This window comes from Corynebacterium sp. HMSC29G08 (assembly GCF_001806875.1).
Taxonomy (GTDB): domain Bacteria; phylum Actinomycetota; class Actinomycetes; order Mycobacteriales; family Mycobacteriaceae; genus Corynebacterium.
The window spans coordinates 1-50,031 of record NZ_KV786223.1; the positions used below are offsets into that span (position 1 = coordinate 1).

Below are 50,031 nucleotides of genomic sequence, written 5' to 3' on the forward strand. Positions count from 1 at the left end.
CCACCACATGAATGTGCCTGGCCTAGGGCTGGTTTTTCGTTTATGCCCTTGCCTAAGACCAACAAGCCACCCGGAGACAGGCTGCCTACTAGCAGATAACGAAACCACGCCTGCAAAACCCCAGGTGGAATGTGTAGACACACCACTGTTTCCGTGTTGTGTGCTAGCAGAGCCCCCGCAAACCAGGCTGACCACTAGCAGATAACGAAAACAAGCCGGCATACCCCCAGGTCGAATGTATAGACACAGCACCGTTTCTGCGTTGTGTGCTAGGAGACCATCACGACGCTGGTTTTTGTTAGGTCTACAGGCTGAAAGAGCGGGGCTCGCCAGTCAGGGGGTCCGTAAAGGCCAAGCCCGTGCAGCGCAAACACATCGGCGTTGAAAAGTCCTCTGCATCTGGCGGGAGCAGGGTGGGGTAGATGGTGTCGCCAAGAATAGGGGCGGCTTCTGCCATCATCTGTAGCCGAAGTTGGTGCGTACGGCCAGTAATCGGGTGCAGCACATAACGGGCAAGCGGCGTATCCACTCCATACAGTTCTTGCAATGAGCGTTCCTCAGCAGGATCTAGCCGGGAGACCGCGGCAACCTCAGTATGCGAGTTCGGCTCAAGGTCGGCAAGGATAGACCCGGCGGGCTCGCCAGCAACCTTGACCAGGTGGTGCGACCACTCGGTAGGCGTTGCCACATCAACGAAGGGCGCGATCGCCTCATACATCTTGTCCACTTCGCGGCGGGCAAAGAGTTCTTGGTAAGGGCCGCGGGCGTGGCGTCGCTTAGTAAAAAGCAACAGCCCCGACGTGCCGCGATCCAGCCGGTGAGCTGGTGTGAGATCCTCATTGCCCGTGGCGCGGCGAAGGCGCACGGTGGCGGTTTCGGTGATGTGGGAGGCGCGTGGCATCGTCGCTAAGAAAGGCGGCTTATCTACAACCAGAATGGTGTCATCCTCAAACACCGTGCTTATTTCATACGGCACTGGTTTTTCGGGGGCTGGCCGCCGGTAGAAAAAGACGTCGGTGTCCGGGGCGAGCCATTCCTCCGGGGAGATAGCAGTTGCGTCACGACGCACCACGTGCCCCGCATGAAAACGCTCTTCAACAGCGGAAAAGTCATCCTCTGGGTGACGATGGCGCTGGGTAGAAACCAAATGCCACAAAAAATCAATCGCGCGCACGCCAGGTCCCTCGGGAACGCGGGCTCGTGAAGCACCCAATCCACCCCGAGGAGGCAGTGGGGGCTCAGACTTCCGTTTCGCGCGTGCCATGATGTAGTACATTATCGGCCATGGATCTTGCAGCAATACTCGAACCAGTACTGGCTTTCTTCCGTGAAGGTGTAGGCAAAGGCATTGCCGATATCCTCGCGGCACTCTATGACCTGTTCTACCCCGCCAACGCGGAACCCGCGCACCCCGTGGAGCTGCCGAAGTAAGCTGGAAGTAAAAGCGTAGGAAGGGAAAGGATCGGATCATGTCCGAGGAAGAGCAAGTACGCAGCACCGACGTTGTTGTAGCAGTAGACGGCAGTCCGGCATCAAACAACGCAGTTCGTTGGGCAGCTAACACTGCAGCGAAGCGCAACGTAGCGTTGCGCCTTGCATCTAGCTACACCATGCCGCAGTTCCTGTACGCAGAGGGCATGGTCCCGCCACAAGAGCTCTATGATGACCTCCAGCGTGAGACCATGCAGAAGATTGATGACGCTCGTGCGCTCGCACTTGAAGTCGCGCCTGAACTGCGTATTGGCCACGCCGTGGCGGAAAGCTCGCCGATTGACATGCTGCTGGAGTTGTCTCGTGATGCCGGCATGATCGCCATGGGCTCGCGCGGTCTCGGCGGGTTGTCTGGCGTGATGCTTGGTTCCGTCTCTGGCGCCGTGGTATCCCACGCATACTGCCCGGTTGTGGTAGTGCGTGAAGATAACGCGGTGACCGAGGCGAACAAGTACGGCCCGGTTGTTGTTGGTATTGACGGTTCTGAGGTTTCCCAGCGCGCCGCTGAAGTTGCGTTTGAAGAAGCACAAGCCCGCGGCGCAGAGCTTGTAGCGGTGCACACGTGGATTGATACGCACGTACCGGCGCCGGGTGCCGGGTTCGCCATCACGGAGGACCGTTGGCAGGAGGTTCACGACGAGCAGGCGGAACTTCTGGACATCTATCTGCGTGAAGTAGGCGAAAAATTCCCGGACGTTCAGGTCAAGCGCGTGATCACCCGCGACCGCCCGGTGCGTGCTCTGACGGAAGCCGCAGAAAACGCGCAGCTGCTGGTCACGGGCTCGCATGGCCGTGGTGGCTTCAAGGGAATGCTACTTGGATCCACCTCGCGTGCGCTGCTTCAGTCAGCACCGTGCCCGATGATGGTCGTGCGGTACAACGCCTAGAAGGGCATAATGGGATCTTGGCAAGTAGTCATACCAATTATTTGTGAAAGGACACTGAAACTATGACTCCTACTCTTGGATTTCTTGGCTGGATTATTCTCGGCGGCCTGGCTGGCTGGGTAGCCTCTAGGATTCAAAACCGTGATGCCCAGATGGGTATTGGTTTGAACATCCTTGTTGGTATTGTCGGCGGCCTCATCGGCGGCTGGCTGCTTACCTTGGTTGGCTTCCAGGTTGCGGACCGTGGCTTTATCTTTAGCTTCCTCACGTGCCTGCTGGGTGCGGTGGTGTTGCTGTGGATTGTGAACAAGGTTACCGGTCATAAGAAATAGTCCACGCATGTAGCGTTTGACGTAGTTAGAGATTCCCCCGGGTTACTTGAAAGGTAGCTCCGGGGGAATTTATTTGTTGGTGCTCATTGCACGATTTGCCACCCGGAGTAATATGAACGTACCGGTTTGTCTATAAGAAAGGGAAACGTAGGTGGCATCCTCAGACGCGGCAAAGAAGAAGCCTGCTCCGCGGCGTCGTAATCGACCGAGCCCGAGGCAGCGCCTTCTGGACGCGGCGACGAAGCTTTTCAACGAGGAAGGCATCCGCGTCATCGGTATCGACCGCGTGCTGCGCGAAGCAGACGTGGCCAAAGCCTCCCTGTATTCCCTGCTGGGCTCTAAAGACAACCTGGTGGTTGCCTACCTTGAGCGTATGGACGAGCAGTATCGTCAACGCTGGCAGGAACGCGCCGACCAGGCGCCGGACTTGGATGGAAAAATCCTCGTCTTTTTTGACATGGCGATTGATGAAGAGCCGGAGAAGAACTTCCGCGGATCCCCCTTCTTCAACGCGGCAACCGAATACCCGCGTCCGGAAACCGAGTCTGAAAAACGCATTGTGGAAACCAGCCTGGACCACAGGCGTTGGATGCACTCCACGCTCACCCGCCTTTTGACGGAAAAGAACGGCTACGACTCTGCAGCGCAGGCCGATGAACTGCTGATCTACTTGGATGGTGGCTTGGCGGGTGCACGGTTTACCCAGAGCGTTACTCCCTTGGAGAAAGCCCGCGAATTAGCCAAGAACGAACTCGGCGCGCCCCCCGCAGACTACTCGATCTAATCCTGCTCGTCGGCCTGTCCAGCAGCCTTTTGCTCTTCGCGCTCCTTTTTGCGCAGCAGCTCAAGCTCGCGCCGTGCCGCTGAGCGCTCGCTCCAGCATCGTGCGGTTGCGGACCTGGTTAATCAGCAGGTTTCCGGAGGTAAACACCGCAGCCATGACGATAAACGGCAGCGCCACTTTCAGCGTGGCCTCCTGAGTAGTGCCAAGGAATGCGAACTGGGACTCATCCATGGCTACGTAGGCGGAAAGCGGTACGTCGAAAAATGTGGTGTCGCGGAAGGAGGCAATCTCGGCGTCTGCAAGCACGCCGATCTTGCGGCCCGCAGAGGCATCCGGTACAGACATCCACTGCAACAGCTGGTACAAACCAAGAAACACCGGGACCTGTACAAACACCGGCACGCAGCCGGCAAGTCGGTTGTATCCGTGATCTTTTTGGATCTGCTTGCGCGCCTCCTGTTCCGCACGCAAAGGGCAAAATCAGCAAGCGCACGGAGATCACCAGCAGAAACAGCGAGGCAACCTATGCGGCGCTCGACTCCGCGCCGAGGACCCCGGCCAGCAGCCAGTGCCAGAACTTCATCACGGCTGACACTGGGTACACGAGCATTTCCAGCATGTGCGTTAATGTTAGGCCATGCAATCGGCAACCATGGGAGCGGCAACGGGCGGGGCACCTCAACCGTTTTGGCCGAGTGAAAACTTGAGCGAAAACTTGAGCGAGAACTCAGGCAACAAGGCACGCAAGTCCGTGCGCATCACCCCTGGCCTGGTCATTGGTGAGGTGCTGCTGACCGTCGGTGCGGTGCTGTTGCTGTTTGCGTTCTATGAGTCGTTTTGGACCAACATTGCCTCCGGCAAGATGCAAGATGATGCGCAGTCGCGGCTTGAAGAGGTGTGGGAGGAAAACTGGGTCAACCCCCGCTCCGTGCACGCGCCAGTGGAGGGTGATGCGTTTGCCCGCATGTACATTCCCTCCTTTGGCCCGGATTACCGCTTCGCCATCATTGAGGGTGTGGATCCGACGGCGCTGCTCGCCGGCCCAGGTCGCTACCCCGGCACGCAGATGCCTGGTGAACCTGGCAACTTCGCCGTGGCAGGTCACCGCGTGGGCAAAGGCGCGCCGTTTAACGACCTAGGCCAGCTCAATGCCTGCGACGCGATTGTGGTTGAGACTCAGACCCAGTGGGTCACCTACCGCGTGTTGCCGATGGAGGGGGATGCGGAGCTTCGTCGCTTATCGACGTCCACGTGCCTCCCACCCGAGCTCAACGAACGCATGGCAACCGGCGACTATGCATCGGTGCTTGGCCGACACATCACGCTGCCGAATGACATCAACGTGGTCAACCCCATGCCGGAAACCCCGTCGACGGAAGTGGTGCCGGGCATGGAGTCCATCCTGACGTTGACTACGTGCCACCCGCAGTTCTCCAACAAGGAGCGCATGATCGTCCACGCGGTGAAGACGGAGGCGATGCCCAAAACCCCGGACGGTAGTGGTGAACTGCCCGCTGCAATGACTGAAGGCTAACGGAAAGGCGCTAGGACATGTACTCGTACTTGTGGAGCAAACTGCCCGGCACCCCGCCGGTGAAGTGGCTGATCACCATCGTGATTGTGGTGGCGGTGTTCCTGCTTCTGATGAACGTGGTGTTTCCCTGGGTGTCCTCGTTCATGCCGTACAACGACGTCGCTGTTTAAGTCGCTGTTTAAGCCGCCGTTTAGATCCAGCGGGGTACTGGCGGAATCCAGGTTTGGAAGCGGGTGAGGAGGTTCGCGGGGGCGTCGTCAAGCAGTAAATGCTCCCGGTCCGTAGCCCGCACGAAGCCCTGGGCAACCATATGATCCACCATGGTGGTAAGCGGGCGCCAGAACTCGGAGCCCAGCAGCCCGATGGGGATGGGGTTGAGGCCGAGTTGTTGGGACGTCCAGGCATCAAAGAGCTCATCAAGCGTGCCCACGCCGCCGGGGAGTGCGATGATGCCGTCCGCAAGCTCGCTCATGCGGATTTTACGCTCCGCCATGGTGCCAACCAGTTCAAGTTCATCTAGCTCGTCATACTTCAGCTCATAGTTGGCCAGGTGTGTGGTGAGCACGCCGTGGGTGCGACCGCCCGCGTCATGCGCGCCGGAGGCGACCTGGCCCATGAGTCCCAGCTTGGAGCCGCCGTAGACCAGCGTGATGCCGGCCTTGGCAAGTGCCTGGCCGAGCGCGTAGGCAAGTTCGCTCGTGGCGGGGTCGGTGGCGTCGCGGGCGCCGGCGAAGACTGTAACCGCCTTGAGGGCGCGTGGGCGAAGCGCCGGGAAGATACGGGTGGCAAGCAGCGGCGCAAGCTCATAACCAGCGGTATCCGCCGGGTGGATCCAGTCCACCTCAGCGATTTCAGCGGCCGGCTGCGGCTGGGCGCCCACCCGCTCCAGCACGTCGGCTGGGGCTGCGAAGACAGTAGAGGTCACCGTGTGGCCGGGCTCGTTGGATGCCTCGGCAGAAAACTGGCCGAGGAGCCCAAGTTGGTGCCGATCCAGGTTGAGACCGACCTCTTCTAACGTTTCGCGCAGGGCCGCGTCCAGCGGCGATTCGCCTGCTTCAAGCTTGCCGCCCGGTAGCTGGAAGCGGGGGCTGGACTTTTTACGCACGCACAGCACCGCGCCCTGGGGGTTGCGGATCACTACGGCGGCGACGCGGATGTTTGGTTGAGTCGCTGGTTGAGTCACTGGTTGAGTCACAGTCCCAGGTTAGCGATAACTTGCTCCGCAACAAGCTGTGCCTTGACGGATTCGTTCTGGTTGGTAAACACCACTACTGCCGTGTTGCCGTGTGCTACGGCGTAGCCGGCACCGAGGCGGCCGGGCACGTCGCCGCCTCCGTGGCGTCCGCCGTTCCACCCTTCTGGCTGGTCGGCGGGTGCGGTGGTGTCTATTGGCATGGCCCAGTCCACTACTGCCATCGCTTCTGGTGGGCTGGGCATGTGGCGCACAAACACGGTCAGTTGCGGCTCTGGGGGATAGGACCAGTATTGGCAGGCGGGTGGGTTGAAGCGTTCGTCGATGCCTACGCCTGTGACGCGTTGGCCGTTGGTGTCTGCCACCCATTGCGTGTCCAGGTAGGGGCAGTCGACCCAGCCGTTGCGGTCTGTGCCCGGCAGTGCGTCTAACGGCAGGCCGTCGCCGGCGGGAGATTCGACGCTTTCCGGTGCGTCGGGATTGTCCGACGCACTGTCCGTGCCGGGGTTGTCGCCGCCCGCGCACCCCGCCAGGGCCGCGCACAGGAGCAGGGTGGGTAGTCTCAAACGCATGAGCTCCAGACTAGTGATGTTGGAGCGGGAACCCGCAGACATCCCAGACAACAAAGCCATTGACTCCGGTGTGACCGTGCTGGCCGTGAGTCTGGTGTTGGTGTCCCTGCTCGCGCTTGCCCGGATGCCGTTGAATGAGGCGTTGCTGCACATTGTGTTGGTCACCGCGTTTTCGTTCCTGTTGTTCTACGGCATGGTGGAGATGCCGCGGTGGGGCACGTTGGGCAAGCTAGTGTGGCTCAGCTCGGTCACAGCGGTGTGGATTTCAGACATGACCATCTCGCCGGTGGCCATTTATTGGGTGTTTCTGCTGTTCTTTGTTTCCCTGCGGGCGTTTAATGACTGGCGGGGCTTAGTGTTTGTGGCCATTGACCTGGCCATCAGCATCATTTTTCAAATCCCTACCGGTCTGAGCCTCGGCGGGATCATGGGCCCAGCGCTGTCCGCTGTTGTGGTGGTGGCGATCAACTATGCGTTCACCACCATCGGCCGGGTGAGCCGCGAGAGGCTTTTGCTTATCGACGAATTGTTGTCCACCCGCGAACAACTCGCCGAGTCTGAACGCGAAGCCGGTGTAGCGCAGGAGCGCGAACGCCTGGCGCACGAGATCCATGACACGGTGGCGCAGAACTTGTCCTCTATCCAAATGCTGCTGCACGCCGCTGAGCGGGACTTGGGTGGCCTCGACGTGGATGAAGAGCAGCTTGTGCAGCCGCTGCGCCGGATGGAGGCTGCGCGTCGGGCGGCGTCTAACAACCTGGCGGAGACGCGCGCGATGATTGCGGCGTTGACGCCGGCGGGGTTGCGTGAGGCGTCGATAAGCGAAGCCCTGGGCCGTATTGCCGCGGACTTTGCACAGGCCAGCGACATGGACATCCAGGTGGAAACCCATGGTGAGCCGCAGAAACTGCTCATGCGTGTAGAGGCCGGGCTGCTGCGCATCGCCCAGGGTGCGGTGTCCAACGCCGTGCAGCACTCGGGTGCCAGCCGCGTGCGGATAACACTCACGTATGAGCCTGAGGAGATCCGCCTGGACGTTGTGGACAACGGGGTGGGTTTTGACGTTGCAGCTCAAGCCCACAAGCCCGCCGGGCTGGGCCATCTCGGCTTGGATGCGATGCGTTCGCGCGCCGCAGAACTTGGCGGGGAGTTGACCATTGAGTCCGCGCCGGGCGGGCCGACGGCGCTATCCGTGGCGGTGCCTGTGGACGGTGCTGTAGATAGTTCGGACTAGACAGTTAGGATGATGGCATGATTCGCGTGTTACTGGCTGATGATCATGAGATTGTGCGCCTTGGCCTGCGCTCCGTGCTGGAGCAGGCAGACGACATCATGGTGGTTGGTGAGGTAGCCACCGCGGAAGGCGCGATTGCCACGGCTCAGGCCGGGGGCATTGACGTGATCCTGATGGACCTGCGTTTTGGTGCTGGCCCCCAGGGCACCCGCGTGATGACGGGGGCGCAAGCCACCGCCGCCATCCGCAGCTCCATGACCAACCCGCCAAAGGTGCTGGTGGTGACCAATTACGACACGGATGCTGACATCCTCGGCGCCATTGAGGCCGGTGCGGTGGGCTACATGTTGAAAGACGCCCCGCCGGAAGAACTCCTCGCCGCCGTCCGATCCGTGGCGGGCATGGATGTGGCTGATGAAGACGCTGTGCAGCCGATGTCCCCGACTGTGCGTGACAAGCTGGCCACGCGTGAGCGCACCCCGCGTTCCTCACTGACCCCGCGTGAGCTGGAGGTGTTGCAGCTGGTGGCGGCGGGCTCCTCGAATCGGGAGATCGGCGCGGAGCTTATGCTGTCGGAGGCCACGGTGAAAAGCCACCTTGTGCATATTTATGACAAGTTGGGTGTGCGTTCCCGAACCTCCGCAGTGGCGTCCGCACGCGAAATGGGCGTGCTGTAGCCGCCGCAAACATCGGATAGGCCACAAAAGTCGGATAGCAGACATCGGATAGCGTCCAAATGGGGCCCAAAACGGCGTTATCCGATGTTTGCTATCCGACTTTTAGGCTTGGGCGGGGTTCAGCACCCAGCACCCAGCACCCAGCACCTAGCGCCTAGCGCTGGCCGGCGGAGCGGTTGTCCAGTTCGCGCTGTTGGTACGCAGTAATACCTTTGTAGATCAGCGGCAGCAGCACCGGAACCAGAACGCGCAGCGCGCCTACGAAGTTCTTCGCTTTCTTTTTGGTCAGGCCGGCCTCGTCGATACGCTTCAGGTGTGCCTTGGCCAGGTCCTTTTCGTGCTTGCGCTTGCGCTTGAGCCCCTTCTGTTCTTCCTTCAGCAGGCGCTTTTCTGCTTTGTCCAGCAGTTGTGCGATGCGCAGGTCAGCCTTCGCCTCGTCGCGGGAGTGCTTGCGGGCGGTAGCCTCGGCCTTTTTTAGCTCCGCTTCAACCTTTTTCAGCTGTTTTTTGCTGTTCTTGCGGATGGACTTGAGAATTCCCATGGCGTCCACCTTACCCATGTGCGGCGCGCGCGACGGGTAGCATTTCAAGCATTGTGATGTTCCCGGCCCAAGTGCGTGCGAATGATCTGGTGGGTTGCCGCTATAGGCTCCACCAGCGTGCGGTGCACCCGAATATCCCGCCGCTGCCAGAGTCCTTGGAGCGCCAGCCGCGTATCGACGCCGCACGCGCCCTAGTCCTTAACGCACTTCCCACCAAGCGTGCGGTGGGTGATGGGCGCAGGAAACTGTTCACCCGGGTTGATGTGGACCCGGCGGGTGGGGACGACGAGCAGGCAGCACGCACAATCTCCGCGGTACGCGCTGGCGCGCATGTGATTACGAATGCCAGGTTGACTGGCCAGATCGAGGGCGTGCGCGTGGTTGCGGATGTGGACGTGCTGGTGCGCGACGGCCACGATTACCTGCCGGTGATCATCTCGAACCACAGGGTGGCGCGTCCACATGAGACCTCGCGTATGGAGATGATCCCGGTTGGCCGGTTGGGGCTTTCTGCACCGCTTGAGGTGCCAGCGAAGCCGCGTCACCACACCGTTGATGGCTACCGCCTGGCGATCGCGGAGCTGCTGCTGCGCGATTACGGCAAGGCTACGGGGCGCGGTGGGGTAATCGGCCAGGACCGTACGTGCGCGTACATCGGGGATGTGGAGCGTTTCATCCCGCCGCTGATTGAGGCGCTCACCGCCCCGATCCCTGACGAGCCGAAACGCCTGAAACAGTGCGCGACCTGCCGGTTCTGGGAGTTGTGCCGCGCTCGTCTAGAGGAGCTGGACGATATCTCGCTGGTGCTGCCCGGCGGCCGCGGCGACGTGCTGCGCGATGGGGGGATCACCACGGTGCAAAAGCTTATTAGTGCCGAGGTGGGCGAACCCTCCGCCATCGCCCGCGCTTGGCGCAAGGACATCCCGCTGCTTCGCCGTCCCGGCGAGATCACCATCCCACGTGCAGACGTGGAGATTGACATTGATATGGAGGCCTACCTGGACCAAGGCGCCTACTTGTGGGGCGCGTTTGATGGCCAGCGCTACTACTCCTTTGTCACATGGGATGAAGTTGGCGGCGCTGATTCGGCGGCGGAGGAGCGCAACTTTGGGCAGTTCTGGGGGTGGTTGCGTGGACGCAAGCAAGCAGCGAGCGCTGCGGGGCAAACGTTCCGGGCGTACTGCTTCGCGGCGGGAGGTGAGAACTATTGGATGCGCAGCTCAGCGAAGCGATTTGACTCTGTGGATGCGGCGGAAGTAGCGGCGTTTCTGGGAAGCGATGAATGGGTCGACGTGTTCGCCTACGCACGCAAACACCTAGTGGGCACCGACGGGCTGGGGCTGAAAGTGCTCGCCCCGGCGGCCGGGTACACCTGGGAAGACGAGGACGTGGACGGCGAGCGCTCCATTGCTTTACGGCGCGCAGCGCGCCTTGGAAACCAGGCCGCCCGCGACATGCTGCTGCGCTACAACGAGGACGATTGTCGCGCCACCCGCGCCGTGCGCGACTTCTTAAGCAACGGCGCACCGGGCGTACCGCTTATTGATCAGATGCGCGATTAACGGCGCTCTCGCACTGCCAACCACACGGCAACGGTAGTCAGCACCGCCAGCAACAAGGCGAGCGCGCCCATGAAGCCTGCCCACGGCAGCGCCTCAAAAGCGCGACCCGTTGCCGCACCCAGGATGGAAGAGCCCATGTAGTAGGAGAACACGTACAGGCTGGAGGCCTCCGCACGGTCGCGCTCAGCGATCTGGCCCACCCAGCCGGTTGCCGTGGAGTGCATAGCGAAGAAGCTGGCGGTGAAGATCAGCAGGCCGATCAACGTGATCCATAGGTTTGCGCTTGCACCGATCAGGGCGCCGACCAGCATCATTGCTGCACCGAAAGCAACCACGCGACCCCGGCCGAAGCGGCCTACAAACGTCCCGGCCCTGGCGCTTGACCACGTCCCGGATAAGTACAGCAGGAAGGTCAGACCCGCCAGCGACGGCGGCAGGCCAAAGTCGTTGATGGCGCGGAAGCCGAAGAAGTTGTACATGGACACGAATACGCCCATGCCCAAAAACGCAGTGCTGGCCAGGGCCACAATCCGCGGGTTAATCAGATGTCCTGCGATAGCGCGGAACTCCGCACCGGGCCGGATGCTCGTCTTGGGGCGGAAGTTGCGCTGCTCCGGTAGCAGCCACCAGGCGGCAATCGCCAGTGAAAGACTGACGGTGGCGGTGGCAGCAACAGCCCACCGCCACGAGGCCACCTCCAGCACAAAGGAGGGGATGAGGCGCCCCATGAGCCCGCCGATAGTGTTTCCGGCGATGTAGAGACCAATCGCGCCGGGCAGGTCGCGCTGGTCAAGCTCTTCGGACAGCCACGCCATGGCCACCGCAGGTGTGCCTGCCAGCAGCATGCCTTGGAGTGCGCGCAGCACGATCATTTGCTCGATGTTTTGTGACAGGGCCACGGCAAACCCCAGCGCGGTGGCGGTGACGGCGGAGATGGTCATAACCCGTCCGCGGCCAAACTTCTCGCTCAGGATGGACGCCGGCACGACGCACAGTGCCAGTGCACCCGTTGCGGCGGAGACAGTCCACGCGGCGGTTGATGGCGTGGTGTGCAGCTCACGGGTGAGGATGGGAAGCAGCGCCTGGGTCAGGTACAGAGACGAAAAAATGGCCAAGCCCACAAAGAGCATGGCCACTGTCGCGCGCCTGTACTCAGGGGTGCCTTTTCTCATAGGTCACTATGGTGGACCTCCCTGAGCTCAAACGCAAGCGTGTGCGCTACAGGCTTATGCGGAAGCCTTTGCATAACGCTCGTTGACGTCGTCCCAGTTCACAACGTTCCACCAAGCCTTAACGTAGTCAGCCTTGACGTTCTTGTACTGCAGGTAGAACGCGTGCTCCCACATGTCCAGCATGAGAACCGGGGTAAAGTCTACGGAGATGTTGCCCTGCTGGTCAGTCATCTGCTGGATGATCAGGCGGCCAGCGACGTGGTCGTAGCCAGCAACTGCCCAGCCGGAGCCCTGCAGGCCGTTAGCAACTGCAGTGAACTGCTTCTTAAAGCCCTCGAAGGAGCCAAAGTCACGGTCAATAGCCTCAGCGATTGCGCCGGTCGGGTTACCGCCAGCGTTCGGTGCCATGTTCTTCCAGAAGATGGAGTGGTTGGTGTGGCCACCCAGGTTAAACGCAAGGTTCTTGGACAGTGCGCGGATACGGTCGGCGTTTGCCTCACCGTTGCGCTCTGCCTCAAGTGCCTCGAGTGCTGCGTTTGCGCCAGCGACGTAGTTAGCGTGGTGCTTGTCGTGGTGCAGGGTCATAATCTCTTCGCAGATGTGCGGCTCAAGTGCGTCGTATGCGTACGGGAGATCAGGAAGCTCGTAAACAGCCATGATCATTTCCTTTCATTCGGTTTCGTGTACGGCAACCATCGTAGAGAAAATTTGGGAACAGTGTTGTGGCCGAAGTCGTTGTAGGAGATATGGGATTCCTTTTTGCTCCTGAGCCTCAGCTTGTCGACGCTACCGTGGCCCTCCCCGGCCGCCCCGACCCCGTGCTTACGCAACCGCGTCCGCACGCGGTGTTGGACACGCCTATTACCGGCCCGTGGCGCGACGGCCAGAAACGCATCCTGATCGGTATCGGCTGCTTCTGGGGTGCGGAGAAAATGTACTGGCAGCTAGGTGGTGTGGAGTCCACCAGCGTGGGCTACGGCGGCGGGCAGACCCCGAACCCGACGTACCGGGAGGTGTGCTCGGGACAGACCAACCACGTGGAGCTTGTAGAGGTGGTCTATGACCCGGAGAAGGTTTCCCTGAAAGAGCTGGTCAAGGTGGCGCTTGAAGCGCACGACCCAACGCAGGGCTTCCGCCAGGGCAATGACGTGGGCACGCAGTATCGTTCCGCGTTTTACAGCGACACGGAAAAAGAAGCCGAGCAGATCCGCGAGTGGATCACTCAGTACGGCGCGGACCTGAAAGACGCGGGCTACGGCGACATCACCACTGAGGTCAAGTCCGTAGAGAAGGACGGCGTGCAGTATTTCCTTGCTGAGGACGAGCACCAGCAGTACCTGCACAAGGTGCCCAATGGCTACTGCCCGCACCACTCCACGGGCGTTGCCTGCGGGATCTAATAGCCGTACTTTGAGGGGAAGCCATCGGCGGGTTTGCGCAGCTTGACCGCGTCGTTGTGGATCCACTGCGAGGCGCGCGCCAGCTGTCCCTTGCTCAATGCACGATCGCCGTCGACGCCGTGGACCACGGCGTTCCAGTAGTCCACCGTCTCGTCGTGGTAGTTGTGCCCGTGTGGTGAGGGCACGTCCTGGGACGCGAGCTGGTCCATGCCTACCTGCCAGAACGTGATCAGCGGCAGCCAGCGCAGCGTGTGCAGTACATCCAGCTTTTGCGCCTCGGGTGCTGGAACCCCGCGCGATCCCGGTTCACGCAGCCAGTCCGGGGCGCGCCACAACAGGCTCGGCTCCCACCAAGTCACCGGGTCAGAGGCATGCTGTGCAAACACGTAGCGTGGCTCCACCCACTCGTGCTCATAGGCATCGCCCTTGAAATCGTGGTGCAGGTGGTCGGGGTGGGCGGTGAAGCGGGTGTTGCGTCCGCCGTCGACAAGCGGCAAGCGCTGCGGGCTTCCCTTCTCCCGCGCACGGGTGAACTCAGCGTGGTTGCGGGCAAACCCGGGTACGCCGGTGAATACGCCGCCGGAGGTGCCGTGGAGGAACTCGTCGACGGACTCGAAGACGTCGCTCACCGCATAGGCCCCCAAGGATTCACCGCCGAGGTAGAGCTTCGGGCGCTTGGCAGGGGGGAGTTTCTCCAACTCACGCAGCACCGCTTGAGCCAAGATACGGGTGGAGCGCACCGGGGAGATATGGTCCGCAACGTAGGAATAGGCGGACGGCAGGAATGAATACTGCATGGACACGATCGCGCTGTCACCACGGGTAACAAACTCAAAACCAGAAGTATGGAAATCATTGATCCAGCCTGTGCCCGCCCCAGACATGATCGCGATGTGGCTGCGCTCAAACGCGCCGGTGCGATGCAGTTCCGCGACAGCTTCTTCGGCCATGGCCTCGAAATCGGGCGTTTCATTTGGCTCGGTGTCGTGCAGGCCCACCACCACGCGAATCGGCTCAAGCACCTCAGCCTCGCCCAAAACGCGACGCAGGTGCTCGGCGCGGGGGCCGCCGGCGACGGTGGCGCGCCCTTGGCGTCCCAAAGAAAGCCAGCTCACCAGGGACGCGGGGGAGCCGGAGCGCTCAGGCTGAAGAGGACGATCTGCCCCGCGCATAAACGCGCGATCCAGCTCGAGTGCCTGGCGCGAGGCGCGGGAGAAGAAACGGCGCACCACAACCTTGTCCGCGAACAGGAAAATGATGGCGCCGCCACCCGCAATGGCAAGCGGCCACGAGGTCACCGGCGGCAGGCGGCGACCAAACAGGGCGTTCAATGTGTCAATGAACGTCTGCACCACCTCACCAACAGCAAGGATGGCGCCGTAGCCCGCGGTGCCAACAAGCAGCCCACCAATGGTGTCCCAGGCCGAGTAGGTGCCTACAACCTCTACAAGCTTTTCTTGGCGGGCGCGCCGGGAAATCGCCATTGCAATCGCGCTGGTTGTCAGCGCGGTCACACCTACGCGTACCGGCAGCGGCAGCGGGTCCGGCAGGCGGCGCTTCGTGCCCGGGGCAGCCAGGCGAGCCACCCCGGTTGCAACGGCATGGCCGATGCCCTGCAGCACTGCCACGTTGACGGCGGTAAATGACAACTTGTGTGGCAGCAGCGACGGTGCGATTGCACCCCACGTTGCCACCTCCGCACCCACGGCGCCGGCGCGGAAACTGCTGGGCAGGCGCTGCAAACCGTACACGCGCAGCACCGGCGAGAGATCCGCAAACGTCTGCAGCCCCGCAATCGGTACAGCAAGCAGGCCGTCGCGGCTCACGGAATACCTACGGCGTGCGTTTCGCAGTGATGCAGTGAGCTTTTCAAGCATGACCCTTATTGTTTCAAATATCCGTACTCTGGGTGGGGTGATGGAAACGACGCGGCCGCTGATTGTTGCTCACCGTGGATTCTCGGGCCGTTTTGATGACAACTCTCCTGAAGCCTTCAAGGCTGCGTTCGAGCTACCCATTCACGGGGTGGAGTGCGACGTGCGCCTGACACGGGACGGGGAGCTCGTAATAGCGCACGACCCAGTGGTCAGCAGCGACGGGCTTATGCCGTTCAGTGACCTGCTGGATATGTTTGCCAACTACCCGGACCACCACCTCTACGTGGAGATCAAACACAACCGCTTCAGCACCAAAGTGCATAAGCGCACGCTGCAGGAGCTTCGCCGCCACGACCTGGATGAATCAGACCGGATCCACATCATCTCTTTCTCACGTCGGGTGGTGCGCTACTTCCGTAAGAGGGCGCCGCTTCTAGATACCTATTTTCTTCTGAGGCCGCGCACGTGGTGGTTGCCGGCGGCGCCGGTGGGGCTTGGGCCGTCCATAATCAGGCTCAACGCAAAACCTGCCCTGATAGGGCGCCTCGGAGTACGCACCTACACCTGGACGGTGAACACGCCGCGGCAGATGCTGTGGTGTGCCGAGCACGGTGTGGATATTTTGGCGACGGACCTGCCAGACCTCGCGCTGGAGACACTTGCGTCACCGCGCGAGTAACACTAGGTACGATTTCGAAGCATGGCACCAAGGAAACCAAAAAAGTCCAAGAAGAAAGAGGTTCTGCCCGAGGGCATGAGCCGCCGCGAAGCCAAGCTTGCGGCACGCGCAGCTGAGCGCGCACAGTTTGCAAAGGACCCACGCCCGTATGGCGGGTTGGCAATGGAGACGGACCTGATTGCACTGCAGGAGTTCGTCCCGTCCGCCGTGGCAACGGTAGAGGTCAAGGGCACCCCGGTCAACATTGTGACCGTGCTGCCGGGTGCTGGTGCGGCGATGGTCCGCCCAGAGGATCAAGGTAGTGAGCGATTCGTGGCGCTGCAGGTCCAGTCCCATTCCCAGAACCCGCACCGTGACTTGGCGTACGCGCTGAACTGGGTGCTTGATGCTGAGCCGGGTTCCACGCTGGGCTCGACGGTTGCGGATGGTTCGCAGCCGGAGCTTTCCTCCCTTATCAGCGCGGACGCGACCCTTTCCATCACCGAACACCAGGACTTCGGCTGGTGGTTTGCAGAGGGCACCGATGTCAGCCCAGAAATCCGCCAGGCAATGGCCCGCGCGAACGACGCTGTCTTGCCGTCCACACAGGTCAAGGCAGATGTTCCGGGTACTGCATGGTGGGTCAACCCGGGCGGCGGCAAGGCGCATATCCGCTGGGTGCGCCCGGAGGAGAACGAAAACCAGATGCTCAACGCCCTGGCACGCATCGCTGCCCGCGGTGAACTGAACCTGGGCGAGGGCACCAAGTTCGCAGGCGCGTTCCGCACCCACGGCGTGGTTGTGCCGGTGTGGGACCTGGACCCGTCTGTGGATGCGGCTTCCTACGTTGATGCGCTGGTGACGTTGAACAAGGCGATCGAGGCAGAGTACGCCAACGACGCTGCATTATCTGCAGACGAGCGCAAACAACTGGACAATATTAAGTCCCGTCAGGTGACTATTTAGCCGTAGACCTTCGTGCCGGCCACCCAGGTCTGCCACGTAATCGGCATACCTGGGCGGTAGGCCAGGTTGATGGCGTTCTCCGCATCCAGGATGTGCAGGTCCGCGGCCGCGCCGGGCACCAGCGTGCCCTTAGCCGGGCGGCCCTGCGGGTCCTTGCCGCCGCCGACGTTGTGGCGACGCAGAGCCTGCGCGCCACCCGTGGTGGCGGCTTCGATCGCCTCGTCGAGCGTGAGGTACTGCTGCAGCACCGCGGTGGTCACGCAGAAGTTCATCGAGGACGTAAAGGACGTGCCCGGGTTCAGGTTGGAGGCGATGGCGACGGTCACACCCGCGTCCACCAGGCGACGCGCCGGTGCGAGATCCTCGCGCGTGGACAGGTCACAGGCTGGCAGCAGCGTGGCCACGGTCTCCGATCCGGCCAACAGCGCCACATCCTCATCAGAGATGTAGTTGACGTGGTCCACGCTGGCCGCGCCCATCTCCACGGCAAGTTTTACACCCGGGCCCTGGCCCAGCTGGTTGCCGTGCACGCGCACGCCCAGGCCTACCTTTTTGCCCGCCTCAAGCACGCGGCGAGACTGCTCTTCGTTGAACGCGCCGCGCTCGCAGAACACGTCGATCCACTGCACGTGGTCTTTGACCGCGTCCAGCATCGGGCCGACGACCTCTTCGATGTACTCATCAGCGTCAGCTCCCGGCGGGACCAGGTGGGCGCCCAAAAACGTCACCTCATCCACGTGGCGGGCAGCCACCCGCGCGGCCTCCGCCTCAGAGGCGACGTTTAGCCCGTAGCCAGTTTTAGTCTCAAAGGTGGTGGTGCCACCCGCATGACCTGCGGCCACACGCTGCGCCACCAACTTATCCAGGCGCTCCTCGTCGGCGGAGCGGGTGGCCTCCATAGTCACCGCGATCCCACCAGCTGCGTAGGACTCGCCGGCCATGCGGGCCTCGAACTCCTCGGCGCGGTTGCCGTCAAACACCATGTGCGTGTGCGAATCCACCCAACCGGGCAACACCGCGCGCCCACCAACGTCCACGGTTTCATCCGCGTCTTTGGCCTCCGCGGGGGCTTCGCCGGTGGGGCCGACCCAGGTGATCACGCCGGCGTCGATAAGCAAGGAAGCTCCCTTGATCGTGCCCAGCTCAGAGACGGTCCGCAGCTCAGAAATACCGGTAATAAAGGTGCTCATGGGTGCCTTTCGTTGGGTGGTGTGAGGGGGGCTAGTCGCGGGCGTTGAACTGCATTGGGATGCGCACGCCGCGCTCCTGAGCGACCTCGTTAGCGCGAGTGTAACCAGCGTCCACGTGGCGGATAACACCCATGCCCGGGTCGTTGGTGAGCACAGCCTTGAGCTTCGCCTCTGCAAGCTCGGTGCCGTCTGCCACCGTGACCTGGCCGGTGTGGATGGAACGGCCCATGCCCACGCCACCACCGTGGTGGATGGACACCCAGGTCGCTCCGCCAGCAACAGCGGTCATGGCGTTGAGCAGTGGCCAGTCAGCTACAGCATCGGTGCCGTCCAGCATGGACTCGGTCTCGCGGTAAGGAGAGGCCACAGAACCGGAGTCCAGGTGGTCGCGGCCGATAACAATCGGTGCCTTGACCTTGCCTTCCTTGACCAGGTTGTTGAAGATCACACCGGCCTTGGCACGCTCGCCGTAGCCCAGCCAGCAAATACGTGCCGGCAGGCCCTCGAATTCCACGTACTCCTCAGCGGCATCGAGCCAACGGTGCAGGTGCTCGTTGTCCGGGAAGGCCTCCTTGATGGCCTGGTCGGTGACCTTGATGTCCTCCGGGTCGCCGGAGAGCGCAACCCAACGGAAGGGCCCAAGACCCTCGCAGAACAGCGGGCGGATGTAGGCCGGGACGAAGCCCGGGAATTCGAAGGCGCGGTTGTAGCCGGCCTTGCGGGCCTCATCACGAATGGAGTTGCCGTAATCAAATACCTCGGCGCCCTCGTCTTGGAACTCCACCATCGCCTGGACTTGCACGGCCATGGCCTCGCGGGCCTTCTTGGTAAAGGTCACCGGGTCAGCGGCAGCCTCGGTGTGCCATTCCGCCACGGTGTGCTCAGTGGGCAGGTAAGACAGCGGGTCATGCGCAGAGGTCTGGTCAGTGACAATGTCCACGGTCAGCTCGCCTGCGCGGTGGCGGCGCAGCATCTCCGGGAATACCTCAGCGGCGTTGCCTACCAGGCCAACAGACAGCGCACGCTTCTCGTCCTTCGCGTCGGTGACCAGCTTGATTGCTTCCTCAAGGTCGGTGGTTACCTCATCCAGGTAGCGCTTTGCTTGCCGACGCTTCAAGCGCGTCTCATCCACATCCACAATCAAGCACGCACCACCGTTGAGGGTGACGGACAGCGGCTGTGCGCCACCCATGCCGCCGCAGCCGCCGGTCAGCGTCAAAGTGCCTGCGAGTGTGCCGTTGAAGCGCTTCTTCGCCACCGCGGCGAAGGTCTCGTAGGTGCCCTGCAGAATGCCTTGGGTGGCGATGTAAATCCAGGAGCCGGCCGTCATCTGGCCGTACATCATCAGACCCTCGTCTTCGAGCTTGCGGAAGTGCTCCCAGTTCGCCCAGTCGCCCACCAGGTTGGAGTTGGCAATGAGCACGCGTGGGGCCCACTCGTTGGTTTTCCACACGCCGACCGGCTTGCCGGACTGGACCAAGAGCGTCTCGTCGGACTCGAGGTTCTTCAGCGTATCGACGATCGCGTCAAACGCCTCCCAGCTACGTGCCGCACGACCGGTGCCGCCGTAGACCACCAGCTCATCGGGGCGCTCCGCAACCTCGGGGTCAAGGTTGTTGTGCAGCATGCGCAGCGGGGCCTCGGTCTGCCAGGACTTTGCAGTGATCTCAGTGCCTCGCGGTGAGCGGACTTCGCGTGCGCCTTCGGACCAGTTCTTCGACATGGGACGACTCCTTCGGATCTTCGAGGTCCCAACAATGCGACCGCAGTTGGGACCGCAGTTGGGACTGTGGTTTGGGTCACTATGAGGGCAGATTAGTGCCCTCACGTGGGGACCGACAGGGGTCGTGGCGTCGATTAGTCTGGCATGCGAGACGCTCGAGGCCGTGGCTAGCGCAGTTCTGGCTAGCGCAGTTCGCCCACCACGGCCTCGACGGCGGTGACAAACTTGCCGCTTTGCACCAGATCAACGGCGTGCGTGATCTCGGGTGCAAGGAAGCGGTCCGTGCCCGGGCCCTCCACGTGGGTGCGCAAAAGGTCAACCGCGGCCTGCGTGCCCGGTGCGCAGGCGCCGTCGCGCATGTCCAGCGCACGTGCCGCTGTGAGAATCTCAACTGCCAGCACGCGCTGCAGCCCGTCGACGGCGCGGCGCAGCTTGCGGCCGGCCGCCCAGCCCATGGACACATGGTCTTCCTGCATTGCGGATGACGGGATCGAATCTGCAGAGGCGGGCACGGCGCAGCGCTTCAGTTCGCTGACAATGCCAGCGGCGGTGTATTGCGCGATCATGTGGCCGGAATCCACACCCGGGTCGTCCGCAAGAAACGCGTTCAGACCGCGGTTGCGCGCGGTGTCCAGGAAGCGGTCGGTGCGCCTTTCGCTAATAGACGCCAGGTCAGCCACCACCACCGCCAAAAAGTCCAACACATACGCCACGGGCGCGCCGTGGAAGTTGCCGTTGGAGGTCACGCGCCCGTCGAGGGCTACGACCGGGTTGTCAATGGCGGAGGCCAGCTCGCGCGAGGCCACCAGGGCTGCGTGGTCAACGGTGTCGCGGAAACCGCCCGCAACCTGGGGTGCGCAGCGCACCGAGTACGCGTCCTGCACCTGCTTCTGGCGGAATTCCTCGGCGGCACGTGCGAGGATCTCGGAGCCGTCGGCCACGGTGCGAATGTTGTACGCCGCATCTGCCTGGCCCGGGTGGGGGCGCAGCTGCTGCAAGTCATCGGCGAACACGGTGAGCGTGCCGGTAAGACCTTCCACCGTCATTGCGGTGGCAATGTCTGCAACCTTTGCTGCTGCGCGCAGATCCGTAATTGCCAGGCATAGCATGCCCAGCATGCCGTCGGTGCCGTTGATCAGCGCCAGACCTTCCTTCTCCTGGAGTACCAGCGGCTCAATACCTGCATCCGCCAGGGCATCGGCAGCGCTGACGATTGGGCCGCCGCCCACACGTACGTCGCCTTCGCCCAGCAGCGCGAGCGCGCAGTGCGCGAGCGGTGCGAGGTCACCAGAGCAACCGAGCGAGCCGTACTCGTGCACCACCGGGGTGATGCCGGCGTTCAAAACCGCAGCGTAAGTCTCCGCCACGACTGGGCGCACGCCGGTGCGGCCAGTGCACAGCGTGGACAGGCGAAGCAGCATGGTGGCGCGTACTACTTCCTGCTCTACCTCAGTGCCGGAGCCTGCGGCATGGGAGCGCACGAGCGAGACCTGCAGCTGCTCGCGCAGCTCGTGCGGGATGTGGCGGCGGGCAAGTGCGCCGAAACCGGTGGAGATGCCGTAAACCGGGGTCGGGTCTTCGGCGAGCTCTTCAACGCGAGCTCGCGTTTCTGCGATTGCTGTAATGGCTTCAGTGGCAATGGAAACCTGAGCGTTTTCACGGGCAACGGCGACAACGTCTGCGATGCTCAGTGCGCCGATACCTACCTGCACAGTGGTCGTCTGGTTCATGCGCCAAACTCTAGCGTTTATCAAAGAACTTCCGCGCCAAAATCTCAGCAGCTTCTTTCAACGCGCTTACAAGCTGCTGTTTCTTCGCGGCATCGTTGTGAAGCGGGAAGGTCACCGCCACCGCTGCGGCCGGCCGCTGGAGGTGATCAAGCACGGCAACGGCAATGCTTTCTTGGCCACGGGCAACCTCCTCGGTTTCCGTGGACCAGCCGCGCTGGCGTACCTGCTCTAGCTGCTGTTGCAGGTCTTTATAGAGCGGCTGGTTTTCAGAGGTAGCAAAAATAGCGCGCAGCTCAGACTCGGGCAGATGCGCCAACATTGCACGCCCAGAGGCGGTGCGCAGCGCCGGCAAGCGAACGCCCTTCACAGTGACCAGCGAGACCGCGCCGGGTGCGCGTGCTTCGTGGAGGTAGAGCACCTCCGTACCGGCGAGGCGCGACAGGTGGGTGGAGCCGCCCGCCATCGCAGCGATCTCCTCCAGGGATTTTGCCGCCATGCGCACCAAGGGCTGCTGCGTGGTGTACGCCTGGCTCATTTGGTAGGCAGCCAGCCCCAAGCCGTAGGTGCTGGGGTGATCAAGGTGGACCACATACCCAGAATCTTCTAGTTCCCGCAGCAGGTGGTAGGTGGTTGAACGAGGCAGGTTGAGCTCGTGCGTGATGCGGCGTGCGGAAATCGGTGTGTCTGTGCTTGCTAGCAGCGTCAGGATACGCAGCACGTTGCGCGCGGCGGGTACCTGAGGCTTTTCCGTCATACCCCGCAAGTATATCTGCGTGTATAAGCTGTGCCGTATGCATGCAGAAGGCACTGGTATGAGTTTGGATACGGGGTGGCAGGGCCGCGAGGACGGCCCGCGATGGCACCACATTGTCACGTCTGAGACCCCTACTGACGGGGTTGCCTTGGTAGGTTTTTCTTCTGACGAGGGGGTTCGTCGCAACGAAGGCCGCGTTGGTGCTGCCGCAGGCCCGGCCGCCCTTCGCGCCGCGCTGAGTGGTTTTGCAGTGCAGGAGCCCTTTTTGCTTGCCGACGCTGGCGATATCTCCACCCACGGCACCGACCTTGAATCCGCCCAACGCGAACTCAGCGATACCGTTCGCGACCTCATCGCCGCAGGCAACCTTGTCGTTGTGCTGGGCGGTGGCCACGAGACGTCATTTGCCTCCCACCGCGGTGCCTACGAGACGCTAGGGAACCTGCAGATTGTGAACTTTGATGCGCACTTTGACCTGCGCCAAGCAAACCAGCCGACTTCGGGCACGCCATTTCTGCAAATTGCTGATCTTGTGGGCAAAGAAGCCTTCGACTACTCAGTCATTGGCATTTCCAAGCCGAACAACACGAAGGTGCTCTTCGATACCGCCGAGGAGCTCGGTGTGCGCGTTGTTTTGGATGAGGAGCTGCTTGGCCTTTCCCCGCAGCAGGCGGCCGATCAGGCGCTTGAGTCCGTGGCCGGTGACAAGCCGATCCACCTGAGCATTGATCTGGACCTGCTGCCGGCATGGGTGGCGCCGGGCGTTTCCGCACCGGCAGGCCTGGGTGTTGCGTTGGAGCAGGTCTACGCCATGGTGAAAGCCGTCGCCTCCACCGGCCGCGTCCGTCTGGTGGACGTGGTTGAGCTCAACCCCACCTACGACATTGATGGGCGCACCGCCAAGGTGGCGGCACGCCTGATTGAAACGATTGTGGGGGCGGTTAGCGTGGCGTCAATAAGCAAAAAGCCCCTAGAACACTAAGTGCGCAACCGGCACGGTGATGACCACCGTGAGCACCACCCGGATGAACCAGATCACGACTATCTTGGTCACATTCAGCGGAATGTCGGTGGCTAGCACCGCCGGCACCATCGCTGAGAAAAAGAAGATCTGACTCACGCACACCACCGCAACCGTGAACTTGAGCACCATGCTGTCAGTGCCGGCGACCAGCGTGGCGGGCAGGAACATCTCTGCAAGACCGGATGCAAGCGCACCGGAAGTTGCCCACGGATCCGGCAGGCGAAGCAGCCACACCACCGGGTAGAACACCACACCAAGCGCCTTAAACACTGGCGTGTAGGTAGCAAGGGTCAGGCCAATCACACCCACGGACATGATGCCCGGGATCACCTGCACCGCCATGGTCAACCCGTCGCGGAAATTTACCCACAGCACCTTCGGTAGGGACTCCGCGCGCGCCAACTCACGTTTCGCCTCATTCCACGCAGCGTTGAAGCGATTGCTGCTGATCTGCTGCTCTGGGTGCGGCTGCGCGCCGGGGTAGTAGTCCTCAGACATGCGGCTAATGGGAGGAATGCGCACCATGATCGCGGTGACAATGAACGTAATAATAAAGGTCAGCCAGAAATACGTCAGCCAGTAATCCATCAGGTCAAGCGTCTTGGCAACAATGACCATGAACGTTGCAGAGACCGTAGAAAACCCCGCGGCGACGATGGAGGCTTCCTTGCCGTTGTAGTTGCCGGACTTGTACATGCGGTCCGTAATCAACAAGCCCAAGGAATAGGAGCCGAGGAACGAGGCGACGGCGTCGACGGCGGATTTACCCGGTGTCTTAAACACCGGGCGCATAATCGGCTGCACCATCACGCCGATGAATTCCATGAGGCCGAAGCCAACCAACAGGCCGAGGAAGATCGCGCCAACAGGAATCAACAGGCCAACAGAGATCACAAGTTTGTTCAGAATGAACGGGCCAATGTCCGGGTTGTGCAGAAACGCCGGGCCGAAATCAAAGACCAACATCGCGCACAGCACGACCGCAAGTATGGAGAGGAAAGCGAAGATTGTGCGTGCGTAATCTTCCTTCCAGCGGCCGGAAACGAACTGGTAAATCGTGCCCGCAACGATGGCCGCAAGGGCGAGATAGCCGGTACCAGGGCCAAGCGTGGCAATAATCCAGCTGACAATGTGGTCCAACAGAATCGTGTTCTTTTCCCCAACGGTAAATGGGATGAAGAAGGCGAAGATGCCAATGCCCGAGTAGAGGAATAAACGCCACAGATGCGGCGCATGGACGGGACCAGAGTCAGTTGCTGTTGGGTTTGTTTCGGCGTCTATCTGCGCTTCCGACATTGCGGGTATGTTTTTCACGTTATAGGCCGGGCGCAGTTTGCTGCGGTGAATTTGCTGGTGGTGGTTTTCCACGGACGGACTCCTTTCACAGGGTTTCCCGATTGTCTCGTGAAGTAGGTCACGAATGTAATGGGTTGTGAAATGCATCAGTCTGGTGACCGAGACAAAGAAATTTTCCCCAATGTGACCCGCGGCACACAGTTATGGCCTAGATTCTCTAAATACGTATTCCCCGATACGTAACGCCTGGATACTTAAGGAGCGTCCGTGGAAGCATTTATCAATACCCTCAACGGGATCATCTGGTCCCAATGGCTGGTGTACCTCTGTCTTGGCGCAGGTGTGTACTTCACTGCAGTGACCCTGTTCATGCAGCTGCGCTGCATTCCTGACATGCTCAAGCAGCTTCGCCACGGCGAAAGCTCAGAGGCTGGCATTTCCTCCTTCCAATCCCTGATGATCTCGCTTGCCGGCCGTGTCGGCGTGGGCAACATTGCCGGTGTGGCCACCGCGATCGCATTCGGCGGTCCGGGTGCCGTGTTCTGGATGTGGATCGTGGCGTTCTTGGGTTCCGCGACCTCCTTTGTGGAGTGCACCCTGGCGCAGATCTACAAGGAAAAAGACCGCGATACTGGTGAGTACCGCGGTGGTCCGGCCTACTACATCGAGAAGGCCTACTCCCACACCAAGGCAGCGCCGTTCGCGCTGGTCTACGCCATCATCTTCGCCGTCTCCATGATTCTGGCAACCTCCTACTTCCTGCCCGGCATCCAGGCCAACGGTGTGGCCGCCGCAGTGGAGAACGCGTGGGGAATCAACGTGTGGATCTCTGCAGCGATCATGGCGATCCTGCTGGGCTTCATCATCATCGGTGGCGTGAAGCGCATTGCTAACTTCGCATCCATGGTCGTGCCGTTCATGGCGGCGATCTACATCATCCTGGCAATCGTGATCTTGTTCGTGAACGCATCTGAGATCCCGCAGGTCTTCGGCCTGATCTTCCGCTCCGCCTTTGACCAGGAGGCAATCTTCTCCGGCATGCTCGGCGCCGCCATCGCATGGGGCGTGAAGCGCGGCATCTACTCCAACGAGGCCGGCCAGGGAACCGGCCCGCAGTCCGCTGCTGCCGCTGAGGTTTCCCACCCGGCAAAGCAGGGCTTCGTACAGTCCTTCGCGGTTTACATTGACACCCTGTTCGTCTGCTCCGCTACCGCGTTCATCATCATCTCCACCGACATGTACCGCGTGTTTGAGAACCAGACTGAGGAGGGCACCCCGCGTTATGAGGGCTCCCTGCCCACCGACGTCCCCGTCGGCCCCGGCTTTGTCCAGGAAGGTCTGAACACGCTGGCTGGTGGCTTCGGTCCGACCTTCGTGGCGCTGGCAATTATGTTCTTCGCCTTCACCACCGTGCTTGCGTACTACTACATGGCAGAGGTGAACTTCACCTACCTCAACCGCTGGGTAAAGAACGAGAACGCTCGTAGCGCCATCATCTGGCTGCTGCGTGTCCTGATCATTGTCGCCGTGTTCGTCGGCGCAACCACCACCCCAGGCACGGCGTGGGCGCTTGGTGATATCGGTGTGGGCGCCACCGCATGGCTCAACATCGTGGCCATCCTCTTCCTGCAGGTCCCGGCCATGAAGTGCCTGTGGGACTACCGTCGCCAGAAGAAGGCCGGCCTGGACCCGCAGTTCGACCCACAGGCCTTGGGCATCCAGAACGCCAACTTCTGGGAGGAGCGCAAAGCGAAGATGGTTGCAGAGGGCACCTGGCCTAACGCAGCCTCCACGGTCTCCACTGGCTCCGCTGGTGAGCCGCGCTAGTAACTTGTCGCTTCTCGCGGGGGATACGTTCCGCGGTCTAGACTTCTAGGCCATGGATAACCGGGAGGACCGTAGCCAGTACGTCTACGGTAAAGATGGCAAGCCGCTGCTGGACCGCTACGGCAGGCCAGTGCGTCGTCGTGACGCTAGCGGTGAAACCTCCCGGCGGACCTCGGAATACCGATCTTCGGAGTACCAGCCGCGACGCACACCGCACGAGCAGCGTGCGCGCCAGATCATGCCCGACGAGCTGCCGCAGCGCCCCGTTCAGCAGCGTCCCGTTCAGCAGCGCCGTGAGCCGGTCCCTATGCAGGTCCACGAGCGCCCGCGGCCCAAACCGAAACCCCGCCCGCGGCCCAGGCGCAAACGTCCCGGCTGCGTCGGCTGCGGCAGCCTGGTCATCCTCACCGTCCTGGTGCTCTCCATCGTGGGCATGCTGCTTGCCGACGCCCGCCTAAACCGCACCCAAGCCATGCCCACGCAACAGGTAGCGAACACGGCTGGGACGAACTGGCTGTTCGTCGGTTCTGACTCGCGGACTGGCATGAGCCAGGACGAGATTGACCGCCTAGGCACGGGTGGCGATATCGGCTCCACCCGCACGGACACGATCATGCTGATGCATATCCCCCGCGCTGGGCAAGCGACGCTGATGTCCATTCCGCGCGATAGCTACGTTGAGGTGCCGGGCTACGGCTACGACAAGATCAACGCCGCATTCGCCTACGGCGGTGCGTCGCTTCTGGTGCAGACCGTGGAACAGTCCACGGGCCTGCACATTGACCACTACGCAGAGATCGGCATGGGCGGTCTGGCCAACGTTGTGGACGCCGTCGGCGGCGTAGAGATCTGCGTGGCGGAACCGATCACGGACCCGCTGGCAAACATCAGCCTCGCGCCGGGTTGCCAGAAAATGGACGGCGCGACCGGCCTGGGCTACGTACGTACGCGCGCCACCGCGCTGGGTGATTTGGACCGTGTGGTTCGCCAGCGTGAGTTCCTCGCTGCGGTGATGAGCAAGGTGACGTCACCTGCAACGCTGCTCAATCCTTTCCGCACGATCCCCCTGGTGTGGACTACGCCAGCGATGTTCACCGTGGATCAAGGCGACCACGTGTGGAGCCTGGCGCGAGTGGCGCTGGCCATGCGCGGCGGGGTGCGCACGGAAACGATCCCGATTTATGACTTCATGGATACGGACGTAGGCAATGTCGCCATCTGGGACGACGCCGGTGCCCAGGCACTGTTCGACTCACTGAAGTAGCGCCCCTTCGCTGGCTAAATCCCGAGCCAGCTCAAATCGAGGAGGGGGTAGAGGGTGAAGGCGGTGGCGTCGATAAGAAAATGGGCGATGATCAGCGGCCACACCCGGCCGGTGCGGATAAACCACGCGCAGAACACCACACCCATCACGATATTGCCCAAACCTGCGGAAATCCCCTGGTAGAGGTGGTACGAGCCGCGCAGCACGGACGAGGCGGCGATGATCTGCCACGACCGCCAGCCGAGGTGGCCCAGCCGCGTCATCAGGTACATCACCACCACAACTTCCTCGCCGAAACCGTTGGCAAACGCCCACACAAGCGAGGTCGGGATCTGCACTGCATCTGTGGCGGGCACGACTACTTTGCTCAAACCCAAGTGCACCGCCGTCACATAAAACGCCAGGCCAGGAAGTCCGATTAGCGCAGCCAGGCCCGCGCCCCAACCCCAGTCGCGCCAGCGAGGCCAGCGCCAGCGGAACCGTGCCGGATCATCAACCCACAGCAGGTACCACGCGAGCGCGCCCCACGACACCAACACCAGCGCAGAGGTTAGCTGCAGCGCTAGGTCGATCCAGGTGGTAGACGACTGTGCGTCTACAAGCACGGTGGTTTGTTGGTTTAAGGGGGCGTTGAGGAGGGCGTCGATAAGCCGAAGCCCCGCCCTTAGCCCTGCGGTGCCGAAGGTGACGGCAAGGACAATGAGAATCTCCACTTTTACGCGCTGGCGCATGCGGCAATGCTAACGCCCATGAACTGCAGTTAGGCTTAGGCGCATGACCTCAATTGCCTATCTGGGCCCCGCGGGTACCTTCACGGAGCAGGCCGCGCGTGCCTTCGATCTACCCGACCCGCAGTATGTGCCGGTGGATTCGCCCGCCGCCGCGCTGGATGCGGTGCGCACCGGTGCTGCCGACAGGGCCGTTGTTGCCATTGAAAACTCCGTCGACGGCGCCGTGACCAGCACCTCCGACGCGCTTGTTGCTCCCGGCGTGCGCATTCTCGGCGAAACTGAGCTGGCTATCTCGTTTGCCATCATGACCCGCAAGGGCTTTTTGCTTAGCGACGCCACAACGCTGTCCACCCACCCCGTCGCCCACAGCCAAGTGAGCTCTTGGGTAGCCGAACACCTGCCGGGCGTGCACTTTGTGCCGGCAACGTCCAATGCTGCGGCCGCGCGCATGGTTGCGGACGGGGAAGCTGACGTAGCCGCCGCACCCGAGCGTGCCGCCGACTTGTTTGACCTGGAGGTGCACGCGCGTGGCGTGGCGGACATGGACACCGCACGCACCCGCTTCGTCCTAGTCGGACCCGAGGACGTGCCACTTCCCGCGCGCACTGGCCGCGACCGCACCTCTCTGGTCTTCCAAACGCCCAACCAGCCAGGAACGCTGGTGGCAATGCTGCAGGAATTCGCTTCCCGCGGCGTGGACATGTCGCGCATTGAGTCGCGCCCAACCCGCACCGTGGCTAACACCTACAACTTCTTCGTGGAGCTAGTCGGGCATATTGAGGATGCCGAAGTGGCCGACGCCGTTGCCGCCGTTAAGCAGCGCGCAACGTGGTCGCGCTTTTTGGGAGCGTGGCCGCGATGCTGATTCTGCTGCGACACGGACAGACGTTTTCCAACGTTGAGCGCAAACTAGACACCCAGCTGCCGGGTGCCGCACTGACGGAACTTGGCCAAAACCAAGCCCGCGAGGCGGGTCAGGCGATCATGGAACGTTTCAACGTCTCCCGCGTGATCTCGTCCGAAGCGTTGCGAGCCCGCCAAACCGCCGCCCTTGGCTTCGGTGAAGTGTTCGGTGAGATCCCGGCGTTTGCCGGCCTGCAGGAGGTCAACGCTGGGCGTTGGGAGATGCTCAACTCCCGCGAAGCGCATACCGCGTACTTCACCGCGTTCCGAGGCTTCTACCAGCGCAATCTCCAAGCCGCCATTGAGGGTGGCGACACGCTGGATACCTTCCTCACCCGTTACAAAGCAGGTCTTGCGCCTTACCTGGAACTGGGTGGAACCACGGTTGCCGTCTCCCACGGCGGGGCGATCCGCGCCTTTGCCGCCAACGCCGCTTTTGAACGCGGAGTCAGCGCCGAATACGCCGAACAATCCCACCTGAACAACTGCCAGTGGGTCGTTCTCAACCCCGGCGACCCCTCACGCCCCTTCGGCGACTGGGACGTTGTGGAATGGGGCCACTACCCCCACCCCAACTCATGAAGCTCGTGCTCCTCTAACCCGAAGTAGTGGCCGACCTCATGTAAAACGGTCACCTTCACCTCATGGCGTAGCTCTTCGGCGTCTTTGCACATTGCCTCCAACGCGTCCTTGTACACAAAAACCGCATCCGGCAAAAAGCCCGTGTGATTCGCATGCTGCTCCGTTAGCGGCACGCCCTCAAACAAACCCAGCAGCGTTGGCTTATCCTCGTTGAAATCCCTGGCCAAGACCACCATGTTGGTCATGTGCCGGGCAAACTCCTCGGGGATCGTATCCAGCGCGTCGTTGATCATTTCCTCAAACTCTTGCTGGCTTACCGGTTCCATCATGTGCTTGCCTAGTTCTGTTGCGGCTCGCTTTGCTGCGGCTCGCGCAGCGGGCGGCGGTCGGGGCGTTCGGCGGGCGGGGCTGCGTCGATAAGCAAATGCTCCCTGCCCTGTATGGCGGAACCTGTCAGCTCAGCGAAACCACCCTCCGGGCGCGAAAACACAAGCGCACAGTTCACGCTGCGCGAACCGCCATCCCAGGAAACCGTGTTGAGCGTTGTCCAAAACGGCTGCAGCGTAATGCGGTACAAGTTCTCCTCACCGCCGAGGTAATCCTGCGCGGCCGTGGTACACACATCAGCCAAGTGACGATCCTGCTCTTCAACACTCGGCGTGTGATCCGGGAAAACAGTGGCCAAGTTCACCGTGGACGTCACCTCCACCTGGTGCGGCTGCGCGCAATCAACGGCAGTCAGCGAATTCGACGCATCCACCGCCACGCACTGACCCGGGTCAAACACGCGCGCCTGATCCTGATCAGCCACCTTGCCGCTAGTCATCACCACCCCGCCAGCGCGATCCGTCTCCTGCAACCCACACAGCATGGTGCGATCGCCCTGCGCCCACGCACTCGCCGGCGGCAGGATCGGGGCAATAGAGAACCGGCCCGCCGGGTCAAAACGACCCTCCAGGTAACGCAGCGCCGCGGCACCGCAGAGCTCCTCACGCAACTGCGCCTGGCGCGTGGTGCTTGGCATCGGCGCATCCGGGCCAAACTCCGACGTGGGGTAGACGCTCAAATCCTCCCGCAGCGCCACCTCAAAACGATGCGGGCTAGCGCAATCGGCTTGCTGGAAATTTGTCACGGCCCCATCCTCCGCAACATCCCACGTCAAGCAGGACCCTGCGTCAGCGGACGTAAAAGACATCGCCTGGTCTGCCTGGCTGCCCTGCATCGGCGCGCTCGAGCTCTCCCACGAAAACGCGCCCGCGGCAACCGCGCCCGCCAGCGTCGCAATGGTGAAAGCGCGCTTGAAAGCGGTACGGGATGCGCCGCCGGATGCAGTAGAGGAAACCATGGCAGTAGATTAAACGAGCAAAACGGTAGAGTTGCAAGGTGTGATCGATCTCAAGCTAGTGCGCGAAAACCCGGACCACGTCCGCAACTCCCAGGTAGCCCGCGGTGAAGACCCGGCCCTGGTCGACCAGCTGCTCGCAGCCGACGAGGCACGCAGAGCCGCCATCCAAGCCGCCGACGAGCTGCGCGGTGAGCAAAAGGCCTTTGGCAAGAAGATTGGCCAGGCCTCCCCAGAAGAGCGCCCCGCGCTTTTGGAAGGCTCCAACGAGCTCAAAGCACGCGTGAAGGAAGCGGAAGCCCGCGAGGCTGAGGCCGCCGCTGAGGTGACGCGTTTGCAAACCGCCATCCCCAACCCCATCGAGGGCGCACCCGCAGGTGGTGAAGAGGACTTCATCGTGCTGGAGCACGTTGGTGAAATCCCGGAGTTCGATTTTGAGGTCAAAGACCACCTGGATCTTGCAGAGCCACTTGGGCTCATTGACATGAAGCGCGGCACCAAGATCGGTGGCGCACGCTTCTACTACCTGACGGGTGACGGCGCATGGATGCAGTTGGGCATGCTCATGCTGGCCGCCCAGAAAGCCCGCGAGGCCGGCTTCAAGCTGATGATCCCGCCGGTGCTTGTGCGCCCAGATATCATGCACGGCACCGGATTTTTGGACGAGCATGATGAGGAGATCTACTACCTAGAGCGCGACGACATGTACCTAGTCGGTACCTCCGAGGTGGCGCTTGCTGGCCTGCACAAGGACGAGATCATTGATCTTTCCAACGGCCCGCTGCTGTACGCCGGCTGGTCGTCCTGTTTCCGGCGCGAGGCCGGCTCCTACGGCAAGGACACCAAGGGCATCCTGCGCGTCCACCAATTCGACAAACTCGAAATGTTTGCCTACTGCAAGCCAGAAGACGCTGAAGAGATGCACCAGAAGCTGCTCGGCCTCGAGCGCGAGATGCTTGCAGCCGTTGAGGTGCCGTACCGCATCATCGACGTTGCCGCAGGTGACCTCGGCTCCTCCGCCGCCCGCAAGTTTGACACGGAGGCGTGGGTGCCGTCCCAGGGCACCTACCGCGAGCTGACGTCCACCTCCAACTGCACCACCTTCCAAGCCCGCCGCCTGGCAACCCGCTACCGTGATGAGGACGGCAAGACGCAGATCGCCGCCACCCTCAACGGCACCCTGGCCACCACGCGCTGGCTGGTTGCCATCCTGGAAAACCACCAGCAGGCAGACGGTTCCGTAGTGGTCCCAGAAGCCCTGCGCCCGTGGGTGGGCAAGGACGTGCTGAAGCCCTAATGAATATGCGCCGATACCGCGGCTTTTTAGTCCCGCGCCTGTTTAAAGAAGCCAGCGCTCACACCGATGAGGCTGCCGAGCGCTTTTACCAGGGCGCCGTATCGGCCATCCGTCGCATCTTGAGGCTGCTGCGCATTGAGGTCACGGTGGTCGGCGCTGATAACATCCCCGCTACAGGCGGGGCGCTTCTAGCCGGCAACCACACTGGCTACATGGATTTCGCGCTGATGGGCACCGGCCCGCACGTGCAGGGCAACCGCCTGGTGCGTTTCATGGCCAAGAAGTCCGTCTTTGAGGTTCCTCTTTTGGGCCGCATTTTGCGCAAGATGCACCATGTGCCGGTGGATCGTGCGAAGGGGGCGGCGTCGATTAGCAGTGCTGTGGAGAACTTGCGCAACGGCAACCTGGTGGGGATCTTCCCCGAGGCGACGATCTCCCGTTCCTTTGAGCTGGCGCATTTCAAAACAGGTGCGGTGCGCATCGCACGCGAGGCAGATGTGCCGCTGATTCCCACTGTGATGTGGGGTTCGCAGCGCATTTGGACCAAGGACCTGCCGAAACAGCTGCGGGGCGTGCCGGTGATCATTCGCTACGGCGAACCCGTGCCCCTGACCGGCGATGCGGGAACCGACACCGCGGAGCTGAAGCGTCGCATGCAACAGCTTTTGGATCTCTCGCGGGCCGAGTACACCGAACGCTACGGTCCCTTCGGTGCGGAGCCGTGGCTGCCGAAGTCCATGGGCGGCACCGCGCCGACGATCGAGGAGGCCGAGGAACTCTACCGCGCGGAGAAGGAGCGCAAGCAGAAGTGACACCCCGCATGATCGCCTCCGACATCGACGGCACATTCATCACCTCCGCAGGTCGCGTCACTCCGCGCCTGCGAGCCGTCGTTGCCAGAGCGGTTGAAGCGGGAGCATTTTTCTGCTTAGCGACGGGACGCCCCCACCGCTGGCTGCCCCCCATCACAGACCAGCTACCTTTTGCCCCAGTCTCAATCTGTGCAAACGGGGCAGTGATCTTCGACCCCGCGCGAGATGAGATCGTGCATGCCTTCGAGCTGGCCTCCAGCACAATGGCTGAGGTCATCGAGGCAGTGGCGCCCGTCATGTCAGACGTTACCCATGGATTTGGCGTGGAGCGTGTCGGGCGTGGCGAGGAATTCTTGATCACGCGGGAGTACAACCCCGACGCGTGGGACGATCGCTTCGGCGTAGTCGACGTGGACGAGCTCATCGCCCAACCCGCCACCAAACTGCTCATACGCTGCGGATACTTAACGTCTGCCGAAATGTTCGAGCGCATCGCCCCGGTAGTCAACGCCGCCGAGGCCCACGTCACCTACTCCATGGACGAAGGCCTCATTGAGGTCTCATGCCCCGGCGTGAACAAAGCGTCTTCCGTTGCACTTCTTGCAGAGCGCTACGGTGTTGACGCTGCAGATGTGATTGCGTTTGGCGACATGCCTAATGACCTGGAGATGCTGACGTGGGCCGGGCGAGGCATTGCCATGGGCAACGCCTCGCCAGTGCTCACGTCAGCCGCGGATGAAGTTGCGGACACCAACGACAACGACGGCGTGGCCAAAATCCTCGAGCGCTGGTTCTAGCCCCTCTGTTCCCACCCAGCTTGGACTGCCCAGCTTGCCCAGCTTGCCCGAGCAAAACCCGCCCCGCCTACTTGACATAACGTTTATCTGCTAGTGGCGAAGGTGATCCACTAGCATACAAATGAAAAATGGCCGAAAGTGTCTACATTCGACCTGGGAAAATGGAGGACCGTTTTCGTTATCTGCTAGGGCAGTGTCCCGCGCTCCTAGCAGATAACGAAACCCGCGCTCCTAGCAGATAATGAAAAGCAGATAGAAACAGAGAAAACCCCGTGGAAAATCTCCCAACATGCGGTAGAAATAACGGCATGGGGGATTACACAAAGAAAAGGGAAGCCGAACTCGCTTTGATTGCGAAGGTGGCTGAGCAATGCAAAACTGCAGTGATCACGGGGCCGGCAGCAGCACGCTGGATGGGACTCTCAACGCTCAAATGGGTAGAGAAAGTGGACTTGGTTCTGCCTGGAAACTCTCGAACCTGGGGAACGAAGTACAGGGACAAGGTCTATCACGGTGGAATCCTCCGGGACGAGGAGACCTGCACTGTTAAGAGGGTCCGAAGCGCAATCGGGGTGCGGGCGATGTTTGATACGTTCCGGTATTACGGCAGGTTGGACGCGTTGGTGCAGATAGAGTCTGCAAGGTGGCAGCACGCACATCTGACAGTGGAGACGTTGCTGGAGAAAACGGAAGTGTTGCCGCAGGCCAGAGGGCTTAAATCGTTTAGGGGGCTGATTAAGGGGTCGGCGGAGACGTCGGCAAGCGTGCTCGAGACCTTGGTGCGTGACAGGCTGTTGGGCGCGATCAACCATGGCCACCTGACTGGGGTGGAGACCATTGAGTTCCAGGTGGGGTATCAAATTGTTGATGAGCTGGGCAATATGACAGTCGCGTGGGTGGATTGCATCATCAATCAATTCATTGTGGTGGAGGCCGACGGGGCGGAGAAGACCAGTGGCGCGATGGGAGATGCGTTGAGTGCGCTGCGCAGTGAGCGTCATAGGGAGAAGCAGCTGCAGAATAAAGGTGCCGTGTTTTTTCGGGTGGGCTGGGATGATGTGTTTGGCCCGCGGATGGTTCGGCAGCTGCAGGGGTTGATCAACCTGAACCCGGGGGTCAGGCCGATGGATGGGCGGCTGGATATTGGGTTCCGGGAGTGGTCGAGGCAGATTGAGCGAATGTTCGCGTAAGGCAGGGGGCTAACCCGTATGATCTCCAGGCATGCCGCTTGTTGCTGCCATTGATCAGGGAACGACGTCCACGCGCGTGTTTATTACGGATGAGGACGGCCAAGTCGTCTCCCAAGCGCAGTTTGAGCATAAGCAGTATTTGCCCAGGCAGGGGTGGGTGGAGCATGACCCGGAGGAGATTTGGCGTAATACTCGCCGGGCGATTGTAGAGGCGCTGGCGAATGAGGACATTGATGAGCGTGATGTTGTAGCGCTGGGGATTACTAACCAGCGGGAGACGGCTGTGGTGTGGGAGAAGGACACCGGGAAGCCGATTTATAACGCGATTGTTTGGCAGGATACGCGCACGAATCATGACGGTGACCCGTATGCGTACCAGCGCAGGACGGGGTTGTTGCACAATTCGTATCCGGCGGGGCCGAAGTGGGCGTGGATCCTGGATAACGTGCCCAATGCTCGCGAGCGGGCGGAGCGGGGGGAGCTTTTGGTTGGCACGATTGATACGTGGTTGATCTGGAATCTTACGGACGGGGCGTTGCATGTCACGGACGTCACCAATGCAAGCCGTACCCTGCTGATGGATTTGGAGACGCTCGACTGGGACGAAGAATTATGTGAGGCGGTTGGGGTGCCGGTGGGGGTGTTGCCGGAGATTGGGGCGTCGATAGGCAAGATTGGCTCGGTGCGCGCACGGGGGCCGTTGGCTGATACGCCGATTACTGGGGTGCTGGGGGATCAGCAGGCGGCGCTGTTTGGGCAGGGGTGCCTGGAGGAAAACAGTGCGAAGATGACGTACGGTACGGGGCTGTTTATGGTGCTCAACACTGGTGGACAGCTTAAGATCAGCGACACGGGGCTGCTGTCAACGGTGGCGTATCAGGTTGCGGGCCAGCCGCCGGTGTATGCGTTGGAGGGGTCGGTTGCGGTGGGGGGTTCGTTGGTGCAGTGGCTGCGTGATCAGCTGGGCATTATTCGCACCGCCGCGGAGACGGAGACGCTGGCTGGCCAGGTGCCGGATAGTGGCGGGGTGACTATTGTGCCGGCGTTTTCGGGGTTGTTTGCGCCGCGTTGGCGTCCGGATGCGCGTGGCATTATTACTGGTCTGACGCGTTTTGTGGATCGTCGTCACATTGCGCGTGCGGCGCTGGAGGCGACGTGTTTGCAGACGCTGGAGGTGGTCCGCGCGATGGGCGGCGAGCCGACCCAGCTGAAGGTTGATGGTGGCATGACCAGCAATGATCTGTTGATGCAGATGCAGGCGGACATCCTCGGCTTTGACGTGGTGCGCCCCGCCAACATTGAAACCACGGTGATGGGTGCTGCCTCGGCTGCTGCTATGGGCATTTCGCTTATCGACGCCCCGTTTACCCTCGGCACGCCCACCACCTTCCAAAACGAAATGGCCGGCCCCGATCGGGACCGGCTCATTGCGAAGTGGGAGGACGCCGTGCTGCGTTCCTACAACCAGGCGTAACCTGCCGCCTGTCCTCAGCGCTTAGTTCGTGATGATGTTGATGTTGCGCTGGGAGATGGAGTAGACGATCGCGCCACCCTGGAAGTCCATGCGGATTTCATCGTGGTTGGCGTTGCGCTGCGGCGTGATCGGCATGCCCAGCGGGCCTGCGTCGAGGCCTTGCTGCAGCCAGGCGTTGGCGATCTGGCCGACTAGGGCGTAGATCTCGCCGTCGGTGTCCTTCACGGCGAGGCCATTTGCGTAGAGCGCCATCTGCTGGCCGCCCACGCCGGAGACCGTACCCGCGAGCTTGCCCAAGATGGGTTCGAAGGACTTCCACACGGTGGATGCTTCGGAGCTGCCAACAACCTCAAGGGCTGGGCCAATCATGGGGGTGACGTCCTGGACGGTGATGCCGGAGATGATCTCGGTGCCGCCGACGTTTTTGACCTGGTCGCCCAGCTGGCCGTTCTGTAGTGCGTAGATCAGGGCCACGCCGGCGATGGTGCCTACGACGGTTGCGATGGTGGCGGTGTCGCCGTCGGCAAGCTTGGTCAGCGTGTTGGCAACCTTAGTTCCAGTGCCGTTGGACGGGCTGGTCACCGTGGTGTTGGTGCCGTCCTTGTTCGGGATGGCCGGGCTGACGAACGAGCGCGACGCCTTGGTTGCGGTGTATTTCACCTTTGCTACTCGACGAATGTCGGGCAGCCTGTTGTACAAACTGTCACCCGGGCAGTCGCTGAAGTGGAAGTCACGGTGGGCGTTTACATTGGGGAAGTATGCGCCCTTGCCCGCGCCGTAGCGGGAGCCTGCGAAGCTGAAGTCTGCAGACAGGTAGCTGGTGCCCATCGGGTCGAAGCCTGCGACGGCAGCCTTCCAACCAATCAGTTCACCCATTGCCTGCAGGGACGCGGTGGTGGGTGCGGTCTTGGAGTAGTCGCCCATCATGGACACGCCCCAGGTGTTGGTGTTGAAGCCGCCCACGTGTGCGCCTTGGACTGCGCGGTCCAGACCGCCGGCGCGGCCTTCGTAGATGTTGCCGTACTTGTCTACCAGCGCGTTGTAGCCGATGTCGCCCCAGCCACGGACGTGCGCGTGGTAGTGCTCGATGGAGCGGACAATGCCGGCAGACTCAGCGCGGGAGTAGTTGTTGGAACCCGCGGTGTGGTGCACGGTCACGGCCTTGACGGGCTCGGAGTAGTACGGAGTGTTCCTGCTTGTTGCGCCCCACTGTGCGCGGGTGATTACCTTCGGCATGGCGCGGGAGTAGGAATCCGCGGCCGGGGTGATCACGTTTTCGTCCACGCCGCCGTCAAGGAACACGGCTTGGATGTCCCGGGCCGTGGTCGGTGCTTCGGAGGCGGCGCGGCCGTCTTCGAGCAGGTCCACGTTGCCGGTGGAAACCTGGATGCGCTTGGTGCGCTCAACGAAGATCGGTTCGGTGCCGCTGGTTTCCACACCGGTGGGGGAGTCGTCGGGGTCCATTTCGAACCAGGGGCTCCAGGAGCCGTCGGCACGCTGGGAGCGCACGTAAGCGACGATGTCGCGTGGGCCCTTCCAGGTCAGCGCAACAACCGAGAACTCGCGCTCGCGCGTGAACTCTTTGACTACGCGGCGGACGGTGTCTTCCTCACCGGACTGGGTGCGCACCGCGGCGTCATCAACCGTGATGTTGGCGCCGGTGTCAAAGCTGGCTTCGTCTGCGTAGACGCCAGTGGCTGCCGGCGCGACGTTTTGTACTTGCAGAATGTGTTGGCCACCAAATGCAGCGGAGGCGACCATGGCCACCGCCAAAAGGACGGCGAACATGGGGTTGGCCCACTGTCGACGATGTTGCACGGTTTCACTCCTGTGGCTGATGTGACAATAGTTAATTGCAGGCTACCGCAATCTTAACCCTCACGTGAACCTTGAGACTTTGCGGCGTGTCGTGAGGTGTGGCGTCGAAAAGCAATTGTGCGAAAATGGCACCTATGACATATGACCTCATTGTTGTTGGATCCGGGTTTTTCGGCCTGACCGTTGCGGAGCAGGCCGCGAGCGAGCTGGGCAAGCGTGTGCTGGTGGTGGAAAAGCGCAACCACATCGGCGGAAACGCATACAGCGAAAAGGAACCAGAAACCGGCATTGAGGTGCACAAATACGGTGCGCACCTGTTCCACACCTCGAACGAGCGCGTGTGGGAGTACGTCAACCGCTTCACCGAGTTCACCGACTACCAGCACCGCGTGTTTGCCATGCACGACGGCACCGCCTACCAATTCCCCATGGGCCTGGGCCTGATCAACCAGTTCTTTGGCAAGTACTACTCGCCGGACGAGGCTCGCGAACTGATTGAACAGCAGCGCGAAGGCCTCGACCCGGCGGCCGCAACCAACCTGGAGGAGCGCGGCATTGCGCTGATTGGCAAGCCGCTTTACGACGCGTTTGTGAAGCACTACACCGCAAAGCAGTGGCAGACAGACCCGACTGACCTGCCGCCGGAGATCATCTCCCGCCTACCGGTTCGCTACACGTTTAACAACCGCTACTTCAACGACAAGTACGAAGGCCTGCCGGTGGACGGCTACGCCGCCTGGCTGGAGAAGATGGCCGCGCACGAGCTGATTGACGTTCGCCTAGATACTGACTGGTTCGACGTCCGCGACGCCATCCGCGCCGAATCCCCGGACGCCCCGGTTGTGTACACCGGCCCGCTGGACCGGTACTTCGACTATGCCGAGGGTCACCTTGGCTGGCGCACCCTCGACTTTGAGCAGGAAGTACTGGACACCGGCGACTTCCAGGGCACCTCTGTGATGAACTACAACGACGCGGACGTGCCGTACACCCGCATCCACGAGTTCCGCCACTTCCACCCGGAGCGGCAGGATAGTTATCCTGCCGACAAGACCGTCATTGTGAAGGAATACTCCCGCTTCGCCGAGGGTGATGACGAGGTGTACTACCCGATCAACACCCCGGAGGACCGCTCGAAGCTGGAGGCGTATCGACGCCTCGCTGCGGCCGAGTCCCGCGAAAACAAGGTCCTCTTCGGTGGTCGCCTAGGCACGTACCAGTACCTGGACATGCACATGGCCATCGGCGCGGCGCTGTCCGTGTTTGATAACCACGTACGTGCCTACTTTGAGGACGGCAAGCCGATCGACCAGCCGCGCGGGCACTAGGAGCAACGAGTGAGCATTGAGATTTTCGTCCACCCCGACTGTCCTGACTGCACGGATGTCATCGCGCAGTTCAAGGCAGATCCGCAGGTGTTCGGTGACGCCGAACTTCTCGACGTCACCGACCTGCGCAACCTCAAACGCTTTCTTACCCTGCGCGATTCACTCGACGGGTTCGCCGACGTCCGCGCCACCGGCAAGATTGGTGTGCCGTCCAATGTGATAGACGGCACGACGGTCGAGTTCCCCGGCGAGGTGTAGCCGCATCCTCGCCGACTCCAGCTACGCGGGCGTTAGGGGACTACGTTAGGGGACTGCGTACCTGAACACTTTCCTTAGGCTAGGCAAGCCTATATAGTTTGCAGGGTGAGTTTCAGGCCTTTCCTTGCAACCGTCCTCCGCAGTGAACGCGTTGCGCCGAACTTCCAACGGGTGACGTTCACCGGGATCGACGCTATGGGGCCTGCCGTACCCATCAGGGATTTGCGCATCAAACTGCTGATCCCGCCCGCCAGTGGAGTGCTGAGCCTCCCGGAGGAAGGGTGGTGGGATGCGTGGCGTGCGATGCCGGAGCACACGCGCGGGCACCTCCGTACCTACTCGATTCGAGAGCTCCGGCGATATGCCGATGGCCCGGATGAAGTGGATGTGGACTTTGTTCTGCACAATGACAATCCCGGTCCAGCCTCGGCGTGGGCGCAAGACGCGCAACCTGGGCAGCAGCTCCTGATAATTGGACCAACTCGCGACGATGACTCCGGGGTTGGCATCGAATTCAATCCGGGGTCTGCAGCACAGGCATGCTTGTATGGTGACGAAACCGCGCTTCCCGCAATAGCCCGCATTTTGGAAGATTGGCCCGAAGGCCTCGCCGGGTCTGCTGACATTGAGGTACCGGCCGGCAACCACTTGCCCATCGACGCCCCTGCACAGGTCGACGTCCGCTGGCACTTCCGCGAACACGACGACGTCGATTACGGGGACTTGCTTCTTGCGCAACTGAAAGACGAGGTTGATTCCCGCAGCGCTGCTGTACCTATGGGAGCTGGGAAACTTGATCTCGTAGATGAAGTCTCGCATGACGAGGTCTGGGAGACACCCACGTACTCCAGCAGTGGTGAATCCATAGCTTCCGCTTCGGATGCTGCAGGGCATACCTATTACTGGATCGCAGGGAAGAATACGGCTGTGAAGGCGATGCGTCGACTGCTGGTGAGCGAGGTGGGTGTGCCTCGCCACCACGTGTCGTTCATGGGGTACTGGCGTTAACGGGGTAACAGCGTGAATAGACACGTAGGGTTTGTTGTTTTCCTTGCGGCTTCTACCGTGTGTGCAGCACTGCTGTCTTTGTTGTTCGGGGCGCGCGAAATGGGATTCGGGGCAACGCTGGGCGCGGTTCGTGATGGAATCGTGCTGGCGTTCCCAGGAGGATCCGAACGACTTGAGGCGTCCAGCGACGAGGCGAAGATCATCGCGCAACTTCGAGTTCCGCGCACCCTGCTCGGCCTGTTGGTGGGGGCAGCGTTGGGTACGGCGGGCGCGCTGCTGCAGGGTCACACCAGAAATCCGCTTGCGGACACAAACCTGCTGGGCGTCGGTCCCGGCGCAGCTCTTGCAGTGGCAGCAGCCATTTCCTTTCACGGCTCAATGTCAGTATTGCGCACGGTTGGGGTGGGATTCCTCGGTGCAATACTTGCGGTGGCGCTCGTGTTCGTGCTCAGTATGAGGAGCCTGGGATCTACGCCGATCATGGTCGTGCTCGGAGGTTCTGCGCTGGGTGCGGTTTGTAGTGCGCTTACTAGCGGCATTGTGCTGACGAATACGCAAAGTCTCAATGAGATGCGGTTTTGGACAGCGGGCGCTATAGCTGGGCGCGACATGCAGGTGGTCGCGGTGCTTGCCCCGGTGATACTCCTCGGGATTGTGCTCGCCTTTGGCACGGCACATCAGGTGAACCTCCTGAACTTGGGAGACGACGTGGCCAGTGCACTTGGCGTGAGAGTGAACATCGCGCGGGCCGTGGGCATCATCGTGGTTGCATTGCTCACTGGTGCCGCGGTGGCTGGCGCGGGCCCGATCGGGTTCGTCGGCCTGGTCGTTCCGCACCTCGTGCGCGCCGTTACGGGGCCAGATTACCGCTGGGTGCTGCCGTGTTCCGCGCTGGCTGGGGCCTCGCTGCTGTTGCTTGCCGACGTTATCGGACGCATCATCGCACGACCTGGCGAATTGCAGGTGGGCATTACGCTCGCCTTCGTTGGCGCCCCATTCGCCCTGTACATCTTGCGGAAAGGGGCGAAACTGTGATGCGGGTTTTCGTGACGAATGGTGTCCTTGCGGTGTTGGCTCTCGCCGCGGCCCTTGGGGGTGTCATGGTCGGAGACTTCGAGCTTACGGTCCGGGATATTGTTTCTGCGCTCATGGGCCAAACCACGGAATTGGCTCGTACGGTGATTCTTGAGTGGCGTCTGCCGCGGGTAGTGACAGCTTTGGGAGTAGGAGCTGCGCTGGGTTTTGCGGGGGCGATCTTCCAGACCATCACGAGGAATCCTTTGGCAAGCCCAGACATCTTGGGCGTCACCTCGGGTGCCTCCGCTTTCGCATTGACTGCGTTACTTGCTGGTGGAAGCTCCGGAATGCTGCTGCATGTACTGGGGGTCCCGCTCAGTGCGTTTCTCGGTGGATTAGTGGTGTCCGCGGCAATCTGGTGGCTGAGCCGTGGCGCGGGGCTCGGGTCTTTCCAGCTTGTCTTCGCCGGGATCATCATCAACGCGTTAGCGATGGCCTACAACTCGTTCCTGCTTGTTCGCGCCGACTATCGCGATGTGGGTAAAGCGCAGGCGTGGATCACCGGTTCGGTGGGTTCTTCGAACTGGCGCGATGCCCTCGCTGTGCTTATTACTCTGGCAGTTGTTGTTCCACTCTTGCGGTGGGCAGCCTTCAACCTTCAGGCGCTCTCGTTAGGCGAGGATACGGCTGCTGGCCTCGGGGTGGAGCCCCGGCATATGCAACTCATCCTCATGCTCATGGCTGTCGTGCTGGCATCGATGGCTGTCGCAGCCTCTGGTCCGATAGCATTCGTGGCGTTTGTTGCGCCACAGATCGGACGCAAGATCACGCAAGCAGCGACGCCGCCTTTAGGAACAGCAATGCTCGCTGGCGCGGCGATCGTGTCCGGCGCTGACGTAGCGGTACGCATCTTGGTGCCCGGGAACCTGCCGGTAGGTATAGCTACAACTGCGATTGGTGGCACAGTACTGCTCTACACGCTGCTGCGCGCAACACGAAAGGTGTCCGTATGATGCTTCAAGTTCGAAATCTCAAGGTGAGTTATGGCGCTACCGTCATCGTTGATGGCATTGACCTCGACGTGCCTCAAGGCGGTGTCACCACACTCATCGGTCCGAATGGTTGCGGCAAGTCAACGCTGTTGCGAGCTACCGCTGGGCTTATTGCATGCGATCACGGCACGGTCACGCTGAACGGCGTGGACACGGCGAAACTGAAGCGCCGCGAGATTGCGCGCCAGCTTGCAGTACTGCCACAGACACCTGTTGCCCCCGAGGGGCTGACGGTCCGCGATCTGGTGAGCCGCGGACGCCACCCGCACCAGTCCTGGCTACGGCAGGCCTCTGCTGAGGATGCGCGTGCGGTCGATGCAGTGATGGAGCTGACCAATATTGCAGAGTTTGCAGATCGTCCACTCGAGCGGCTTTCTGGCGGACAGCGCCAGCGCGCCTGGATCGCGATGGTCTTAGCGCAGGACACTCCGCTTGTGTTTTTGGACGAGCCAACGACATACCTCGACTTGTCCCACTCCGTCGAGGTCTTGTCGCTCGTACGTCGACTCGCTGATCAGGAAGGGCGAACCGTGCTTATGGTGCTGCATGATTTGAACCTCGCCGCACGCTACTCAGATCAGCTCATCGTGATGCAGCGTGGCGAGGTTCGTGCGGTCGGTACGCCTACCGAGGTGGTTACAGAGTCTTTGCTCAGCCGCGTTTTCGATCTGCCTGCGGTTGTGGTGTCTGATCCGGTGAGCGGTGGCCCACTGGTCGTCCCCCGGTAGGCACCCCGCCCCCTGAAATGCCTAGAGCTGTTTCTTGATCTGCTCGATTGCGTACGGGATCGTGAGGGGGTTTGGCATGCTCATTGCGTTGGCAGTATCGGTGTCTAGCCAGTAGAGCCCGCCACGCTTGTTGACATCAAGATCCATGAAAGCCTTGTCGTTCTTCAGCGCATCGATCGCGCCGTAGTAGTCCAACACGAAGAGGTAGTCCACGTCATTGAAGTCAGCGTAGTTCTCGGGGGACCAATCGAGGAAGAAGCTGGAGCCATCGCCGTTGAACTTCTCTGGGATTGTGAAACCAAGCTTTTCGATGAAAGCACCGCGGCCATCGCCTGAGGTGTACACGCCGAGCTTCCCGTCGTAGGGCATGCCGATTACTGCTGTTTTGCCCTGCAACTCTGGGTGCGCTTCGCGGAAGTCTTTGAAGGCCTGCTCGGAGTCGTCGATAAGCTTTTGGCCTTCGTCTTCTTTGCCTAAGGCCTTGGAGATTTCCTTGATCTGTACTTCCCAGGGTACTTGCCAATCCGGGTACTCATCCGAGTGGAAAGTCGTCGGTGCGATCTGCTCGAGCAGCGCCTTCTTATCGGCTTCGAGACCGCTGTTGACCGCAATAATCTTGGTCGGGTTCAGCGCAGCCACTTGTTCGGCAGTGTCGGTACTGAATTCGGTGGTGGTACCACGGATTGGGTTTGGCTCGACAGTGAGCTTGTCCTTGGCCCACGGCCCAAGTCCGGAGGGATCGCCCGAACCTTCCTGTTCCCAGGTGGCGTAACCGACCGGTTGTTCGCCCAGGGCAAGGATCGTATCGACGTCGCCGAGCCCCATTGTGACGATGCGCTCGTCTGCCCCGTTGGCATCGGAAGCTTCTGGAGCAGCTGTCGGGTCGCCTGCGCCGCTGGAGCAGCTGGCAAGCATGAACGCCGCGGTGAGAGTGGCTGCGGCTGCCTTGAAGGGACGAGAGCTAAAGAGTGCCAAGGTTGCGCCTTTCGTAGGTAAATAAAGAAACTCCAGTTAGGGCTGCCTAGCCTAACGAAAGCATTCTACGGTATGCCTCAGCTCGTGAGCAATCTCCGCCTACGCGCTTGGAACGAGACAACACACATCGAGTCGTTGTGTACGAGCAGTGGGATGACTGTTAGCGATTTTGGATGGCGGCGTCGAAGTCGTGGAGGTACTCATCGCGTCCACTAGTAGCTCACTGCCACCCCGTTTGCACTAATCTGGCGCGCGTGGCGCGTGAACGTAATCAATTCCGCATGAGCCGCCAGGGCATGAACGCGTTTCTTGCCCTGCCAGCGGCTCCTGTTTTGATGGTCCTGATCGGCTCGCTAGGCACGCAGGCCGCTGCCGTTTTGGTAAGAGACCTGCTCGAGCCTATTGGCGCGCCGGGTGTGTCCGGCCTGCGCATGGCGGCCGCGGCCGTGATTATGGTGTTGTTGTTCCGTCCGAAGCTGAGCGGTATGACCCGCGCCCGGGCGATCAACATCGCGGTCTACGGCGTGACCATGGGCATGATGAGTGTGATGATTTATGCGGCTATCGCCCGCCTGCCCCTGGGCGTTGCCGTTACCATCGATTTCCTCGGCCCCTGCGTTGTGTCTTTCCTGGGGCTGAAGATGTGGCGCTCCCGCTTGTGGGCCATCGCCGCGTTCGTGGGCGTGGCGCTGATTGCGAATCCATCGAATGATCTGGATCCGCTCGGTGTTGGCTTTGCTGTGGTCGGTGCCTGTTTCTTCGCTGGCTACACGGTGTTCGCCGAACGTATGGGGAGCACCGAAAACGACAGCATGTCGGACCTTGCCTTGTCTGTGGTTGTTGCCGCGCTGATCCTTGCTCCTTTCTCAGTTCGGGCAGTTCCGCTTATCGACGCCCCCGTGTGGGTCACCATCGTCATCTCCGGGTTCATCGGTGCGGTGATTCCGTATGTGATGGACACGATTGCGGCGGGGATTGTCTCGGCGGCGGTCGTCGGTACGCTCTTTGCCCTCGATCCGGTGATTGGCGCGATCTTGGGCTGGGCGTTTTCCGGCGACCACCTGACCTGGTCCATGGTCACAGGCATTGTCCTGATCGCGGCCGCCGGTGCGGTGATCACGTGGCGCGGGGCTCAGGAATCGCGGGCGACGTGAGTTGCGAGAGTAAAGCGGTGAGTAATAAACAACTCTGAACAACTCTCCAACAACTCCTGATAGCTGCTTTGATCTGCAGATATAGGGTATTTTCGGGGATATTTTAAGGCGGAGTTGTTTGTAAGTTGTTTGGAGTTGTTTCAAACAACTCGTGCATTATTCCTGTTATTCTCATTGCATGGTCGATGCGGAGTTTGAGGTTGTAAGGGAAGCGCTTTCTGCGATTGAAGCTGGTGAGGGCGCTGGCAGTAGGGAATCTCAGATATTGGACTTCAAAGAAGATCCCGCTGTGCATCCGATGAATAAGAATCCCGATGCGGGCTTAATAGAATTTCTCGTCGACGAAGTTATTTGCTTTTCCAACGCGGATAGCGGAGTCGCATACATCGTCCTTGGCGTTAATGACAAGAAGTCGGGACCATCTGCGTTTACTGGAACTGACCGTGCTTGCGACTGGTTGGTGGAGAAGATCTACAGCAAGACCCAGCCGCATATCCAAGTAGAGGCTTTTGACATCGAGTGGTGCAACGTGCGCTTGATAATCTTGCGTGTTCCGCGTGGGATGGCGCTCTACCAACGATCCAAAGGTCAAGCGAGCAAGCGCGTAGGGAAAAGCTGTGTCCCACTGGGGGAAGACGAGCGTCGGAGTATCCATCTGGCACGTGCCAATCCAGATTTCAGTGCTATGGCGTCGCGGCGAGGGCCTGAAGACTTGGACTCACAAGCCGTTGAACGGGCGAGAGTCCTCCTGACAAATCGGAAGAAAGCCTTGGGGGACGGGTCACCGGTTCCGCGGACGGGGCTCGAACTATGCAGTGAGTTAGGCCTGCTCAAGCCCGATGGGAGACTGACTTTCGCGGCGGAAATACTCTTCATGCAGCCGCTACATAACCGGTCGGTGGTTCGTTACCTTCTTCGGGAGGTGCCCAGTGGTGATCCAAAGGTGACCGAGATCTCGGCACCGTTAATTACAGCTTCGGAACGGCTCCGTGCGCTCATCAAGGACCACACATCTCAGGAGATAGCTCGAGTCCAGCTCCCGAATGGGCAGGAGTTTCCGATTCCCGCGTTCCCGACAACGGCGGTTGATGAAGTTGTTTCCAATGCGTTCGCGCACCGCGACTGGGGAGCTACCGCAGCAATAGTCGTAGACCAGTCTCCCACCAGCTTAACAGTGTGGTCCCCTGGTAGCCTTCCAGTGGGTGTTCGCAAAGAAAGAATTTTGACCACCCAATCTATCCCGCGGAATCCAGTGCTCATGGGGGCTTTAAGGCAGTTGAGTCTCGCTGAGGAATCGTCGCGCGGTTTCGACCGCATGTGGGTCTCTATGCTCTCAAGCGGCAGGCAAACCCCGAGCCTGAGCACTGATGGACCGTTTGTTGAAGTAACTTTGCCTTCTGGCGAGGTGGATCAAGATTTCATCAAGGCGTTATATCAGCTGCGTGCAACATTTGGAGACCCCATTTTCGATAGCGTGAATGGTCTCTTGGTTACACGCCATTTGGCAAATAACCCGATCTTGATGACTTCTACTGCCGCTCGGCTTATGCAGGTGTCGGAGGCGCAGGCTCAGGAAACCTTAGGATGGTATGCAAGACAGGGCTTTCTGGAGCAGCTGAGGGATGCTCCCGAATGGATATTGTCCGCGCAAGCCAGGACGGCTTTTGACGGCGAAGCTTCCCCTGTAGTCAGTGCGGTAACTACGGAGGACTGGATTATCGCTCAGCTCCGTGAAGGGAAAGCCCTGAATGCTCGTGAAGTTGCTGAAGAATTAGGTGTTGAGAGGCAATCGGTGAGTCGGCTTCTCCGGCACCTTAGAGATTTGGGTAAAGCAAAGATCGCTCACGATAGCCCTAAGCGGGGGCCAGGCGTCCGGTGGGTTTCTACTTAGCCGGAGACGCCAGGCCGTCAGAAAAATAACTCAGAACAACTCAAACTTCGGCAACCGCACAAACTGCACAAGCGACGACTCTGGAGTGGGCTTGCCCTCAAATTGCGGGGATATGTAGTGGAGGATCTAAACCCCCATTGGTTGCCGCCTGCCTGCAGCGTATTTACTTACGCCTCAGCCATAGGGTCCGGCAGGTTCAAAATCGAACACCACTCAGACACCAAACTATCGCCAGCTTGATCCGGTGACTGATACCGCGGCTCACTATCCGTAGACATCACCCGATACGTCTCCACAAAACGACCAATACCTTCTGCCGCATCCGGATACGCAGCAGTAAAAAAGTCAATAAACTCATCAACGTCATAATCCGGCACCTCCGCCGGATCAGCACCAAACACCATCACTGGATTCGCACCAAAGAAAAACTCATGCGTACCAGCATCAGTACGAATAGTGATAAAACACAGCATCAACTCCGCAACGCTGATCATCCACTCCCCATCCGGACCAATCCCCGGATGCCCAACACGCCAATCACCATCAACAAATTCAAACCCTGCATACATGTCTATTCCCTTTCCTGTGCTCCTGCCGCGGGATCAAGCATAAACACCGCGCCAGCATCACGATAAAGATCCAACAAATAATCACGACGATGCCCCGCCGAGTCAGCAAACGTCAGCTCAACACAATACCGAGCACCACGAGGCCGCGGCGCCTGCTCGTACCAACCCCGCAAATCATAATCCAGCATGTCAAGCGCAAAGCCTGACTGCATCATTGGTTCACCGTCATTCGCAGGAGCATCCTGAAGCTCTTGTAACTTCGTGCGGATGCTGTCACAGACTGCTTCCCAATTCGCCACCGTAAACCGTTGCAGAGCATCAGGGATTTTCACCTTGTTCATATCCACATAATCAAAACCACAGATCCCGAATTCAACCCCACTGAGATCACAACCCGATAACTGGATGCCATCTACGGTTTCTTCCACCGTGAATTCTTTCCACTTCCCCGTTACCGTCGTATTGGTAATCACAGGACACCGACTACCGCCCCCCTTTGGCCCATTCAACCGCATGTCAAGCGCCTGACACCGATCATAACGCGTGCCATAGGCAAACAACTCCGGAAACGTACACGCCCGAAACACGCAATCAGACACACTTGCGGCAATCAACGGCATAGCAAACCCAGAAGCGAACTTGCACCGCTCGAACACACAGTCCGAAATAGTGCCATACGCCCACTCAGGAGAAGTAAACGTTGCCTGTTTGGCGTAACAATGCCGCATCGTCAACTCACGGGCAATAAACGGGTTGATGTTGGCATAACTGAAATCAATATTATCCAATACCTGCCCAGGCGGCAAAAACACATCAGAAGACACGCCATGCTCACTAAAAGTGCCCTCCCAATGAAAACCACGAAAGTCCTCACGCCCATCAACCAACCCAAACGGAGACGGCGCCAACACCAACCCCGGGTCACACTGACCACCCCAACGCTCCACCAACTGCTTACGCGTCAACTTCACTGTCATTTAACTCTCCTCACCTGAAGCCTATTGGTGCCGCCATTTGGCCGAAACGCTTCGTAGGCAATGATATGGTCCGAACGATCCATCCCTTCCTGCAAACCATACTTCCTCACATGGGCATCGGTTTGACCAACCGTGGTGAGATCCAACCACCGTGTTGATCCATCGCTTAGCGTGACTTGGAAATCGGCACCGTACTTGCCCTGCGTGTTGGCGACAATCCCCTTAATCGGATTCATTCTCAAACTCTCAGCTAATTCCATGTGCAGTATGGTTCCTAGATGCATTCGTTCAGCCCAGTAGTTGCCCCTTCGAATGTGGTTAAGCTGATTTCTTGTGAAATTGAGTTGACCGCTATTCCATTGATTGATGACACCGTCTAGGTGCTGTGAGATCTGCGCTTTGTAGACCTCGGACCTGACCCCTGTTTGGTAGACACCTCTG

Annotated in this window: 51 protein-coding genes; 30 read left to right on the forward strand and 21 right to left on the reverse strand. The window is 60.8% G+C overall.

What is annotated here, in order from left to right:
* Positions 1 to 304: 304 nt before the first annotated feature.
* A complete protein-coding gene (locus HMPREF3101_RS03055; protein ID WP_371327064.1) occupies positions 305 to 1,174 on the reverse strand; it encodes a pseudouridine synthase in 870 nt (289 codons plus the stop codon).
* 110 nt (positions 1,175 to 1,284) lie between these two features.
* On the opposite strand from HMPREF3101_RS03055, the gene HMPREF3101_RS12050 reads away from it, so the two are divergent.
* From HMPREF3101_RS12050 to HMPREF3101_RS03070, 4 genes are all read left to right on the forward strand, one after another.
* A complete protein-coding gene (locus HMPREF3101_RS12050; RefSeq protein ID WP_168160147.1) occupies positions 1,285 to 1,431 on the forward strand; it encodes a hypothetical protein in 147 nt (48 codons plus the stop codon).
* A 38-nt stretch (positions 1,432 to 1,469) separates the two neighbouring features.
* Positions 1,470 to 2,378 carry a universal stress protein gene (locus tag HMPREF3101_RS03060; RefSeq protein ID WP_070462455.1) on the forward strand — a complete coding sequence of 303 codons (909 nt, stop codon included), beginning with the start codon at positions 1,470 to 1,472 and terminating at the stop codon, positions 2,376 to 2,378.
* 62 nt (positions 2,379 to 2,440) lie between these two features.
* Positions 2,441 to 2,710 (forward strand): GlsB/YeaQ/YmgE family stress response membrane protein, encoded by a 270-nt coding sequence (locus HMPREF3101_RS03065; RefSeq protein ID WP_070462456.1) that lies wholly within the window; start codon positions 2,441 to 2,443, stop codon positions 2,708 to 2,710.
* A gap of 151 nt (positions 2,711 to 2,861) precedes the next feature.
* Complete coding sequence (locus HMPREF3101_RS03070; protein ID WP_070462457.1) at positions 2,862 to 3,494, forward strand: TetR/AcrR family transcriptional regulator; 633 nt, start codon at positions 2,862 to 2,864, stop codon at positions 3,492 to 3,494.
* A 60-nt stretch (positions 3,495 to 3,554) separates the two neighbouring features.
* Here the strand turns inward: HMPREF3101_RS03070 and HMPREF3101_RS03075 are convergent, their stop codons facing one another.
* Entirely contained in the window at positions 3,555 to 3,965 is a 411-nt protein-coding gene (locus HMPREF3101_RS03075; RefSeq protein ID WP_070462458.1) for a YidC/Oxa1 family membrane protein insertase, read from the reverse strand.
* Between the two features lie 181 nt (positions 3,966 to 4,146).
* Between HMPREF3101_RS03075 and HMPREF3101_RS03080 the strand changes: the two genes are divergently transcribed.
* Positions 4,147 to 5,028, forward strand: coding sequence for a class E sortase (locus tag HMPREF3101_RS03080; RefSeq protein ID WP_371327065.1), 882 nt, complete (start codon positions 4,147 to 4,149; stop codon positions 5,026 to 5,028).
* A 17-nt stretch (positions 5,029 to 5,045) separates the two neighbouring features.
* A complete protein-coding gene (locus HMPREF3101_RS12055; RefSeq protein WP_168160148.1) occupies positions 5,046 to 5,198 on the forward strand; it encodes a hypothetical protein in 153 nt (50 codons plus the stop codon).
* A 20-nt stretch (positions 5,199 to 5,218) separates the two neighbouring features.
* Here HMPREF3101_RS12055 and HMPREF3101_RS11675 read toward each other — a convergent pair whose 3' ends face one another.
* Complete coding sequence (locus tag HMPREF3101_RS11675; RefSeq protein ID WP_246816628.1) at positions 5,219 to 6,223, reverse strand: TIGR00730 family Rossman fold protein; 1,005 nt, start codon at positions 6,221 to 6,223, stop codon at positions 5,219 to 5,221.
* Positions 6,220 to 6,792, reverse strand: a complete 573-nt coding sequence (locus HMPREF3101_RS03090; RefSeq protein ID WP_070462460.1) for a DUF2020 domain-containing protein — start codon at positions 6,790 to 6,792, stop codon at positions 6,220 to 6,222. The genes HMPREF3101_RS11675 and HMPREF3101_RS03090 overlap by 4 nt, the downstream gene beginning before the upstream one ends.
* Here HMPREF3101_RS03090 and HMPREF3101_RS03095 point away from each other — a divergent pair.
* A complete protein-coding gene (locus tag HMPREF3101_RS03095) occupies positions 6,791 to 8,026 on the forward strand; it encodes a sensor histidine kinase (protein ID WP_070462461.1) in 1,236 nt (411 codons plus the stop codon). The two genes, HMPREF3101_RS03090 and HMPREF3101_RS03095, sit on opposite strands and share 2 nt — an antisense overlap.
* 17 nt (positions 8,027 to 8,043) lie before the next feature.
* Positions 8,044 to 8,703: a response regulator transcription factor gene (locus HMPREF3101_RS03100; RefSeq protein ID WP_070462463.1), complete on the forward strand. Its 660-nt coding sequence runs from the start codon at positions 8,044 to 8,046 to the stop codon at positions 8,701 to 8,703.
* Between the two features lie 154 nt (positions 8,704 to 8,857).
* On the opposite strand, the gene HMPREF3101_RS03105 is transcribed toward HMPREF3101_RS03100, so the two are convergent.
* Positions 8,858 to 9,244, reverse strand: a complete 387-nt coding sequence (locus HMPREF3101_RS03105) for a DUF6474 family protein (RefSeq protein ID WP_141737332.1) — start codon at positions 9,242 to 9,244, stop codon at positions 8,858 to 8,860.
* A 56-nt stretch (positions 9,245 to 9,300) separates the two neighbouring features.
* Between HMPREF3101_RS03105 and HMPREF3101_RS03110 the strand changes: the two genes are divergently transcribed.
* Positions 9,301 to 10,806: a TM0106 family RecB-like putative nuclease gene (locus HMPREF3101_RS03110; protein ID WP_070462467.1), complete on the forward strand. Its 1,506-nt coding sequence runs from the start codon at positions 9,301 to 9,303 to the stop codon at positions 10,804 to 10,806.
* Here the strand turns inward: HMPREF3101_RS03110 and HMPREF3101_RS03115 are convergent.
* A complete protein-coding gene (locus HMPREF3101_RS03115; RefSeq protein ID WP_070462468.1) occupies positions 10,803 to 11,978 on the reverse strand; it encodes an MFS transporter in 1,176 nt (391 codons plus the stop codon). The two genes, HMPREF3101_RS03110 and HMPREF3101_RS03115, sit on opposite strands and share 4 nt — an antisense overlap.
* Positions 11,979 to 12,032: 54 nt before the next feature.
* Positions 12,033 to 12,635: a superoxide dismutase gene (locus HMPREF3101_RS03120; protein WP_070462470.1), complete on the reverse strand. Its 603-nt coding sequence runs from the start codon at positions 12,633 to 12,635 to the stop codon at positions 12,033 to 12,035.
* An 89-nt stretch (positions 12,636 to 12,724) separates the two neighbouring features.
* Here HMPREF3101_RS03120 and msrA point away from each other — a divergent pair, with 89 nt between their 5' ends.
* Positions 12,725 to 13,378: a peptide-methionine (S)-S-oxide reductase MsrA gene (gene msrA / locus HMPREF3101_RS03125; RefSeq protein WP_070462472.1), complete on the forward strand. Its 654-nt coding sequence runs from the start codon at positions 12,725 to 12,727 to the stop codon at positions 13,376 to 13,378.
* Here msrA and HMPREF3101_RS03130 read toward each other — a convergent pair.
* Complete coding sequence (locus HMPREF3101_RS03130) at positions 13,375 to 15,255, reverse strand: alpha/beta-hydrolase family protein (RefSeq protein ID WP_070462474.1); 1,881 nt, start codon at positions 15,253 to 15,255, stop codon at positions 13,375 to 13,377. The two genes, msrA and HMPREF3101_RS03130, sit on opposite strands and share 4 nt — an antisense overlap.
* Here HMPREF3101_RS03130 and HMPREF3101_RS03135 point away from each other — a divergent pair.
* Both HMPREF3101_RS03135 and HMPREF3101_RS03140 read left to right on the forward strand, forming a co-directional pair.
* Positions 15,254 to 15,934, forward strand: a complete 681-nt coding sequence (locus HMPREF3101_RS03135) for a glycerophosphodiester phosphodiesterase (protein ID WP_083280057.1) — start codon at positions 15,254 to 15,256, stop codon at positions 15,932 to 15,934. The two genes, HMPREF3101_RS03130 and HMPREF3101_RS03135, sit on opposite strands and share 2 nt — an antisense overlap.
* A gap of 21 nt (positions 15,935 to 15,955) precedes the next feature.
* Positions 15,956 to 16,879, forward strand: a complete 924-nt coding sequence (locus HMPREF3101_RS03140) for a DUF5926 family protein (protein ID WP_083280058.1) — start codon at positions 15,956 to 15,958, stop codon at positions 16,877 to 16,879.
* Here the strand turns inward: HMPREF3101_RS03140 and hutI are convergent.
* The 4 genes from hutI to HMPREF3101_RS03160 all read right to left on the reverse strand — a co-directional run bounded on the left by hutI (position 16,876) and on the right by HMPREF3101_RS03160 (position 22,276).
* Positions 16,876 to 18,069: an imidazolonepropionase gene (hutI, locus tag HMPREF3101_RS03145; protein ID WP_070462478.1), complete on the reverse strand. Its 1,194-nt coding sequence runs from the start codon at positions 18,067 to 18,069 to the stop codon at positions 16,876 to 16,878. The two genes, HMPREF3101_RS03140 and hutI, sit on opposite strands and share 4 nt — an antisense overlap.
* A gap of 31 nt (positions 18,070 to 18,100) precedes the next feature.
* Entirely contained in the window at positions 18,101 to 19,792 is a 1,692-nt protein-coding gene (gene hutU / locus HMPREF3101_RS03150) for a urocanate hydratase (protein ID WP_083280059.1), read from the reverse strand.
* Between the two features lie 182 nt (positions 19,793 to 19,974).
* Positions 19,975 to 21,522, reverse strand: a complete 1,548-nt coding sequence (hutH, locus tag HMPREF3101_RS03155; protein WP_070462480.1) for a histidine ammonia-lyase — start codon at positions 21,520 to 21,522, stop codon at positions 19,975 to 19,977.
* A 10-nt stretch (positions 21,523 to 21,532) separates the two neighbouring features.
* Positions 21,533 to 22,276: an IclR family transcriptional regulator gene (locus HMPREF3101_RS03160; RefSeq protein WP_070462482.1), complete on the reverse strand. Its 744-nt coding sequence runs from the start codon at positions 22,274 to 22,276 to the stop codon at positions 21,533 to 21,535.
* Positions 22,277 to 22,313: 37 nt separating this feature from the next.
* Here HMPREF3101_RS03160 and hutG point away from each other — a divergent pair, with 37 nt between their 5' ends.
* The gene (gene hutG, locus HMPREF3101_RS03165) at positions 22,314 to 23,258 is read left to right on the forward strand and encodes a formimidoylglutamase (protein WP_070462484.1); all 945 of its coding nucleotides are present in this window, start codon (positions 22,314 to 22,316) and stop codon (positions 23,256 to 23,258) included.
* On the opposite strand, the gene HMPREF3101_RS03170 is transcribed toward hutG, so the two are convergent.
* Positions 23,247 to 24,596 carry a YjiH family protein gene (locus HMPREF3101_RS03170; protein ID WP_083280063.1) on the reverse strand — a complete coding sequence of 450 codons (1,350 nt, stop codon included), beginning with the start codon at positions 24,594 to 24,596 and terminating at the stop codon, positions 23,247 to 23,249. The two genes, hutG and HMPREF3101_RS03170, sit on opposite strands and share 12 nt — an antisense overlap.
* Before the next feature lie 267 nt (positions 24,597 to 24,863).
* Between HMPREF3101_RS03170 and HMPREF3101_RS03175 the strand changes: the two genes are divergently transcribed.
* Both HMPREF3101_RS03175 and HMPREF3101_RS03180 read left to right on the forward strand, forming a co-directional pair.
* Positions 24,864 to 26,423, forward strand: a complete 1,560-nt coding sequence (locus HMPREF3101_RS03175; protein ID WP_070462486.1) for an alanine/glycine:cation symporter family protein — start codon at positions 24,864 to 24,866, stop codon at positions 26,421 to 26,423.
* 52 nt (positions 26,424 to 26,475) lie between these two features.
* Positions 26,476 to 27,687 carry an LCP family protein gene (locus tag HMPREF3101_RS03180; RefSeq protein ID WP_070462487.1) on the forward strand — a complete coding sequence of 404 codons (1,212 nt, stop codon included), beginning with the start codon at positions 26,476 to 26,478 and terminating at the stop codon, positions 27,685 to 27,687.
* A gap of 14 nt (positions 27,688 to 27,701) precedes the next feature.
* Here the strand turns inward: HMPREF3101_RS03180 and HMPREF3101_RS03185 are convergent, their stop codons facing one another.
* A complete protein-coding gene (locus HMPREF3101_RS03185; protein ID WP_070462489.1) occupies positions 27,702 to 28,418 on the reverse strand; it encodes a CPBP family intramembrane glutamic endopeptidase in 717 nt (238 codons plus the stop codon).
* Between the two features lie 43 nt (positions 28,419 to 28,461).
* Between HMPREF3101_RS03185 and pheA the strand changes: the two genes are divergently transcribed.
* Together pheA and HMPREF3101_RS03195 are read left to right on the forward strand one after the other, a co-directional pair.
* Entirely contained in the window at positions 28,462 to 29,283 is an 822-nt protein-coding gene (gene pheA, locus HMPREF3101_RS03190) for a prephenate dehydratase (RefSeq protein ID WP_070462491.1), read from the forward strand.
* On the forward strand, positions 29,277 to 29,903 hold the full coding sequence (locus HMPREF3101_RS03195) for a histidine phosphatase family protein (RefSeq protein ID WP_070462526.1): 627 nt from the start codon (positions 29,277 to 29,279) through the stop codon (positions 29,901 to 29,903). Before pheA ends, HMPREF3101_RS03195 begins: the two co-directional genes overlap by 7 nt.
* On the opposite strand, the gene HMPREF3101_RS03200 is transcribed toward HMPREF3101_RS03195, so the two are convergent.
* Together HMPREF3101_RS03200 and HMPREF3101_RS03205 are read right to left on the reverse strand one after the other, a co-directional pair.
* Positions 29,882 to 30,229 carry a metallopeptidase family protein gene (locus tag HMPREF3101_RS03200; protein ID WP_070462524.1) on the reverse strand — a complete coding sequence of 116 codons (348 nt, stop codon included), beginning with the start codon at positions 30,227 to 30,229 and terminating at the stop codon, positions 29,882 to 29,884. The genes HMPREF3101_RS03195 and HMPREF3101_RS03200 overlap by 22 nt on opposite strands.
* A gap of 11 nt (positions 30,230 to 30,240) precedes the next feature.
* A complete protein-coding gene (locus HMPREF3101_RS03205; protein ID WP_083280060.1) occupies positions 30,241 to 31,248 on the reverse strand; it encodes a septum formation family protein in 1,008 nt (335 codons plus the stop codon).
* A gap of 40 nt (positions 31,249 to 31,288) precedes the next feature.
* On the opposite strand from HMPREF3101_RS03205, the gene serS reads away from it, so the two are divergent.
* The 5 genes from serS (at position 31,289) to glpK (ending at position 36,815) form a co-directional block, all read left to right on the forward strand.
* Positions 31,289 to 32,542: a serine--tRNA ligase gene (serS, locus tag HMPREF3101_RS03210; protein WP_070462528.1), complete on the forward strand. Its 1,254-nt coding sequence runs from the start codon at positions 31,289 to 31,291 to the stop codon at positions 32,540 to 32,542.
* A complete protein-coding gene (locus HMPREF3101_RS03215) occupies positions 32,542 to 33,354 on the forward strand; it encodes a lysophospholipid acyltransferase family protein (RefSeq protein ID WP_246816629.1) in 813 nt (270 codons plus the stop codon). The genes serS and HMPREF3101_RS03215 overlap by 1 nt, the downstream gene beginning before the upstream one ends.
* Positions 33,351 to 34,151, forward strand: a complete 801-nt coding sequence (locus tag HMPREF3101_RS03220; RefSeq protein WP_210386160.1) for an HAD family hydrolase — start codon at positions 33,351 to 33,353, stop codon at positions 34,149 to 34,151. Before HMPREF3101_RS03215 ends, HMPREF3101_RS03220 begins: the two co-directional genes overlap by 4 nt.
* A gap of 581 nt (positions 34,152 to 34,732) precedes the next feature.
* Positions 34,733 to 35,341, forward strand: a complete 609-nt coding sequence (locus HMPREF3101_RS03225) for a hypothetical protein (RefSeq protein WP_141737333.1) — start codon at positions 34,733 to 34,735, stop codon at positions 35,339 to 35,341.
* Between the two features lie 31 nt (positions 35,342 to 35,372).
* Complete coding sequence (gene glpK / locus HMPREF3101_RS03230) at positions 35,373 to 36,815, forward strand: glycerol kinase GlpK (protein WP_070462497.1); 1,443 nt, start codon at positions 35,373 to 35,375, stop codon at positions 36,813 to 36,815.
* A 21-nt stretch (positions 36,816 to 36,836) separates the two neighbouring features.
* Here the strand turns inward: glpK and HMPREF3101_RS03235 are convergent, their stop codons facing one another.
* Positions 36,837 to 38,633 carry an N-acetylmuramoyl-L-alanine amidase gene (locus HMPREF3101_RS03235; protein WP_246816630.1) on the reverse strand — a complete coding sequence of 599 codons (1,797 nt, stop codon included), beginning with the start codon at positions 38,631 to 38,633 and terminating at the stop codon, positions 36,837 to 36,839.
* 134 nt (positions 38,634 to 38,767) lie between these two features.
* Between HMPREF3101_RS03235 and glf the strand changes: the two genes are divergently transcribed.
* The 6 genes from glf to HMPREF3101_RS03265 all read left to right on the forward strand — a co-directional run bounded on the left by glf (position 38,768) and on the right by HMPREF3101_RS03265 (position 44,024).
* On the forward strand, positions 38,768 to 39,961 hold the full coding sequence (glf, locus tag HMPREF3101_RS03240; protein ID WP_052205812.1) for a UDP-galactopyranose mutase: 1,194 nt from the start codon (positions 38,768 to 38,770) through the stop codon (positions 39,959 to 39,961).
* Positions 39,962 to 39,970: 9 nt separating this feature from the next.
* The gene (locus HMPREF3101_RS03245; RefSeq protein ID WP_083280061.1) at positions 39,971 to 40,219 is read left to right on the forward strand and encodes a hypothetical protein; all 249 of its coding nucleotides are present in this window, start codon (positions 39,971 to 39,973) and stop codon (positions 40,217 to 40,219) included.
* A gap of 105 nt (positions 40,220 to 40,324) precedes the next feature.
* Positions 40,325 to 41,227: a siderophore-interacting protein gene (locus HMPREF3101_RS03250; protein ID WP_070462500.1), complete on the forward strand. Its 903-nt coding sequence runs from the start codon at positions 40,325 to 40,327 to the stop codon at positions 41,225 to 41,227.
* A gap of 12 nt (positions 41,228 to 41,239) precedes the next feature.
* On the forward strand, positions 41,240 to 42,262 hold the full coding sequence (locus tag HMPREF3101_RS03255) for a FecCD family ABC transporter permease (protein WP_070462502.1): 1,023 nt from the start codon (positions 41,240 to 41,242) through the stop codon (positions 42,260 to 42,262).
* A complete protein-coding gene (locus HMPREF3101_RS03260; RefSeq protein WP_070462503.1) occupies positions 42,262 to 43,257 on the forward strand; it encodes a FecCD family ABC transporter permease in 996 nt (331 codons plus the stop codon). Before HMPREF3101_RS03255 ends, HMPREF3101_RS03260 begins: the two co-directional genes overlap by 1 nt.
* Complete coding sequence (locus HMPREF3101_RS03265; RefSeq protein WP_070462505.1) at positions 43,254 to 44,024, forward strand: ABC transporter ATP-binding protein; 771 nt, start codon at positions 43,254 to 43,256, stop codon at positions 44,022 to 44,024. The genes HMPREF3101_RS03260 and HMPREF3101_RS03265 overlap by 4 nt, the downstream gene beginning before the upstream one ends.
* Before the next feature lie 21 nt (positions 44,025 to 44,045).
* Here HMPREF3101_RS03265 and HMPREF3101_RS03270 read toward each other — a convergent pair whose 3' ends face one another.
* Complete coding sequence (locus tag HMPREF3101_RS03270) at positions 44,046 to 44,999, reverse strand: ABC transporter substrate-binding protein (protein ID WP_246816631.1); 954 nt, start codon at positions 44,997 to 44,999, stop codon at positions 44,046 to 44,048.
* Positions 45,000 to 45,253: 254 nt separating this feature from the next.
* Here HMPREF3101_RS03270 and HMPREF3101_RS03275 point away from each other — a divergent pair, with 254 nt between their 5' ends.
* Together HMPREF3101_RS03275 and HMPREF3101_RS03280 are read left to right on the forward strand one after the other, a co-directional pair.
* A complete protein-coding gene (locus HMPREF3101_RS03275; RefSeq protein WP_246816632.1) occupies positions 45,254 to 46,153 on the forward strand; it encodes an EamA family transporter in 900 nt (299 codons plus the stop codon).
* Between the two features lie 178 nt (positions 46,154 to 46,331).
* Positions 46,332 to 48,044: an RNA-binding domain-containing protein gene (locus HMPREF3101_RS03280; RefSeq protein ID WP_070462507.1), complete on the forward strand. Its 1,713-nt coding sequence runs from the start codon at positions 46,332 to 46,334 to the stop codon at positions 48,042 to 48,044.
* 167 nt (positions 48,045 to 48,211) lie between these two features.
* Here the strand turns inward: HMPREF3101_RS03280 and HMPREF3101_RS03285 are convergent, their stop codons facing one another.
* The 3 genes from HMPREF3101_RS03285 to HMPREF3101_RS12265 all read right to left on the reverse strand — a co-directional run.
* The gene (locus HMPREF3101_RS03285; protein WP_070462508.1) at positions 48,212 to 48,613 is read right to left on the reverse strand and encodes a hypothetical protein; all 402 of its coding nucleotides are present in this window, start codon (positions 48,611 to 48,613) and stop codon (positions 48,212 to 48,214) included.
* A gap of 2 nt (positions 48,614 to 48,615) precedes the next feature.
* Positions 48,616 to 49,590: a hypothetical protein gene (locus tag HMPREF3101_RS03290; protein ID WP_070462510.1), complete on the reverse strand. Its 975-nt coding sequence runs from the start codon at positions 49,588 to 49,590 to the stop codon at positions 48,616 to 48,618.
* A partial coding sequence (locus HMPREF3101_RS12265) for a hypothetical protein (protein ID WP_210386161.1) occupies positions 49,587 to 50,031 on the reverse strand: 445 nt, incomplete at its 5' end. The genes HMPREF3101_RS12265 and HMPREF3101_RS03290, both read right to left, overlap by 4 nt.

What these genes read in the sequence shown, in the direction of transcription:
- HMPREF3101_RS03225 (WP_141737333.1), top strand. Translation starts at nt 34,733, where the DNA reads ATGTTTGATACGTTCCGGTATTACGGCAGGTTGGACGCGTTGGTGCAG.
- HMPREF3101_RS03290 (WP_070462510.1), bottom strand. Translation starts at nt 49,590, where the DNA reads ATGACAGTGAAGTTGACGCGTAAGCAGTTGGTGGAGCGTTGGGGTGGT.
- HMPREF3101_RS03215 (WP_246816629.1), top strand. Translation starts at nt 32,542, where the DNA reads ATGAATATGCGCCGATACCGCGGCTTTTTAGTCCCGCGCCTGTTTAAA.
- HMPREF3101_RS03120 (WP_070462470.1), bottom strand. Translation starts at nt 12,635, where the DNA reads ATGGCTGTTTACGAGCTTCCTGATCTCCCGTACGCATACGACGCACTT.
- HMPREF3101_RS03080 (WP_371327065.1), top strand. Translation starts at nt 4,147, where the DNA reads ATGGGAGCGGCAACGGGCGGGGCACCTCAACCGTTTTGGCCGAGTGAA.
- HMPREF3101_RS03195 (WP_070462526.1), top strand. Translation starts at nt 29,277, where the DNA reads ATGCTGATTCTGCTGCGACACGGACAGACGTTTTCCAACGTTGAGCGC.
- HMPREF3101_RS03065 (WP_070462456.1), top strand. Translation starts at nt 2,441, where the DNA reads ATGACTCCTACTCTTGGATTTCTTGGCTGGATTATTCTCGGCGGCCTG.
- HMPREF3101_RS03170 (WP_083280063.1), bottom strand. Translation starts at nt 24,596, where the DNA reads ATGTCGGAAGCGCAGATAGACGCCGAAACAAACCCAACAGCAACTGAC.
- HMPREF3101_RS03135 (WP_083280057.1), top strand. Translation starts at nt 15,254, where the DNA reads ATGACCCTTATTGTTTCAAATATCCGTACTCTGGGTGGGGTGATGGAA.
- HMPREF3101_RS03185 (WP_070462489.1), bottom strand. Translation starts at nt 28,418, where the DNA reads ATGCGCCAGCGCGTAAAAGTGGAGATTCTCATTGTCCTTGCCGTCACC.
- HMPREF3101_RS03060 (WP_070462455.1), top strand. Translation starts at nt 1,470, where the DNA reads ATGTCCGAGGAAGAGCAAGTACGCAGCACCGACGTTGTTGTAGCAGTA.
- HMPREF3101_RS03260 (WP_070462503.1), top strand. Translation starts at nt 42,262, where the DNA reads ATGCGGGTTTTCGTGACGAATGGTGTCCTTGCGGTGTTGGCTCTCGCC.
- HMPREF3101_RS12050 (WP_168160147.1), top strand. Translation starts at nt 1,285, where the DNA reads ATGGATCTTGCAGCAATACTCGAACCAGTACTGGCTTTCTTCCGTGAA.
- HMPREF3101_RS03180 (WP_070462487.1), top strand. Translation starts at nt 26,476, where the DNA reads ATGGATAACCGGGAGGACCGTAGCCAGTACGTCTACGGTAAAGATGGC.
- hutU (WP_083280059.1), bottom strand. Translation starts at nt 19,792, where the DNA reads ATGTCGAAGAACTGGTCCGAAGGCGCACGCGAAGTCCGCTCACCGCGA.
- HMPREF3101_RS03285 (WP_070462508.1), bottom strand. Translation starts at nt 48,613, where the DNA reads ATGTATGCAGGGTTTGAATTTGTTGATGGTGATTGGCGTGTTGGGCAT.
- glpK (WP_070462497.1), top strand. Translation starts at nt 35,373, where the DNA reads ATGCCGCTTGTTGCTGCCATTGATCAGGGAACGACGTCCACGCGCGTG.
- HMPREF3101_RS03100 (WP_070462463.1), top strand. Translation starts at nt 8,044, where the DNA reads ATGATTCGCGTGTTACTGGCTGATGATCATGAGATTGTGCGCCTTGGC.
- HMPREF3101_RS03110 (WP_070462467.1), top strand. Translation starts at nt 9,301, where the DNA reads ATGTTCCCGGCCCAAGTGCGTGCGAATGATCTGGTGGGTTGCCGCTAT.
- HMPREF3101_RS03160 (WP_070462482.1), bottom strand. Translation starts at nt 22,276, where the DNA reads ATGACGGAAAAGCCTCAGGTACCCGCCGCGCGCAACGTGCTGCGTATC.
- HMPREF3101_RS03115 (WP_070462468.1), bottom strand. Translation starts at nt 11,978, where the DNA reads ATGAGAAAAGGCACCCCTGAGTACAGGCGCGCGACAGTGGCCATGCTC.
- glf (WP_052205812.1), top strand. Translation starts at nt 38,768, where the DNA reads ATGACATATGACCTCATTGTTGTTGGATCCGGGTTTTTCGGCCTGACC.
- hutG (WP_070462484.1), top strand. Translation starts at nt 22,314, where the DNA reads ATGCATGCAGAAGGCACTGGTATGAGTTTGGATACGGGGTGGCAGGGC.
- HMPREF3101_RS12055 (WP_168160148.1), top strand. Translation starts at nt 5,046, where the DNA reads ATGTACTCGTACTTGTGGAGCAAACTGCCCGGCACCCCGCCGGTGAAG.
- HMPREF3101_RS03090 (WP_070462460.1), bottom strand. Translation starts at nt 6,792, where the DNA reads ATGCGTTTGAGACTACCCACCCTGCTCCTGTGCGCGGCCCTGGCGGGG.
- HMPREF3101_RS03265 (WP_070462505.1), top strand. Translation starts at nt 43,254, where the DNA reads ATGATGCTTCAAGTTCGAAATCTCAAGGTGAGTTATGGCGCTACCGTC.
- hutH (WP_070462480.1), bottom strand. Translation starts at nt 21,522, where the DNA reads ATGAACCAGACGACCACTGTGCAGGTAGGTATCGGCGCACTGAGCATC.
- hutI (WP_070462478.1), bottom strand. Translation starts at nt 18,069, where the DNA reads ATGAGCACCTTTATTACCGGTATTTCTGAGCTGCGGACCGTCTCTGAG.
- HMPREF3101_RS03205 (WP_083280060.1), bottom strand. Translation starts at nt 31,248, where the DNA reads ATGGTTTCCTCTACTGCATCCGGCGGCGCATCCCGTACCGCTTTCAAG.
- msrA (WP_070462472.1), top strand. Translation starts at nt 12,725, where the DNA reads ATGGGATTCCTTTTTGCTCCTGAGCCTCAGCTTGTCGACGCTACCGTG.
- HMPREF3101_RS03280 (WP_070462507.1), top strand. Translation starts at nt 46,332, where the DNA reads ATGGTCGATGCGGAGTTTGAGGTTGTAAGGGAAGCGCTTTCTGCGATT.
- HMPREF3101_RS03140 (WP_083280058.1), top strand. Translation starts at nt 15,956, where the DNA reads ATGGCACCAAGGAAACCAAAAAAGTCCAAGAAGAAAGAGGTTCTGCCC.
- HMPREF3101_RS03130 (WP_070462474.1), bottom strand. Translation starts at nt 15,255, where the DNA reads ATGCTTGAAAAGCTCACTGCATCACTGCGAAACGCACGCCGTAGGTAT.
- HMPREF3101_RS03200 (WP_070462524.1), bottom strand. Translation starts at nt 30,229, where the DNA reads ATGGAACCGGTAAGCCAGCAAGAGTTTGAGGAAATGATCAACGACGCG.
- HMPREF3101_RS03105 (WP_141737332.1), bottom strand. Translation starts at nt 9,244, where the DNA reads ATGGGAATTCTCAAGTCCATCCGCAAGAACAGCAAAAAACAGCTGAAA.
- HMPREF3101_RS03095 (WP_070462461.1), top strand. Translation starts at nt 6,791, where the DNA reads ATGAGCTCCAGACTAGTGATGTTGGAGCGGGAACCCGCAGACATCCCA.
- pheA (WP_070462491.1), top strand. Translation starts at nt 28,462, where the DNA reads ATGACCTCAATTGCCTATCTGGGCCCCGCGGGTACCTTCACGGAGCAG.